Origin of the sequence: Streptococcus cristatus (assembly GCF_003943515.1) — a bacterium.
In the GTDB taxonomy this organism is placed as follows: domain Bacteria; phylum Bacillota; class Bacilli; order Lactobacillales; family Streptococcaceae; genus Streptococcus; species Streptococcus cristatus_D.
On record NZ_RJPT01000003.1, the window covers coordinates 1 to 57,671 of the forward strand.

50 protein-coding genes and 2 pseudogenes (1 of these 52 running past the window's edge) are annotated in these 57,671 nt (G+C 43.3%); 42 read left to right on the top strand and 10 right to left on the bottom strand.

Annotated elements, in window-relative coordinates:
• Nucleotides 1–486, bottom strand: a 486-nt coding sequence (locus D8791_RS10600; protein WP_312023725.1) for a hypothetical protein, incomplete at its 3' end; no start/stop codon positions are given.
• Between the two features lie 94 nt (nt 487–580).
• On the opposite strand from D8791_RS10600, the gene D8791_RS10605 reads away from it, so the two are divergent.
• A complete protein-coding gene (locus D8791_RS10605) occupies nt 581–985 on the top strand; it encodes an LPXTG cell wall anchor domain-containing protein (RefSeq protein WP_260473505.1) in 405 nt (134 codons plus the stop codon).
• A 275-nt stretch (nt 986–1,260) separates the two neighbouring features.
• On the opposite strand, the pseudogene D8791_RS04365 reads toward D8791_RS10605, so the two are convergent.
• Nucleotides 1,261–2,443 (bottom strand): annotated as a pseudogene (locus D8791_RS04365) (IS110 family RNA-guided transposase).
• Nucleotides 2,444–2,714: 271 nt separating this feature from the next.
• A pseudogene (locus D8791_RS04370) lies at nt 2,715–2,900 on the bottom strand (transposase); the annotation flags it as partial.
• A gap of 144 nt (nt 2,901–3,044) precedes the next feature.
• Between D8791_RS04370 and pbp2b the strand changes: the two are divergent.
• From pbp2b to D8791_RS04450, 16 genes are all read left to right on the top strand, one after another.
• Nucleotides 3,045–5,102 (top strand): penicillin-binding protein PBP2B, encoded by a 2,058-nt coding sequence (pbp2b, locus tag D8791_RS04375; protein ID WP_125446417.1) that lies wholly within the window; start codon nt 3,045–3,047, stop codon nt 5,100–5,102.
• Between the two features lie 53 nt (nt 5,103–5,155).
• Entirely contained in the window at nt 5,156–5,752 is a 597-nt protein-coding gene (recR, locus tag D8791_RS04380) for a recombination mediator RecR (RefSeq protein WP_125379674.1), read from the top strand.
• A gap of 148 nt (nt 5,753–5,900) precedes the next feature.
• Nucleotides 5,901–6,947, top strand: coding sequence for a D-alanine--D-alanine ligase (locus D8791_RS04385; protein ID WP_125379673.1), 1,047 nt, complete (start codon nt 5,901–5,903; stop codon nt 6,945–6,947).
• Nucleotides 6,948–7,051: 104 nt separating this feature from the next.
• Entirely contained in the window at nt 7,052–8,425 is a 1,374-nt protein-coding gene (locus D8791_RS04390; RefSeq protein ID WP_125446418.1) for a UDP-N-acetylmuramoyl-tripeptide--D-alanyl-D-alanine ligase, read from the top strand.
• Nucleotides 8,412–9,023, top strand: a complete 612-nt coding sequence (locus D8791_RS04395; RefSeq protein WP_125446419.1) for an NUDIX hydrolase N-terminal domain-containing protein — start codon at nt 8,412–8,414, stop codon at nt 9,021–9,023. Before D8791_RS04390 ends, D8791_RS04395 begins: the two co-directional genes overlap by 14 nt.
• 192 nt (nt 9,024–9,215) lie before the next feature.
• Entirely contained in the window at nt 9,216–9,908 is a 693-nt protein-coding gene (locus tag D8791_RS04400; protein WP_125446420.1) for a YwaF family protein, read from the top strand.
• Nucleotides 9,909–10,005: 97 nt separating this feature from the next.
• Complete coding sequence (locus D8791_RS04405; protein ID WP_125446421.1) at nt 10,006–10,686, top strand: YwaF family protein; 681 nt, start codon at nt 10,006–10,008, stop codon at nt 10,684–10,686.
• Between the two features lie 294 nt (nt 10,687–10,980).
• Complete coding sequence (locus D8791_RS04410; RefSeq protein WP_125446422.1) at nt 10,981–12,525, top strand: peptide chain release factor 3; 1,545 nt, start codon at nt 10,981–10,983, stop codon at nt 12,523–12,525.
• A gap of 316 nt (nt 12,526–12,841) precedes the next feature.
• The gene (locus D8791_RS04415) at nt 12,842–13,753 is read left to right on the top strand and encodes a magnesium transporter CorA family protein (RefSeq protein ID WP_125446423.1); all 912 of its coding nucleotides are present in this window, start codon (nt 12,842–12,844) and stop codon (nt 13,751–13,753) included.
• A 179-nt stretch (nt 13,754–13,932) separates the two neighbouring features.
• Nucleotides 13,933–14,826: an ABC transporter ATP-binding protein gene (locus D8791_RS04420; RefSeq protein WP_125446424.1), complete on the top strand. Its 894-nt coding sequence runs from the start codon at nt 13,933–13,935 to the stop codon at nt 14,824–14,826.
• Nucleotides 14,823–16,037, top strand: coding sequence for an ABC transporter permease (locus D8791_RS04425; protein ID WP_125446425.1), 1,215 nt, complete (start codon nt 14,823–14,825; stop codon nt 16,035–16,037). Before D8791_RS04420 ends, D8791_RS04425 begins: the two co-directional genes overlap by 4 nt.
• A gap of 129 nt (nt 16,038–16,166) precedes the next feature.
• Nucleotides 16,167–16,892, top strand: coding sequence for a UMP kinase (pyrH, locus tag D8791_RS04430; RefSeq protein WP_005589574.1), 726 nt, complete (start codon nt 16,167–16,169; stop codon nt 16,890–16,892).
• An 18-nt stretch (nt 16,893–16,910) separates the two neighbouring features.
• Nucleotides 16,911–17,468 carry a ribosome recycling factor gene (frr, locus tag D8791_RS04435; protein ID WP_125446426.1) on the top strand — a complete coding sequence of 186 codons (558 nt, stop codon included), beginning with the start codon at nt 16,911–16,913 and terminating at the stop codon, nt 17,466–17,468.
• Nucleotides 17,469–17,567: 99 nt separating this feature from the next.
• Nucleotides 17,568–18,422: an RNA-binding virulence regulatory protein CvfB gene (cvfB, locus tag D8791_RS04440; protein WP_125373533.1), complete on the top strand. Its 855-nt coding sequence runs from the start codon at nt 17,568–17,570 to the stop codon at nt 18,420–18,422.
• A complete protein-coding gene (locus D8791_RS04445; RefSeq protein WP_005589581.1) occupies nt 18,423–18,638 on the top strand; it encodes a YozE family protein in 216 nt (71 codons plus the stop codon).
• A gap of 90 nt (nt 18,639–18,728) precedes the next feature.
• The gene (locus tag D8791_RS04450; protein WP_125446427.1) at nt 18,729–19,727 is read left to right on the top strand and encodes a PhoH family protein; all 999 of its coding nucleotides are present in this window, start codon (nt 18,729–18,731) and stop codon (nt 19,725–19,727) included.
• Between the two features lie 72 nt (nt 19,728–19,799).
• Here D8791_RS04450 and nrdF read toward each other — a convergent pair whose 3' ends face one another.
• The 3 genes from nrdF to nrdH form a co-directional block, all read right to left on the bottom strand.
• Nucleotides 19,800–20,765 (bottom strand): class 1b ribonucleoside-diphosphate reductase subunit beta, encoded by a 966-nt coding sequence (gene nrdF, locus D8791_RS04455; protein ID WP_005589584.1) that lies wholly within the window; start codon nt 20,763–20,765, stop codon nt 19,800–19,802.
• Between the two features lie 138 nt (nt 20,766–20,903).
• Nucleotides 20,904–23,063 carry a class 1b ribonucleoside-diphosphate reductase subunit alpha gene (nrdE, locus tag D8791_RS04460; RefSeq protein ID WP_125446428.1) on the bottom strand — a complete coding sequence of 720 codons (2,160 nt, stop codon included), beginning with the start codon at nt 23,061–23,063 and terminating at the stop codon, nt 20,904–20,906.
• Nucleotides 23,064–23,157: 94 nt separating this feature from the next.
• The gene (gene nrdH, locus D8791_RS04465) at nt 23,158–23,376 is read right to left on the bottom strand and encodes a glutaredoxin-like protein NrdH (protein ID WP_005589588.1); all 219 of its coding nucleotides are present in this window, start codon (nt 23,374–23,376) and stop codon (nt 23,158–23,160) included.
• Between the two features lie 443 nt (nt 23,377–23,819).
• On the opposite strand from nrdH, the gene D8791_RS04470 reads away from it, so the two are divergent.
• The 15 genes from D8791_RS04470 (at nt 23,820) to budA (ending at nt 42,454) form a co-directional block, all read left to right on the top strand.
• Nucleotides 23,820–24,083: a phosphocarrier protein HPr gene (locus D8791_RS04470; protein ID WP_005589589.1), complete on the top strand. Its 264-nt coding sequence runs from the start codon at nt 23,820–23,822 to the stop codon at nt 24,081–24,083.
• Nucleotides 24,084–24,087: 4 nt separating this feature from the next.
• On the top strand, nt 24,088–25,821 hold the full coding sequence (gene ptsP, locus D8791_RS04475) for a phosphoenolpyruvate--protein phosphotransferase (protein WP_125373530.1): 1,734 nt from the start codon (nt 24,088–24,090) through the stop codon (nt 25,819–25,821).
• Between the two features lie 237 nt (nt 25,822–26,058).
• Complete coding sequence (locus tag D8791_RS04480) at nt 26,059–27,483, top strand: NADP-dependent glyceraldehyde-3-phosphate dehydrogenase (RefSeq protein ID WP_125446429.1); 1,425 nt, start codon at nt 26,059–26,061, stop codon at nt 27,481–27,483.
• A gap of 388 nt (nt 27,484–27,871) precedes the next feature.
• Nucleotides 27,872–29,785: a 1,4-alpha-glucan branching protein GlgB gene (gene glgB / locus D8791_RS04485; protein WP_125446430.1), complete on the top strand. Its 1,914-nt coding sequence runs from the start codon at nt 27,872–27,874 to the stop codon at nt 29,783–29,785.
• A gap of 3 nt (nt 29,786–29,788) precedes the next feature.
• Entirely contained in the window at nt 29,789–30,931 is a 1,143-nt protein-coding gene (locus D8791_RS04490; protein WP_048764837.1) for a glucose-1-phosphate adenylyltransferase, read from the top strand.
• On the top strand, nt 30,921–32,060 hold the full coding sequence (gene glgD, locus D8791_RS04495; protein WP_125446431.1) for a glucose-1-phosphate adenylyltransferase subunit GlgD: 1,140 nt from the start codon (nt 30,921–30,923) through the stop codon (nt 32,058–32,060). The genes D8791_RS04490 and glgD overlap by 11 nt, the downstream gene beginning before the upstream one ends.
• On the top strand, nt 32,057–33,487 hold the full coding sequence (gene glgA, locus D8791_RS04500; protein ID WP_125379656.1) for a glycogen synthase GlgA: 1,431 nt from the start codon (nt 32,057–32,059) through the stop codon (nt 33,485–33,487). Before glgD ends, glgA begins: the two co-directional genes overlap by 4 nt.
• A 133-nt stretch (nt 33,488–33,620) precedes the next feature.
• Nucleotides 33,621–36,017, top strand: a complete 2,397-nt coding sequence (locus D8791_RS04505) for a glycogen/starch/alpha-glucan phosphorylase (RefSeq protein ID WP_125446432.1) — start codon at nt 33,621–33,623, stop codon at nt 36,015–36,017.
• A gap of 142 nt (nt 36,018–36,159) precedes the next feature.
• Nucleotides 36,160–36,660 (top strand): phosphatase PAP2 family protein, encoded by a 501-nt coding sequence (locus D8791_RS04510; RefSeq protein ID WP_125446433.1) that lies wholly within the window; start codon nt 36,160–36,162, stop codon nt 36,658–36,660.
• Between the two features lie 149 nt (nt 36,661–36,809).
• Nucleotides 36,810–37,751, top strand: a complete 942-nt coding sequence (gene manA / locus D8791_RS04515; RefSeq protein ID WP_125446434.1) for a mannose-6-phosphate isomerase, class I — start codon at nt 36,810–36,812, stop codon at nt 37,749–37,751.
• A 190-nt stretch (nt 37,752–37,941) separates the two neighbouring features.
• A complete protein-coding gene (locus tag D8791_RS04520; RefSeq protein ID WP_125446435.1) occupies nt 37,942–39,111 on the top strand; it encodes an AI-2E family transporter in 1,170 nt (389 codons plus the stop codon).
• Nucleotides 39,104–40,333 carry a tetratricopeptide repeat protein gene (locus D8791_RS04525; protein ID WP_125446436.1) on the top strand — a complete coding sequence of 410 codons (1,230 nt, stop codon included), beginning with the start codon at nt 39,104–39,106 and terminating at the stop codon, nt 40,331–40,333. Before D8791_RS04520 ends, D8791_RS04525 begins: the two co-directional genes overlap by 8 nt.
• A gap of 78 nt (nt 40,334–40,411) precedes the next feature.
• Nucleotides 40,412–40,717 carry a DUF4298 domain-containing protein gene (locus tag D8791_RS04530; protein WP_125446437.1) on the top strand — a complete coding sequence of 102 codons (306 nt, stop codon included), beginning with the start codon at nt 40,412–40,414 and terminating at the stop codon, nt 40,715–40,717.
• Nucleotides 40,718–40,869: 152 nt separating this feature from the next.
• Nucleotides 40,870–41,619, top strand: a complete 750-nt coding sequence (locus tag D8791_RS04535) for a PHP domain-containing protein (protein WP_125446438.1) — start codon at nt 40,870–40,872, stop codon at nt 41,617–41,619.
• A 115-nt stretch (nt 41,620–41,734) separates the two neighbouring features.
• The gene (budA, locus tag D8791_RS04540) at nt 41,735–42,454 is read left to right on the top strand and encodes an acetolactate decarboxylase (protein WP_061910878.1); all 720 of its coding nucleotides are present in this window, start codon (nt 41,735–41,737) and stop codon (nt 42,452–42,454) included.
• Nucleotides 42,455–42,780: 326 nt separating this feature from the next.
• On the opposite strand, the gene fbpA is transcribed toward budA, so the two are convergent.
• Nucleotides 42,781–44,430: an Rqc2 family fibronectin-binding protein FbpA gene (gene fbpA / locus D8791_RS04550; RefSeq protein WP_125446439.1), complete on the bottom strand. Its 1,650-nt coding sequence runs from the start codon at nt 44,428–44,430 to the stop codon at nt 42,781–42,783.
• 533 nt (nt 44,431–44,963) lie between these two features.
• On the opposite strand from fbpA, the gene trpX reads away from it, so the two are divergent.
• From trpX to D8791_RS04595, 9 genes are all read left to right on the top strand, one after another.
• Complete coding sequence (trpX, locus tag D8791_RS04555; protein WP_125446440.1) at nt 44,964–45,971, top strand: tryptophan ABC transporter substrate-binding protein; 1,008 nt, start codon at nt 44,964–44,966, stop codon at nt 45,969–45,971.
• Between the two features lie 311 nt (nt 45,972–46,282).
• Nucleotides 46,283–47,329, top strand: a complete 1,047-nt coding sequence (gene pheS / locus D8791_RS04560) for a phenylalanine--tRNA ligase subunit alpha (RefSeq protein WP_005589611.1) — start codon at nt 46,283–46,285, stop codon at nt 47,327–47,329.
• Nucleotides 47,330–47,497: 168 nt separating this feature from the next.
• Nucleotides 47,498–48,010 carry a GNAT family N-acetyltransferase gene (locus tag D8791_RS04565; RefSeq protein ID WP_125446441.1) on the top strand — a complete coding sequence of 171 codons (513 nt, stop codon included), beginning with the start codon at nt 47,498–47,500 and terminating at the stop codon, nt 48,008–48,010.
• A gap of 99 nt (nt 48,011–48,109) precedes the next feature.
• The gene (pheT, locus tag D8791_RS04570) at nt 48,110–50,557 is read left to right on the top strand and encodes a phenylalanine--tRNA ligase subunit beta (RefSeq protein WP_376739478.1); all 2,448 of its coding nucleotides are present in this window, start codon (nt 48,110–48,112) and stop codon (nt 50,555–50,557) included.
• A 113-nt stretch (nt 50,558–50,670) separates the two neighbouring features.
• Entirely contained in the window at nt 50,671–51,393 is a 723-nt protein-coding gene (locus D8791_RS04575; RefSeq protein ID WP_125446443.1) for a hypothetical protein, read from the top strand.
• 26 nt (nt 51,394–51,419) lie between these two features.
• Entirely contained in the window at nt 51,420–51,836 is a 417-nt protein-coding gene (locus D8791_RS04580; protein ID WP_125446444.1) for a YbgA family protein, read from the top strand.
• 160 nt (nt 51,837–51,996) lie between these two features.
• On the top strand, nt 51,997–52,428 hold the full coding sequence (locus tag D8791_RS04585) for an SP_0198 family lipoprotein (protein ID WP_125371029.1): 432 nt from the start codon (nt 51,997–51,999) through the stop codon (nt 52,426–52,428).
• Between the two features lie 271 nt (nt 52,429–52,699).
• On the top strand, nt 52,700–53,761 hold the full coding sequence (locus D8791_RS04590) for an ABC transporter permease (protein ID WP_185760558.1): 1,062 nt from the start codon (nt 52,700–52,702) through the stop codon (nt 53,759–53,761).
• Nucleotides 53,762–54,427, top strand: a complete 666-nt coding sequence (locus tag D8791_RS04595) for an ABC transporter ATP-binding protein (RefSeq protein ID WP_125379646.1) — start codon at nt 53,762–53,764, stop codon at nt 54,425–54,427.
• A 108-nt stretch (nt 54,428–54,535) separates the two neighbouring features.
• On the opposite strand, the gene D8791_RS04600 is transcribed toward D8791_RS04595, so the two are convergent.
• The 3 genes from D8791_RS04600 to D8791_RS04610 form a co-directional block, all read right to left on the bottom strand.
• Nucleotides 54,536–54,721 carry a hypothetical protein gene (locus D8791_RS04600; RefSeq protein ID WP_125446445.1) on the bottom strand — a complete coding sequence of 62 codons (186 nt, stop codon included), beginning with the start codon at nt 54,719–54,721 and terminating at the stop codon, nt 54,536–54,538.
• Nucleotide 54,722: 1 nt separating this feature from the next.
• A complete protein-coding gene (mnmE, locus tag D8791_RS04605) occupies nt 54,723–56,096 on the bottom strand; it encodes a tRNA uridine-5-carboxymethylaminomethyl(34) synthesis GTPase MnmE (RefSeq protein WP_125446446.1) in 1,374 nt (457 codons plus the stop codon).
• A 219-nt stretch (nt 56,097–56,315) separates the two neighbouring features.
• Entirely contained in the window at nt 56,316–56,939 is a 624-nt protein-coding gene (locus D8791_RS04610) for a CD20-like domain-containing protein (protein ID WP_125446447.1), read from the bottom strand.
• Nucleotides 56,940–57,165: 226 nt separating this feature from the next.
• On the opposite strand from D8791_RS04610, the gene rpiA reads away from it, so the two are divergent.
• On the top strand, nt 57,166–57,671 hold the 5' portion of the coding sequence (gene rpiA / locus D8791_RS04615; RefSeq protein ID WP_125446448.1) for a ribose-5-phosphate isomerase RpiA. The gene runs 172 nt beyond the window's last position; 506 of the gene's 678 nt are visible here — the first part of the coding sequence; it begins with the start codon at nt 57,166–57,168; its stop codon lies beyond the right edge, outside the window.

A 57,671-nucleotide genomic window follows, 5' to 3' on the forward strand; every position in this document is an offset into this window, starting at 1 on the left:
CATGAGTAACAGCGTGTCCGCCTCAATCAGTGCATCTGAATCAGCAAGCACAAGCATGAGCAACAGCGTGTCTGCTTCAATTAGTGCAAGCCAATCAGCAAGCACAAGCATGAGTAACAGCGTGTCCGCCTCAATCAGTGCATCTGAATCAGCAAGCACAAGCATGAGCAACAGCGTGTCTGCTTCAATCAGTGCTTCAGTATCAGCAAGCACAAGCATGAGCAACAGCGTGTCTGCCTCAATCAGTGCAAGCCAATCAGCAAGCACAAGCATGAGTAACAGCGTGTCTGCCTCAATCAGTGCAAGCCAATTAGCAAGCACAAGCATGAGCAACAGCGTGTTTGCCTCAATCAGTGCAAGCCAATCAGCAAGCACAAGCATGAGCAACAGCGTGTCCGCTTCAATCAGTGCATCTGAATCAGCAAGCACAAGCATGAGCAACAGCGTGTCTGCTTCAATTAGTGCATCTGAATCAGTAAGCAACAACTCAAGTAGTACTTCAGTTTCAACAAGTACTTCAGTAAGCTTGAGTAACAGCGTAAGTACATCTACATCACTTAGCAATAGCGTTTCAAACAGTTTGAGTACAAGTGCGTCACAACAATCTAACTCATTCAGCTATAGTAAGGGTGAGCCAACAAGCGAATCTAAGCCAGAGTTTAACCTTCCTAGCTACCTTGAATCTGTAAGTGCAAGTGAGTCAGTCTCAACAAGCACAAGCTTGAGCAACAGCGCAAGTACCTCAGCTAGCTTGTCTGACAGTGCTTCAATCTCAAGTGCTACAAATCACTCTCAAGCACCTAAGCCACAGCCTGCACAACCAGGACAAGTCAAAGTTACTCCAAACGCTAAGGCTTTACCAAATACAGGAACTGCAAGTAACCAATTTGCTGGTCTTGGATTAGGAGTAGCTGCCTTGGTAACTGCCTCTCTTCTTGGTAAGAAGAAGAGATCAGCAGCTTCTGAAATGGATTTAGAAGACTAAGTTCCAAAAATCGGCTACAATGAAATTTTGTTGATATCATTTTAGCGATGAAAATAAGAACCCCGGATGGCTCAAGGCTATCTGGGGTTTTTGGGCTCTTTTCTACCATTTGTCAAGTCTATCAGGGCTTTAAGTAAAAAAGAGATAAGACAGTAGCTATTCTGAGGTTACTGTCTTATTTTTAACACTTTTTGATCCATAAAAGGGCATGCTAAAAAACACCTCATCTGGTATTTTTTGAAACAAGGTGTTACCATAATACGGCATAGACAGCCTTATCGATTTTGGGTCAAAGAATAATCGTAAAGTTTGTTATGCGTAATGAGGTAATACATTGTTCGAATGAGACGATGTATAGAGGCAATCGTATGTGGCTTAGTTGAAGCTATTGTCGATTGTCTTTTTCGTTTCTCATAAAAGTCAGCGATATGGCAGGGATTGGTATGACTAGTTGAAGCGATGTTGTGAATGCACTTGAACAAGATTTTTCTGGCATAGGAATTACCTCGTTTAGTGATGTGTTCCTTAGCGAGAAAGTTTCCAGATTCATAGTGTCTCATGTCAATGCCAATAAAAGCGTTGATTTGATTGGTAGACTGAAAGCGACGAATATCTCCCAATTCGCCAATGATAGATGTCGCTGTGGTTTCTGCGATGCCAGTAATTGACCGTAAGATGTCATACTCTGGTAAAGGCTGAGCTAGAGCTACCATGTCGTTTAAGACAACTTGTCTGCGTTCAGAAAGACGAAGCAATTCTTGAGCATAGTAGCGAACCTCTTCAAGCATTGGAGAGGTTTTCTTGACCGCACAAAAAGATTGTTTAGCGAGTTTTATAAGTTTATCAGTCAGGTAAGCAATACGTTTTTCAGAGATGCGTTTAGAGGTAGATTGACGGATAATCTCATACAAGTCACTTTGAGATAGGCTTAATACAAACTCTTCACATGGAAAAGCCATCACTAAGTTCCAATATTGCTCTCCAGTTGGTGTGGATAAGAGATTTTCCAATTCAGGAAAGGTGACTTGTAGGACCTTGTGCAGACGGTTTTTAGCTCGAACAAGATCTTCAGTCATATTTTGATAGAAACGGCTTAAATCACGCAGGTGTTGATAAACTTCTTCCTGCACGTAAGTTGGTTTACGATTGTGCACAAGCTGAGATTTAGCCAACTTTTCAGCGTCAATTTTATCTGTTTTACGAACTCGCAGACTGTCCAATTGCTAGCCGTATATAAGCGTAACCAGATTCCTCAAGAAAGGCCTGAAGACGCCGAGAATAGACGCCTGTGGCCTCAAATATAATCTCAGGGTTATGAACAGTTTTCAAGTCCCCCAACAGGCGATTGAATCCAATGGCATCATTGAGTATGGTGTAGCCATGAACCTTCTCACCGTTGACTAAAATTGCCACCTCAGAACTTGTTTTACTTACATCCATTCCAAATACTGCACGCATGACATTACCTCTTTTGTCTTGAATAATTCCATGTTTTAGTGATTTTATTTTCAATACGCGACGTTTAGCGTCCCACATACTTTGATCAAACTCCACCTAAAACAAGGTGTCTTGCCAGTTTGTCAAGCGACGTCTAGCGCCATAGAGCCCTACGACTTTACAAGACACCACTACTTTAACATAAAGAAAAAGTAGTGAGTACTCTCTCCCGTCGGAGATTTCTTCACTACTAATCTTAGTATGTTTGTCAACTGTAGTGGGTTGAAGTCAGCTAAGCTCGAGAAAGGACAAATTTCGTCCTTTCTTTTTTGATGTTTAGAGCGATAAAAATCCGCTTTTTGAAATTTTCAAAGTTCCGAAAACCCAAGGCATTGCGTTTGATGACCTTGATGAGGTTATTAGTGGCTTTTAGCTTTGCGTTTGAGTAGGTAAGATCTAAGGCGTTTATAATTTTAGATCCATAATTCCTACAGTGGTTTTACCCACTACAGAAATTATAGATTTTCTCATTATTGGAGAAAAATTCTTTTTCGATCCTTTTAGATTTCCATGCTTCATTGCTGGGGAAATGTGGTAAAATAAAAGATAGATTTTTACGAGGATGAGAGAAGAAATGTCTAAGAGAAAATTTGATAGCCATTCTATCACGGGCCGACTTTACCTTCTATTTGGTATAGTCGGGGTCTTATTTTTGGTGCTGATCGCTCGTCTGGGCTATATGCAGGTCGTCAATCAAGCATTTTATACAGATAAATTAGCTAAAGCAAGTAAAACGAAGATTAAATCTAGTTCGGTTCGTGGGCAGATCTATGACGCTTCGGGCAAGCCCCTGGTGGAGAACACAACCAAGCAAGTGGTGACCTTTACACGAGACAATAAACTTACAGCAGAAGAAATCCGTGAAACAGCACAAAAATTACTGCAGTATGTGTCAGTGTCTGACCTAAAGGTGACCGAGCGCCAAGAGGTTGATTATTATCTGGCGGATAATAAAGTTTACCGAGAAGTGGTTGAAAAATTACCCAAGGAAGAAAAATTTGATACGGATGGCAATCGTTTGCCTGAAGCCAAGATCTATAAGGCAGCAGCGGATAGTATTGATCCAAGCCAGCTAGGCTATACAGATGAGGAAAAGAGGATTATCGCTCTATTTAGCCAGATGAATGCCGTTCCAAACTTTTCAACAGGGACGATTCAGACGGATGATTTGACGACGGAGCAGGTTGCTACGATTGCGTCCATCGGAAAAGAACTTCCGGGTATTAGTATTTCAACCAGCTGGAATCGAAAAGTCTTGGAAACATCGTTAGCTTCAATTGTTGGTCAAATTTCAACCGAAAAAACAGGTCTGCCAGCTGAGGAAGCGGATGACTATGTCAAGAAGGGCTATTCTCTGAATGACCGAGTGGGAATTTCTTATCTGGAAAAAGAGTATGAGTCTGTTTTACAAGGAAAACGAGCAGAAAAAGAAATTCGGCTGGACAAAAATGGCAACATGGAGAGCGTTGAGACCATTTCCGAGGGAAGCAAAGGGAACAACCTGAAACTAACCGTAGATCTGACCTTCCAGCAGGGAGTTGAGGATATTCTCAGAAATGCCTTTAATCTGGAGCTGGCAAAGGGCAATGCTACTTACTCAGAAGGTGTCTATGCCGTGGCTATGGATCCCAATACAGGATCAATCTTGGCACTGGCTGGTGTCAAGCACGATCTGGAAACAGGCGAAATCTCGGCGGATGCGCTGGGTACCATTACAAATGTCTTTGTTCCTGGTTCTGTCGTCAAAGCTGCTACCTTAACCGCTGGTTGGCAGTATGGAGCCATTTCAGGAAATCAATCCTTGGTCGATCAGCCGATTCTTTTTGCGGGTTCTACTCCCATCAATTCTTGGTTTACGGCCTACGGTTCACGTTCTATTACGGCAGTGGAGGCTCTGGAATACTCGTCTAATACCTATATGGTTCAGGTGGCCCTAAATATGCTGGGGACTCCGTATAGCCCAAATATGGCCTTAGGAACCAACAATGTCGATGCTTCAATGAAAAAGCTCCGTTCGACTTTTGCAGAATATGGTCTGGGGACTGGAACAGGTATTGATTTACCGACAGAATCAACAGGCTATATTTCTAAAAACTTCACAGTCAGCAATTATATTACGGATGCTTTTGGTCAGTTTGATAACTACACTCCACTTCAGTTGGCTCAATATGCGTCGACAGTAGCCAATAACGGCAAACGGGTAGCTCCGCATCTGGTTGAAGGCATTTACGCCAACAACGACCAAGGTGGACTGGGAGACTTGATTGAGAAGAAGAAAACAAAAGAATTAAATCAGGTCAATATTTCTGAGGAAAATATGGCTCTGATAAAACAAGGTTTCTATCAGGTGGTCAATGGATGGAGTGGCTTTACAACTGGACGGACGATTGCGCAGGGCGCTATGGTTTCAATCAGTGCCAAAACAGGGACTGCCGAAACTTTTGTCAACGGTGGTACATCTGCTATCAACACCAATGTTGTATCGTATGCACCAAGCGATAATCCTAAAATAGCTGTAGCCGTGGTCTTTCCGCACAATACTGACCTTTCCTCAACGGTCAGCCACAGTATTACCCGTGATATTATCAATCTTTATAACCAACAGCACCCTATGAATTAGAAAGGAAAAGCGGTAAAATTTGCTGATTATTTTACTGCTCAACTATTACTATTATGCTTTATCCAACCCCTATCGCCAAATTGGTTGATAGCTTTTCCAAGCTGCCGGGTATCGGCATCAAGACAGCTACTCGTCTGGCCTTTTATACCATCGGGATGAGTGACGATGATGTCAATGAATTTGCCAAAAATCTACTAGCTGCCAAGCGTGAGCTGACTTACTGCTCTATCTGTGGCAATCTGACGGACGATGATCCTTGTGCTATCTGTACGGATCAAACGCGCGATCAGACTGTGATTCTGATCGTTGAGGATAGCCGCGATGTGTCTGCTATGGAAAATATCCAAGAATACCACGGCCTTTATCATGTTCTCCACGGCCTCATTTCCCCCATGAACGGTGTAGGACCAGATGACATCAACCTCAAGAGTCTCTTGACTCGCTTGATGGACAGTCAAGTGATGGAAGTGATTGTGGCTACCAATGCAACGGCTGACGGAGAAGCGACTTCTATGTATATTTCTCGCGTGCTCAAGCCTGCAGGTATCAAGGTGACTCGACTGGCCCGCGGACTGGCTGTCGGCGCTGATATCGAATATGCAGACGAAGTGACCCTGCTCCGAGCGATTGAAAATCGGACAGAATTGTAAGATGAAAGAAAGATTTCCTGCTGAAAAACAGCTTTGGAAGTCTTTTTTCTATTCAAAAATGCCGGGAAATATGATATACTGAAACAGTCTAAAAAGAAGATGGGGCAACCCAAAATGAACTTATAGCTAGAAATGTTAGGATAAGATAATGGTCAAACAAACCTTGATTTTACTATACGGTGGCCGCAGTGCTGAGCGAGAAGTTTCAGTCTTGTCGGCTGAGAGTGTCATGCGAGCTATCAACTATGACAAATTTTCTGTCAAGACTTATTTCATCACAAAAGCTGGCGATTTTATCAAAACGCAGGAATTTACAGAAAAGCCGTCTGCAGATGAAAAGCTCATGACCAATGCAACGGTTGATCTTTCGCAGCAAGTCAAACCGAGTGATATTTATGAGGAAAATGCAGTTGTCTTTCCTGTTCTTCATGGACCGATGGGCGAGGATGGCTCTATCCAAGGCTTCCTTGAAGTGCTGCGCCTTCCTTATGTGGGCTGCAATATCTTGTCGTCCAGTGTTGCCATGGACAAAATTACCACCAAACGTATTCTGGAGTCTGCTGGAATCCCACAGGTACCTTATGTAGCAGTGATTGAGGGTGAAAATCTGGAAGAAAAAATTGCCGAAATCGAAGAAAAATTGACTTATCCGATTTTTACCAAACCATCTAATATGGGCTCTAGTGTCGGTATTTCTAAGTCTGAGAATCAAGAGGAGTTGCGAGCGGCATTGGATTTGGCCTTCAAGTATGACAGCCGTGTCTTGGTTGAGCAGGGAGTCAATGCGCGTGAGATTGAGGTTGGTCTCTTAGGAAATTATGACGTTAAGAGTACCTTGCCGGGCGAAGTGGTCAAAGATGTGGCTTTCTACGACTATGAAGCCAAGTATATTGACAATAAGATTACCATGGATATCCCTGTAAAAATCTCAGACGAGGTTATTTCAGTCATGCGTACGAATGCTGAGACAGCCTTTCGCGCCTTGGGCGGACAGGGATTGGCGCGCTGTGATTTCTTTTACACCGAAGAGGGGGACATTTTCCTCAATGAGCTCAACACCATGCCTGGCTTTACTCAATGGTCTATGTATCCCTTGCTTTGGGAAAATATGGGATTGCCTTATTCCGAGTTGATTGAGAAATTGGTAAATCTAGCTGAAGAGGCCTTTGCTAAGAGAGAAGCGCATCTTTTATAAATATGATATAATAGAGGGACTGAGATGACAGACTGAATATTTAATATTTAGTCTGGCCTCAATCCCTTCTTTTTTGGGAAAAAGCGGAAAAATGAGTTAAAAACATGAAATTAGATTTATATGAAATAGCAGAAGTCTTGGTTGCCAAAAATGATGTCAGTCAGTTTGAAAATGTGACTTTTAGAAAGGCTGAATTTGACAGCCGTTTGATTGAGGCGGGGGATCTTTTTATCCCGCTTAAGGGGGCGCGTGACGGTCATGACTTTATCGCGACAGCCTTCGCTCAGGGAGCTGCAGCGACCTTGTCTGAGCATCCAGTAGCAGAAGGACCCTATGTCTTGGTCGATGATGTACTAGCGGCCTTTCAAGGCTTAGCTCAATACTATCTGGAAAAGACAGGTGTAGATGTGCTCGCTGTGACAGGCTCCAATGGCAAGACTACAACCAAGGATATGCTGGCTCAGCTATTAGCTACTAGCTACAAAACCTATAAAACCCAAGGCAACTATAATAATGAAATCGGCCTGCCCTACACGGTGCTCCACATGCCGGACGGCACAGAAAAGCTAGTTTTAGAAATGGGACAGGATCACTTGGGAGATATCCATCTTCTGTCTGAAATTGCCAAGCCAAAGACGGGCATTGTGACCTTGGTTGGTGAAGCTCACTTAGAATTTTTCGGAAGCCGTACGGAGATTGCTAAAGGAAAGATGCAAATTGCAGATGGCATGAAGAAAGGCGGTCTGCTCTTGGCTCCAGCTGATAAGATCGTTAATGATTTTCTGCCAGACCAGCAAAAAGTAGTCCGCTTTGGTCCCGATGCAGATATTTGTCTGACGCGTCTAGAAGAGCGCAAAGACAGCTTGACCTTTGAAGCGAATTTTCTGGAGCAGGCGATTGACCTACCTGTGACTGGCAAATATAATGCGACCAACGCTATGATCGCCTCTTACATAGCCTTGCAAGAGGGTGTCAGTGAGTCGGCGATCCGTCAGGCTTTTGCCCAGCTGGAATTGACCCGCAATCGAACCGAGTGGAAGAAGGCGGCTAATGGAGCTGATATCCTGTCTGATGTCTACAATGCCAATCCAACAGCTATGCGCTTGATTCTTGAAACCTTCTCAGCTATTCCAGCTAGTCAGGGTGGCCGCAAGGCTGCAGTCTTGGCGGATATGAAAGAGCTGGGTGCTGACTCCAAGCTCATGCACGGAGCCATGATTACCAGCCTCAATCCAGAGGTTATCACCGATCTTTTCCTCTATGGAGAGGACATGGAAGCTCTCTATGTCTATGCTCGGGAAATCTACCCACCAAATCGGGTGCATTATTTTGTCAAAAATGCTGAAAAGGATCAGTTCGAAGATTTGACTAAGACTGTTAAGACTTGGTTGCAATCCTCCGACCAAATCTTGCTCAAGGGTAGTAATTCGATGAAGTTGGATAAACTAGTGGAGGTCTTGGAGCATGGGGACAAGTGATACAGCTTTAATTTTGCAACGACTGCTGGCTATAACGGATACAGGTTTGTCTTTTGCAGCCAGTGACTTTGATCGAGAACGCTATGCGGATATCAGAGACAATCTGAATCAGCTGCTCAGCGAGACCGGTCATCTGGAACCGGATGAGCTGTCTGACTTGCTCCGACCGACAGATTTTTATGCGACTCCTTTGGTCGATGTCCGAGCTTTTATCGTTCAGCAGGGCAAGATTTGTCTAGTACGAGGACAGCAAGAGGAGACATGGGCTCTGCCGGGTGGTTTCTGCGAAGTAGGCTTATCTCCTAAAGAAAATATAGTAAAAGAAATTCAGGAAGAAACGGGATTTCAAGCTAGCGTAGTACGCTTGCTGGCTGTCTTTGATAGCAATAAATTTCAGCCACAAAGTAAGCAGTACGTCAAGCTCGTGTTTGAATGTCAGCTGAAAGAGGGAGATTTTCAGCCCAATTTAGAAATCGCTGAGCTGAGTTTCTTTGATCAACAGGATTTGCCTCTTCTATCCGAGAAAAGGATAACAAAAGAGCAGATGCAGCTTCTCTGGGATATTTATCAGAATCAGCAAGAACAATACATAGACTAGATTGAAGTTGATGCTGATTGGATGCTTATATCCAGTAGACCAGATAATCTAGCTCAATCTGTCCAGAGTTGTAAGGGCCAGAAGCTATTACTCTAGAAAGTTGAAAAACTTTTTGAAAAAAATGAAGGACTTTGCTAGGAATAACAAGCCCAGTGTCCTTAAAAATTATGTATTAGGATGAAAATTTGAAAGATGAATTTACTAGATTTTTTTACTAGTCACAAAACAGAACCGCCTGTGATGACGCCTTTTGCTTATATTCTGCTTTTGATGAGCCTAGTGTCCGTCATCTATGTTGCTAGTCGTTTTTTTGAGCGAAAGAAAGTACAGACTTTTTTTAGAGTTGCCCAAATCGTGCAATTAGTCTCTTTGTATGGCTGGTACTTAGTTATTCAGGAGCCTTTGTCGGAGAGTCTCCCCTTGTACCATTGCCGAGTCGCTATGTTTGCTGTCTTGCTACTGCCAGATAAAGTAGCTTATAAGCAATATTTCGCCTTATTGGGAGTATTTGGACCGATTTGCGCCATTGTCTATCCGATTTTGGACCCCTATCCATTTCCACATATCACGCTATTTTCATTTTTCATCGGTCATTTGGCCCTGTTAGGCAATTCGATTATTTACCTGATGAAGCATTATGATAGACTAAATCTGTCCTATCGACGTATCATAGAAATTACCTTTGGCTTAGATTTCCTCATCTTGCTTGGAAATATTGCATTCGGGGGCAACTACGGTTTCTTAAAGGAGCCACCTCTGGTAGGAGATCATGGTATGATTGGGAATTATATGATCGTGTCTGTGGTCTTAGCGACGGCCTTGCTTCTATTTTCTTACTTGTTCAAAGAAATGAAGGAAAGACAGGCAGAGCGATTGATCCAATAAGGATTGGAATTCTCTAGTGGCTAGAAAAATTCTGCCTAGATTTTCAATCTGACTGGGAGTTTGAACATACAGATTTTAGAAGTAGAAAGGAAACTGGATGCATCATTTTTTGACTACCAACCAAACTGAACCACCTTTTGTTTCAGCATTGGCCTATTCTTTGATGATGGCATTGCTTTTGCTGTCTGTCTACGCATCGATAAAATACCATAAGAATCCTAGCTTTATCAAAAGCATGAAAATTCTTCAATTGTGCCAACTGGCAATTCTTTATAGCTGGTATGTGGGTTTTCAGCTCCCTCTGGCAAATAGTCTGCCTTTGTACCATTGCCGTTTGGCCATGTTTGCGGTGGTCTTTCTGCCAGATAAATGGCCCAGCAAGCAGTATTTTGCCCTTCTAGGAGCCAGCGGGGCAGTCTTCGCCCTCGGTTATCCAGTCTTTGATCCTTATGATTTCCCGCATATTACCAGCTTTTCTTTCCTGATTGGTCACTATGCCCTCTTGGTTAATTCCCTGATTTATCTGATGAATCACTACGATAAGACCCAGCTCAAGAAATATACGATTGTCCTCTATACTTTTGTGCTTGATGCCTTTCTTGTCGGTGTTAATCAAGTGACGGGTGGGAATTACGGTCTGCTAAAAAGCCCGCCTTTTATCAGCCAGCACAATCTTTTAGTAAAATATCTAGCTGTATCGATTATTTTGTCCGCAACTTTGCTTCTTTTTGATGAAGTGTTTAAGAAACGCTGGAAAAAACAGTTGGAAATTGTTTAATATTGAATGTTATAGCTCCTGTCAAGTTTAGTTGGCAGGGCTTTTCTTAAATCTGATTTTAATCTTAATCTTTGCAATTTTCTCTTTAGCAGTGTCATTGTCAGATTTTAAGATAAGTTAGCCAAATATAAAGAATAGAATCGCTGGAAAGAGCGATTTTTATATTCTTCAGATAATTGAAAAAAAGCGCTAAATCCGCTATAATAGGTAGGTTGAAAGGATTAGAATATTCCAATGTAAAATAAAAAAATACTGACATTCACCATTATCCTAAAATGAAAGAAAGAGAAGAAGATGACTTTACAAGAAGAAATTAAGAAACGACGCACCTTTGCCATTATTTCCCACCCGGATGCGGGGAAAACAACCATCACTGAGCAGTTGCTCTACTTTGGGGGTGAGATTCGTGAGGCTGGTACGGTTAAAGGGAAGAAAACAGGGACTTTTGCCAAGTCTGACTGGATGGATATTGAGAAACAACGTGGGATTTCGGTCACTTCATCTGTTATGCAGTTTGACTACGACGGCAAGCGCGTGAATATCCTCGACACACCAGGGCACGAGGATTTCTCAGAAGATACTTATCGTACCTTGATGGCGGTGGATGCTGCCGTCATGGTCGTGGACTCTGCCAAGGGTATCGAGGCCCAAACCAAGAAATTGTTTGAGGTTGTGAAGCACCGTGGCATTCCAGTCTTTACCTTTATGAACAAGCTGGACCGTGACGGTCGTGAGCCACTGGACCTCTTGCAAGAACTAGAAGAAGTCCTAGGTATTGCGAGCTATCCTATGAACTGGCCAATCGGGATGGGGAAAGCCTTCGAAGGCTTGTATGACCTCTATAACCAACGCTTGGAGCTTTATAAAGGGGATGAACGCTTTGCCAGTCTAGAAGATGGAGATAAGCTCTTTGGAAGCAATCCTTTCTACGCTCAGGTTAAGGATGACATCGAACTGTTGCAAGAAGCAGGAAATGAATTTTCAGAAGAAGCTATTCTTGCAGGAGAACTGACTCCAGTCTTCTTTGGTTCAGCCTTGACAAACTTTGGGGTGCAGACCTTCCTTGAGACCTTCCTTAAGTTTGCTCCAGAACCACATGGTCACAAGAAAACAGATGGCGAAATTGTGGATCCTTATGACAAGGATTTCTCAGGATTTGTCTTTAAAATCCAAGCCAACATGGACCCTCGTCACCGTGACCGTATCGCCTTTGTTCGTATCGTATCAGGTGAATTTGAGCGAGGGATGAGTGTCAATCTGCCTCGTACTGGTAAGACTGCCAAACTATCTAATGTCACCCAGTTTATGGCCGAAAGTCGTGAGAATGTGACAAACGCTGTTGCAGGAGATATTATCGGGGTTTACGATACTGGTACTTATCAGGTTGGAGACACCTTGACGGTTGGAAAAAACAAGTTTGAATTTGAACCCCTTCCAACCTTTACACCTGAGATTTTCATGAAAGTTTCTGCTAAGAACGTTATGAAACAAAAATCCTTCCACAAGGGTATCGAACAATTGGTGCAAGAAGGAGCCATTCAGCTTTACAAGAATTACCAAACTGGTGAGTACATGCTAGGAGCTGTTGGACAACTCCAGTTTGAAGTCTTTAAGCACCGCATGGAAGGCGAGTACAATGCAGAAGTAGTCATGAGTCCAATGGGTAAAAAGACCGTTCGTTGGATCAAGCCTGAGGACTTGGATGAGCGGATGTCCTCAAGCCGCAATATCTTGGCCAAAGACCGTTTCGACCAGCCAGTCTTCCTTTTTGAAAATGACTTTGCCCTTCGCTGGTTTGCGGACAAGTATCCAGACGTAGAGTTGGAGGAGAAGATGTAAATCGTTACAAATGACTAGCAACATAAAGTTGCTGTCATTTGACGGTAACCGCTATGGCAGTTTACCTAAACACTTCACTAGGAAATAAGCGCAGTGCCTACCTGCCTCACTAACTTATCGGTGAAAAAAGACCGTTTTCGTCTCTTCGTGTCGTAGCTAGCGAGTTGATTTAGTTACCTGCCTTACACTTATGTTTAGAAAATAATATTGATTTGCTTGGTTATTGTCAGGACCTAGGAGCTTTGGCTATGAGGCTAAGTGTGGACATTAGGCGTGAGCTATTAGACAATCATTCTAGATCCCAGAAAGGAGTTCTATGTTTCTGGAAAGAAAACTGAAAGATCAATCTGTCTGGATCAACATTGACTCAGATGATGTTAAAAAGAATGGACAGATTTATCAGGATTATAATATCGATCTTGAAACCATTGAGTATGCGCTGGATAAGAACGAGCGGGCTCACATGGACTACAATCGTGAGAATGGGACGGTTCTTTTTATCTATAATGTCCTGAATTTAGCGACAGAGAAGGACTACTATGAGACTATTCCGATGACTTTCGTGGTACAGCAGGATCGTCTCATCACCATCAGCAATCAAGACAATGCCTATGTGGTCGATATAATGAAGGCTTACACGGAGAATCATGAGCCGGTGTCGGTCTATAAGTTTCTTTTTGCTAGTCTAGAGTTGATCTCCAATTCCTACTATCCGGTCATTGAGCAGATGGACAAGCGAAAGGATGAGCTAAACAGACTTTTGCGTCAGAAGACCACCAAAAAGCATCTGTTTGCCCTCTCGGACTTAGAAACCTCCATGGTCTACCTAGTAGCGGCATCCAAGCAAAATAGTATACTTTTAGAGCATATCAAGAGCCATGCTGTTTATCGTGGCTTTGATGAACTAGAAACCGAGCAGTTTGAAGATGCCATGATTGAGGCACGTCAGCTGGTTTCAATGACGGATTTGATTGCTCAGGTTCTTAGCCAGCTTTCGGGCTCCTACAATAACATCCTGAACAACAATCTGAATGATAATTTGACTGTTTTGACCATCATTTCGGTTCTTCTGGCAGTCCTAGCAGTCATCACTGGCTTCTTCGGTATGAATGTACCCCTGCCTTTATCAGATGATAAAAATGCTTGGCTTTATATTATCATCATGAGCTTTGTTCTCTGGACTCTTTTGACCAAGCTCCTAAACTGGGTGGTCAATAAAGAGCGATGAATAAAATACATTAAACAATGAGGTTTTCGAGCCTCATTTTTTTGTGGTATTAGTTGGAGTGAGTTTCATATTTTACTTATGAAAAATAGAGGAGAAATTTTTTGTACATTAGAACAAAAGGATGAAAAACTGCTTTCAAAGTAGTATAATAATCTTAGTATCATAATAGGAGGTTTCATATGCTGCATGTAGAAAAACTAGAAAAAAGTTTTGGGCAAAAGCAAGTCTTGTTCGGTATTGATTTTGAAGCCCAGTCGGGACATATCCTTGGTTTGATTGGGAAAAACGGTGCTGGGAAAACAACAATTTTTCACAGTATTTTGCGCTTCCTAGACTATAGTGGAGAGATCCGTTTCGAAGGGCATGCTATCAAGCAGGAGACCTATAGCAAGATTGGCTATCTGCCTGAGGAAAGAAGCCTGATGCCCAAGCTGACGGTCTTTGAACAAGTGCGCTATCTGGCAAATCTAAAAGGTGTTCCGACAGCTGTTGTCAAAGAAAAACTGCCCCAGTGGATGGAAAAGCTTCAGGTCAAGGGGAAATTAACTGACAAAATCAAGAGCTTGTCTAAGGGGAATCAGCAAAAGGTTCAGCTGATTATCACGCTTCTGCATGAGCCAGACTTGATTATTTTAGATGAGCCCTTCAGCGGTCTGGATCCTGTCAATACTGAAATCCTGAAAGAAGTCATTATTGAAGAGAAAAAACGCGGAGCGACGATTATCTTCTCGGATCATGTCATGACAAATGTGGAAGAGTTGTGCGATGATGTCCTGATGATTCGTGACGGGCAAGTGGTCCTCAATGGGGATGTACAAGCGGTCCGCAACCAATATGGTAAAACACGCCTTTTCGTTTCAAGTGACCTGTCACAGGCTGAATTAGAAGCTCTGCCCCATGTTGTTAAGGCGACGCAGACCAAGCAAGGTATCTGGAAATTGATTTTGGATGACGAAACAGCTGGTCCTGAATTGTTTGATCGCTTGACTCAGGGAAGCTATGTGGCAACTTTTGACCAGCAGGCACCGACAATTGATGAAATTTTCAAATTAGAATCAGGGGTGGAAGTATGAAACAAATGTTAATCGTAATCAAAGAAACCTACCTGCGTCATGTCAAGTCTTGGAGTTTTGTCTTTATGGTCTTGTCTCCTTTTCTCTTTCTTGGGCTGAGCTTGGGGATCGGTTATCTTCAGGGAAGTTCTATGGCCTCCTCTAAAAAGGTGGCAGTGCTAACCCAGCTTGATTCTGTCAGAGAAGTATTAAGAGCTGAAGAGCAGTTGAGCTTTCAGTACAAAGATGAAGCAGCAGCCAAGCAGGCTGTAAAAGATAAGAAAATCGCAGGATATCTGACGATTGAGGAAAAAGGCGGACAGCTCTCTGCCACCTATTATGCAGAAACCAGCATGAACGCTGCAACGAAAATGGCTCTGTCCAATTCCCTTATTCAGGTTCAGCAGGCTTTAAACCTGACTCAGGCTAATTTATCAGCTGAGCAGAGTCAGATTCTTGCGCGGACAGTCCAGTTTGAAGAAAAAATCGATGAAAATAAAGAAGGTAAGAAGATGGTTCAGACCTTTGCTGCAATGGGACTGGGCTTCCTGCTCTATATGATTCTGATTACTTATGCCAGCATTACTGCCCAAGATGTAGCCAGTGAAAAGGGCACAAAAATCATGGAAGTTATCTTCTCAAGTATTAAGGCGACGGATTATTTCTATGCCCGTATGATTGGGATTTTTGCAGTGATTCTTAGCCATCTGGGTATTTATATGCTTGGTGGACTGGCAGCCTTTCTCTTTGCGGACAGCATCCCTCTTGTATCCCAAGTCTTGAAGAGCAATCCAGCCATTCAGCAGTATATCGGAGAAGCTGTTTCCTTGAATACCCTAGCTTTTGTAGCTGTCAGCATCTTTATGTATGTCGTCTTGTCGGCCTTTCTTGGTTCGATGGTGGCACGAGTAGAAGATACAGGAAAAGTCCTTTCGCCAGTTATCATGCTGATTTTAGTCGGCTTCATGGGAGTTTCAGCTTTGGGGGCAGCAGGAGATAATGTGATTTTGAAGGTTGGTTCTTATCTTCCTTTCATCTCAACCTTTTTCATGCCTTTCCGAGCTATCAATGGTTATGCGACCAGCTTGGAAGCTTGGCTTTCTCTAGGAATTACAGCTACTTTCGCGGTTATGATGACAGTTTTCATCGCGCGTATTTACTCCAGCCTTGTTCTGCAGACGGATGATTTGGGAGCTTGGAAGACCTTCAAACGGGCTTTAAAATATAAATAGTTCACAACTTCACTGGAGTCATCTGGTGAAGTTTTCTTTTTGTATTTTAATTTAATATTTTGAATAATAGGGCTAGGTAAAAAGTGGAATTTATGGTAAAATAGTACAGATAAAACAAGGAGTGGAAAAATGGTAGAACCTAAATATAAGCGTATTTTGATTAAACTATCTGGAGAAGCTTTGGCTGGCGAAAAAGGTGTAGGGATCAACATCGCCACTGTCCAAAAGATGGCTGAAGAAATCAAGGAAGTCCATGAACTGGGCATTCAAATTGCCTTGGTTATCGGTGGCGGTAATCTTTGGCGAGGCGAACCAGCAGCAGAAGCAGGCATGGATCGCGTTCAAGCGGACTATACTGGCATGTTGGGAACCGTCATGAATGCACTTGTAATGGCAGATTCCTTGCAGCAAGTGGGCGTTGACACCCGCGTTCAAACAGCAATTGCCATGCAGCAGGTAGCTGAGCCTTATATTCGTGGACGTGCTCTTCGTCACTTGGAAAAAGGTCGGATTGTTATTTTCGGTGCTGGTATTGGTTCACCATATTTTTCAACAGATACGACAGCTGCTCTGCGGGCTGCGGAAATTGAGGCAGATGCTATCCTCATGGCTAAAAATGGTGTAGATGGAGTCTATAATGCCGATCCAAACAAGGATAAAACAGCTGTGAAGTTTGATGAATTGACCCACCGTGACGTTATTAACAAAGGCTTACGCATCATGGACTCGACTGCTTCTACCCTTTCTATGGACAATGATATTGACCTAGTTGTTTTCAATATGAATGAACCTGGCAATATCAAACGAGTGGTCTTTGGCGAGCAAATCGGGACAACTGTCTCAAATAATTTATAAAAATCAGGAGAAAAGAAAATGGCAAATGCAATTGTAGAAAAAGCAAAAGAAAGAATGACCCAGTCGCACCAAAGTCTGGCGCGTGAATTTGGTAGCATCCGTGCAGGCCGCGCTAATGCTAGCCTTTTGGATCGTATCCATGTGGAATACTATGGAGTAGAGACACCGCTTAACCAACTCTCTTCTATCACGATTCCAGAAGCGCGTGTGCTATTGGTAACACCTTTTGATAAGTCTTCTATCAAGGATATTGAGCGTGCCATCAATGCATCTGACTTAGGTATTACACCATCTAGCGACGGATCTGTCATTCGTTTGGTTATTCCAGCTCTGACAGAGGAAACTCGTCGTGAATTGGCTAAAGAAGTGAAAAAAGTCGGTGAAAATGCTAAGATTGCGATTCGTAATATCCGTCGCGACGCGATGGACGAAGCAAAGAAACAGGAAAAGGCTAAAGAAATCACTGAAGATGAATTGAAGGTTCTTGAAAAGGATATTCAAAAAGTCACTGATGATGCAGTGAAGCATATTGATGATATGACAGCGACTAAGGAAAAGGAACTCCTAGAAGTTTAATATTTTAGCAGAATCAAAACTCAGTTGGCCTAGGCTGGCTGAGTTGTTTTAACATAAAAATCCTTGCGATTAGAAGAGGCAAGGTAGAAGTAGGACTATATGAACACAAATCTTGCTAGCTTCATCGTGGGGATTATCACGGATGAAAACGATCGTTTTTACTTTGTCCAGAAGGATGGACAAACTTATGCCCTTTCTAAAGAAGAGGGACCGCATGAGCTAGGTCAGTCTGTCAAGGGCTTTGCTTATAGCGATATGAAGCAGAAGCTTCGCCTGACGACTCTTGAAGTCACAGCGACCCAAGAGCAGTTTGGCTGGGGAACAGTGACTGAGGTTCGCAAGGATCTAGGCGTCTTTGTCGATACCGGCCTGCCGGATAAGCAAATCGTTGTGTCGCTAGACATCTTGCCAGAAATTAAGGAACTTTGGCCTAAGAAGGGCGACCGCCTCTATATTCGTCTGGATGTGGATAAGAAAGACCGCATCTGGGGCCAACTGGCCTATCAAGAGGACTTCCAGCGCTTGGCTCGTCCTGCCTACAATAACATGCAGAACCAAAATTGGCCAGCCATTGTTTATCGGCTCAAGCTTTCTGGCACCTTTGTCTATCTGCCAGAGAATAATATGCTGGGCTTTATCCATCCGAGCGAGCGCTATGCAGAGCCACGTCTGGGGCAGGTCTTGGACGCACGAGTAATTGGCTTCCGTGAAGTAGACCGCACCCTTAACCTCTCCCTCAAGCCTCGCTCCTTTGAAATGCTGGAAAACGATGCCCAGATGATTCTGACCTATCTGGAGAGCAACGGTGGCTTCATGACTTTGAACGATAAATCTTCACCAGACGACATCAAGGCAACCTTTGGCATTTCCAAAGGCCAGTTTAAAAAAGCCCTGGGCGGTCTCATGAAGGCTGGTAAAATCAAGCAGGACCCGACTGGAACGGAGTTGATTTAAATGAGAAAATCTTTTTACAGCTGGCTGATGACGGAGCGCAATCCTAAAAGTAATAAGCCCAAAGCAATTTTGGCGGATTTGGCTTTTCAGGACACGGCCTTTCCCAAGCATACGGATGATTTTGATGAGGTCAGTCGTTTTCTGGAGGAGCACGCAAATTTTTCCTTTAACTTGGGCGAGTTTGATGCGATTTGGGAAGAATATCAGGCCCATTAAGTGGATAGTGGCTAGGGATAGTCATTTTCTGCTTGCTTTGATATAATAAAGGTAATTCATTCAAAAAATTAAAATAGAGAGGTTCTTTGTTTGCAGGAACATTCAGTAGAATTGAAACTAGGCCATCCAGATGATGCCTTTCATCTCTTTGGCTCTAATGAACGCCATCTGCGCCTGATGGAGCAGGAATTGAAAGTTACCATCCATGCCCGAACCGAGATTGTGCAGATTTTGGGTACGGAGGCCGCCTGCGAGGAGGCTCGCCAGGTCATTCAAGCTCTCTTGGTCTTGGTCAATCGTGGCATGACCATCGGTACTCCCGATGTTGTAACAGCCATTACCATGGTCAAAAATGACGAGATTGATAAGTTTGTAGCTCTTTACGAAGAAGAAATCATCAAGGACAGCTATGGCAAGCCAATTCGGGTCAAGACACTTGGTCAAAAAATCTATGTGGATAGTGTTAAAAATCATGATATCGTCTTTGGGATTGGACCAGCCGGAACAGGGAAGACTTTTCTAGCGGTGACCTTGGCCGTGACAGCTCTCAAGCGTGGGCAGGTCAAACGCATCATCTTGACGCGACCAGCGGTAGAAGCTGGTGAGAGTTTGGGCTTTCTGCCTGGTGACCTTAAGGAAAAGGTGGATCCTTATCTGCGACCAGTCTATGATGCCTTGTATCAGATTTTGGGCAAGGACCAGACGACACGCCTCATGGAGCGAGAAATCATTGAGATTGCACCTCTGGCCTATATGCGTGGGCGGACGCTGGATGATGCCTTCGTCATTCTGGATGAAGCGCAGAATACCACCATCATGCAGATGAAGATGTTTCTGACACGGCTGGGCTTCCAGTCCAAGATGATTGTCAATGGAGACATCAGTCAGATTGATCTGCCTCGGAATGTTAAATCTGGTCTCATCGACGCTCAAGAGAAATTGAAAAACATCTCCCAGATTGATTTTGTGCATTTCTCAGCCAAGGATGTGGTTCGCCATCCAGTAGTGGCGCAGATTATCCGTGCCTATGAACCTCCAGCTCCTAAGAAAGAGGATAGTGAATTAGCTGAGGACGAAAGAATTAGCTGAGGACGAAAGAATTAGCTGATAAAAAAACGACTAACTTGCTCATCAAGTTAGTCGTTTTTTAGTATCTGCAAATTATTTGGTTAAACCGTAGTTGTAGTCATCGTCTTGCATGGCTTCAACTTCACCAAGAAGGTAACCATTTCCGACTTGAGAGAAGAAGTCGTGGTTAGATGTTCCTGTTGAGATTCCGTTCATGACGATTGGATTGACATCGTCTGCTGAATCTGGGAAAAGTGGATCCTGTCCTAGGTTCATGAGGGCCTTGTTGGCATTGTAACGAAGGAAGGTTTTCACTTCTTCGGTCCAACCAACACCGTCATAGAGACTTTCTGTATAACCCTCTTCGTTCTCGTAGAGAGTGTAGAGCAGATCGTACATCCATTCTTTGAGTTTTTCTTGCTCTTCTTCTGGCAATTCGTTGAAACCAAGTTGGAATTTGTAACCAATGTAAGTTCCGTGAACAGACTCATCACGGATGATCAGTTTGATGATTTCCGCAACGTTGGCCAGTTTGTTGTTACCGAGATAGTAGAGGGGTGTAAAGAAACCAGAGTAGAAGAGGAAGGTTTCAAGAAAAACACTGGCAATCTTCTTTTCAAGGGGGCTACCATTGAGGTAGATTTCATTGATAATTTCTGCTTTTCTTTGTAGGTATGGGTTTGTGTTAGTCCATTCAAAGATTTCTTCAATTTCAGCCTTGGTATTCAAGGTAGAAAAGATAGAAGAGTAAGATTTTGCGTGAACGGACTCCATAAATTGGATGTTGTTGAAGACGGCTTCTTCGTGGGCAGTACGGACGTCCTTGCGTAGGGCATCCACACCAGACTCAGATTGGAGGGTATCCAGCAATGTCAATCCTCCGAAGACCTTGCCGACCAAGTCTTTTTCTTTGTTTGATAGTTTTCTCCAGTCGTCTAGGTCATTTGACAGAGGGATACGAGTATCGAGCCAGAATTGCTCCGTCAGCTTTTCCCAAGTTGATTTGTCAATGACATCTTCGATGGCATTCCAGTTTATGGCTTTATAGTAAGTTTCCATGATAATCTCGCTTTAAATTTTTAATACTTGCTTATGTCGTGAAGGAAACTGTTTCCTTCAGCAACATTGCGATAGGCTTTTTCAAAAATTGCTTATTTGGTTGAATTTGAGTGACCTAGTTTGGCAATTCGTTAATTGCTAAATCACACAGCTTTCACATTGGTTAGCGCCTACTTCGCCGCCATCATCAGTAAAGGTGCGGACGTAGTAGATGGACTTGATACCCTTGTTGAAGGCGTAGTTACGCAGGATAGAAAGATCGCGAGTTGTTTGCTTGCTTTCTTTTTTCCACTCGTAGAGACCTTTAGGAATATCGCTGCGCATAAAGAGAGTCAAGGAAAGTCCTTGGTCTACGTGCTCAGTTGCGGCTGCATAGACATCAATAACCTTGCGCATATCCATGTCATAAGCGCTAGTATAGTAAGGAATAGTCTCAGTTGACAGACCAGCGGCAGGATAGTAGATCTTACCGATTTTCTTTTCCTGACGTTCTTCGATCCGTTGAGTAATTGGATGGATTGAAGCAGAAACGTCATTGATGTAGCTGATAGAGCCATTTGGTGCAACAGCTAGGCGGTTTTGGTGATAGAGACCGTCCGCTTTTACCTTGTCACGAAGTTCTGCCCAGTCAGCAGCGGTTGGGATAAAGATATCTTTGAAAAGTTCCTTCACACGGTCAGACTTAGGTACAAATTCACCCGTCAGGTATTTGTCAAAGTAAGTGCCGTTGGCATAGTCAGATTTTTCAAAGTTATGGAAGGTCACACCACGCTCGCGAGCGATATTGTTAGACTCAACCAAGGTCCAGTAGTTCATGAGCATGAAGTAGATGCTGGTAAACTCGACAGCTTCCGCTGATCCATAGTCGATCAGTTGCTGAGCCAAATAGCTGTGCAGTCCCATAGCTCCCAGGCCAAAGGTGTGGGCTAGGCTGTTACCGTGGTCAATCGAAGGAACAGCTGTAATGTGTGAGCTGTCAGTGACAAAGGTCAAAGCGCGTGTCATAGTCCGAATGGATTTTCCAAAGTCAGGCGAAGTCATCATGTTGACGACGTTGGTAGAGCCTAAGTTACATGATACATCTGTCCCTAAGTGGAGATACTCTTGTGCGTCATTCAAGAGACTAGGCTCTTGTACTTGCAGGATTTCAGAGCAAAGGTTACTCATGATGATTTTACCGTCGATTGGATTTGAACGGTTAGCTGTATCAATGTTTACGACATAAGGATAGCCAGATTCTTGTTGGAGTTTGGAAATTTCTGTTTCCAAATCACGGGCCTTGATTTTAGTTTTGGTAATTTTAGGATTAGCAACTAGTTCATCGTATTTTTCAGTGATGTCGATATAGGCAAATGGTACGCCGTATTCACGTTCGATTGAGTAGGGGCTGAAGAGGTACATATCTTCATTTTTACGCGCCAATTCGTAGAATTTATCTGGAATCACGACCCCGAGCGAGAGGGTTTTAACCCGAACTTTTTCGTCGGCATTTTCTTTTTTGGTAGAAAGGAAAGCGATGATATCTGGGTGGAAGACATTGAGATAAACAACTCCAGCACCCTGACGTTGACCCAGCTGGTTAGAGTAGGAGAAGCTGTCCTCAAAGAGTTTCATAACAGGCACAACGCCAGACGCTGCTCCTTCATAGCCCTTGATAGGTGCTCCAGCCTCCCGCAGATTGCTGAGAGAAATACCGACCCCACCTCCGATACGAGACAATTGCAGGGCAGAGTTAATGGAGCGGCCGATTGAGTTCATATCATCTGTTACTTGGATGAGGAAGCAGGAAACCAATTCACCACGACGAGCTCGACCAGCGTTGAGGAAGCTTGGTGTAGCTGGTTGATAGCGCTGGTGGATGATTTCATTTGCGATATCCTTGGCAATAGCTTCATCTCCGTTGGCAAAGTAGAGGGCATTAAAGAGAACCCGATCTTCCATGCTTTCCAGATAGTATTCACCATCATTTGTCTTCAGTGCATACTGGTTGTAGAATTTATAGGCAGCCATGAAAGATTTGAACTTAAAATCTTGAGCATGGATAAAAGCAGACAACTCTTCAATATATTCAGGAGAATAGAGTTGGATAAATTCTTTTTCCAAGTAGTTCTCTTCGATTAAGTATTGAATTTTTTCAGTAATAGAAGCAAACTTCATCGTGTTTGGTTCAACATTTTCTTTAAAGAAGGCTTCCAAGGCTTCTTTGTCTTTGTGAAGCATGATTTGCCCATTGACTGGACGGTTGATTTCGTTATTTAGACGGAAGTAAGTCACATCTTCTAAGTGTTTGAGTCCCATAATTTTCCTTTTTCTAAAATGTCTTTTGCTTTTACAAAATAAACGGCTCCTACGAATGATAGGAGCGGCAACAAAGCTCTAAATACTGGTGAGATTATGATAATTTTTTAAGTTTACCAGGCTGGAAACCAGAAAATGCTTCAGTTGGCGTTTGAATAACAGGCGCTGCATTGAAACCGAGGCTTTTAACATGGTCGATGTATTCTGGTTGCTCATCAAGGTTGATTTCGCGATATTCCACATTGTTGGTATCAAGAAAACGTTTGGTCATCTTGCATTGAACACAATCGTTTTTAGAGTAAATAGTTACCATTAGATGATTCCTCTATACTTTCATTTTCTTAAATTTAAATCTGAAACTAGTATATCTAAAAGCGAATTCGATGTCAACAGTTTTGAACTAAATATTGTATGATGTTTTCTTATAGCAACTATTGAGATACAATATATAGTGTATAAAACATCGAAACAAAGAGAAATAACCACAAGGAGTCACAGCGCTTACTATACTTTAAGCGAAGCTAGACCAAGAAGAATTCATTATAGGGAAGAAATCCTTGAAACTATTTCGGAAAGAGAGGGAGTTGACTATCTAATCTACTATATTTAAAACAGAATTCATTTTCAAACTCTAACGAAATATTTTGTAAGCGGGCTATAAAATTCTTGAAAAAGATTTCAAAAAGTGATATAATATCAACTTGTAAGGGTTATCACTTTAACTCAAAAAGAATTATTTTAAAGGAGAGTCTAACTATGGCTTCTAAAGATTTCCACATTGTGGCAGAAACAGGTATTCACGCGCGTCCAGCAACATTGTTGGTACAAACAGCTAGCAAATTTGCTTCAGATATCACTCTTGAGTACAAAGGTAAATCAGTAAACCTTAAATCAATCATGGGTGTTATGAGTCTTGGTGTTGGCCAAGGTGCTGACGTTACAATCTCAGCTGAAGGTGCAGACGCGGATGATGCTATCGCTGCTATCTCAGAAACAATGGAAAAAGAAGGATTGGCATAAGAAAATGACAGAAATGCTTAAAGGAATTGCAGCATCTGATGGTGTTGCTGTTGCTAAGGCATATCTATTAGTTCAACCGGATTTGTCATTTGAGACTGTTTCAGTCGATGATACGAATGCAGAAGAGGCTCGTTTGGATGCAGCTCTTGAAGCTTCACAGAACGAGCTTTCTGTTATCCGTGAGAAAGCAGTAGATAGCCTTGGTGAGGAAGCGGCTCAAGTATTTGACGCTCACTTAATGGTACTCGCTGACCCTGAAATGGTTGGTCAAATCAAAGAAACGATCCGTACTAAGAAAGTAAATGCGGAAGCTGGTCTGAAAGAAGTTACAGACATGTTTATCGCTATTTTTGAAGGTATGGAAGACAATCCATACATGCAAGAACGTGCGGCAGACATTCGTGATGTAACGAAGCGTGTTTTGGCAAACCTTTTGGGCAAGAAATTACCAAATCCAGCTTCTATCAATGAAGAATCAGTTGTGATTGCACATGACTTGACTCCTTCTGATACAGCTCAATTAGACAAGAAATTTGTTAAAGCGTTTGTAACCAATATCGGTGGACGAACAAGCCACTCTGCGATTATGGCGCGTACGCTTGAAATCGCAGCCGTATTGGGAACCAATAATATTACTGAACTCGTTAAAGACGGCGATATCATTGCAGCAAATGGTATCACTGGTGAAGTTATCATTAACCCAACTGAAGAGCAGGCAGCAGCATTCAAGGCAGCTGGTGAAGCTTATGCGAAGCAAAAAGCTGAATGGGCTCTCTTGAAAGATGCTCAAACAGTGACTGCTGATGGCAAACACTTTGAACTCGCTGCTAATATCGGTACACCAAAAGACGTTGAAGGCGTCAATGCAAATGGTGCTGAAGCCGTAGGTCTTTACCGTACAGAATTCCTTTACATGGATTCGCAAGACTTCCCAACAGAAGATGAGCAATACGAAGCTTACAAGGCTGTATTGGAAGGTATGAACGGTAAGCCAGTGGTTGTCCGTACCATGGATATCGGTGGAGATAAGGAGCTTCCTTACTTCGATATGCCGCATGAAATGAACCCATTCCTTGGATTCCGTGCATTGCGTATCTCTATCTCTGAAACTGGTGACGCTATGTTCCGTACACAAATCCGCGCTCTCTTGCGTGCTTCTGTACATGGACAATTGCGTATCATGTTCCCAATGGTTGCCCTCTTGACAGAATTCCGCAAGGCTAAAGCAGTTTACGAAGAAGAAAAAGCGAAATTGCAAGCTGAAGGTGTTGCTGTAGCGGACAATATTCAAGTAGGTATCATGATTGAAATTCCAGCAGCAGCAATGCTAGCTGATCAATTTGCCAAAGAAGTTGACTTCTTCTCTATCGGTACTAACGACTTGATCCAATACACAATGGCTGCTGACCGTATGAACGAACAAGTTTCATACCTCTACCAACCATACAACCCATCTATCCTTCGCTTGATCAACAACGTTATCAAGGCAGCTCATGCTGAAGGCAAGTGGGCAGGTATGTGTGGAGAAATGGCCGGTGACCAAACAGCTGTGCCACTCCTTGTCGGTATGGGCTTGGATGAATTCTCTATGAGTGCAACATCTGTCCTTCGGACTCGTAGCCTTATGAAGAAATTGGATACAGTGAAAATGCAAGAACTTGCACAACGCGCTTTGACTGAGTGTGCGACAATGGAAGAAGTTCTTGAACTTGAAAAAGAATATCTTGACTTTGATTAATCTAAAAAAATAAGATCAGGAAAATTTTCCTGGTCTTTTTTAGTTTTCTTCAGCGTTATAGTAGACCTAGTGTAGAAAATGAAGATCGATAAAAAAGAGAGAAATATAGAAAGTTCATATGAACAAAAGAATATGATTCATGAAATTTGTGAAAAATTTCTTTAAATTTATAAAATTTAGTTGAAATTTTCAGAAAATTTGATAAAATGATACTTAATAACATTATGGAGGGTACAAGTGACACAATATAAGAACTATATAAATGGAGAATGGAGAGCTTCTGAAAATGAAATCACCATCTCATCTCCTATCAATAATGAGATTTTAGGAACTGTGCCTGCCATGAGTCAGACAGAGGTTGATTATGCGATGGCGAGCGCTCGTGCTGCTTTGCCAGCTTGGCGCGCTCTTTCAGCAGTCGAACGTGCAGCTTATCTGCATAAGGCTGCGGATATTTTGGAGCGTGATCAAGAGAAGATTGGCGAAATTTTGGCAAAAGAAGTTGCCAAGGGTATCAAAGCGGCAGTCGGAGAGGTAGTCCGGACAGCAGACTTGATTCGTTATGCGGCTGAAGAGGGCATCCGTATTCACGGTCAAGTTATGGAAGGTGGCGGCTTTGAAGCTGCCAGCAAGAAAAAATTGGCTATGGTTCGTCGTGAGCCTGTAGGAGTTGTCTTGGCTATTGCGCCATTTAATTACCCAGTCAATCTGTCTGGTTCTAAGATTGCTCCTGCCCTTATCGGCGGAAATGTTGTGATGTTTAAGCCACCTACGCAAGGTTCGATTTCTGGTCTGCTCTTGGCTCAGACTTTTGCTGAGGCTGGTCTTCCTGCTGGTGTTTTCAATACCATCACAGGCCGTGGTTCAGAAATTGGGGACTACATTATTGAGCATAAGGAAGTAAACTATATTAACTTTACTGGCTCCACTCCAATCGGTGAGCGCATCGGTAAGTTGGCTGGTATGCGTCCAATTATGTTAGAATTGGGTGGTAAGGATGCTGCAGTTGTGCTGGAAGATGCTGACTTGGAGCATGCAGCTAAGCAGATTGTTGGTGGGGCATACAGTTATTCCGGCCAGCGTTGTACGGCTATTAAACGTGTCATTGTCATGGAGAGCGTAGCGGATAAATTGGCGGCGCTGATTAAGGCAGAGGTAGAGAAACTGACGGTTGGTGATCCCTTTGATAATGCGGATATCACACCAGTCATTGATCATGCATCAGCAGATTTTATCTGGGGTTTGATTGAAGATGCTCAAGAAAAGGGAGCGTCAGCCTTGACAGAAATCAAACGTGAAGCAAATCTCATCTGGCCTGCCTTGTTTGACCATGTGACACTGGATATGAAATTAGCTTGGGAAGAGCCATTTGGTCCTGTTCTTCCGATTATTCGTGTGACTTCCGTTGAAGAGGCTATTCAGATTTGTAACCAGTCAGAATTTGGCCTGCAATCTTCAGTCTTTACAAATGATTTTCTGAAAGCATTTGAAATTGCTGAGAAACTGGAAGTGGGTACTGTACACATCAATAATAAGACCCAACGTGGTCCAGATAACTTCCCATTCCTTGGTGTTAAGGGATCTGGAGCAGGAGTGCAAGGGATTCGTTACAGTATCGAAGCGATGACACAAGTGAAATCTATCGTGTTTGATGTGAAATAATGAGAAAGGCGGCTTTGTGCGGCCTTTTTTCTTACCATAATGAACTTGTAAATCTAACATATGATCGAACAATTTGAAAAGAAATAAGTATTTATATTTTTGATTACTTATCAATTTAAAATGTAAATTTACATATTGGTCTAGATAAATTATTTTAGGAATCCTAGTTCAGGGATTGATTTTTAGGTACAGATATTAGCCTCAAACTCTTTGAAATCAGTATTTTATCAGATATTTTCCAAAAAAATCTTGATATAGCAAGTCATTCTTTTGAAGAAATTGGGCTTTTGAAATTTTTGAGATAGTTTTTGGAAATTTACTTGAAAAATATAAGAAAATGGGGTAAAATAGAAACATAGAAAACGCTTACAAATAGAAAGGTGACTAAATGGACAAAAAAGAAGCATTAAGAACCTTTACAACAGGTGAAAACTTTCATTTGCAGCATTATTTAGGAGTGCATCAGGATGTGGTGGATGGCAAAGCTGGCTACACCTTTAGAGTCTGGGCTCCAAATGCGCAGAATGTGCATCTGATTGGAGATTTTACCAACTGGTATGGAGAGCAGATTCCTATGACTCGTAATGAAGGCGGTGTCTGGGAAATCTTCACGGATTTGCCTAAGGAAGGAGATATTTACAAGTACAATATCAAACGCAGTAGCGGTCAGGAAATCTTGAAAATTGATCCGATGGCTATCTATTTTGAAGAGCGTCCAGGGACAGGAGCTATTGTTCGGACTATTCCAGAGAAGAAGTGGCAAGATGGACTTTGGTTGGCTCGGAGAAAGCGTTGGGGCTTTTTCTCAAGACCGGTCAATATTTATGAAGTGCATGCCGGTTCTTGGAAACGAAATCCTGATGGCAGTCCATATTCTATGGCTCAGCTTAAGGAGGAGTTGATTCCTTATCTGGTAGAAATGAACTATACACACGTTGAGTTCATGCCGCTCATGGCCCATCCTTTGGGACTCAGCTGGGGTTACCAGCTCATGGGTTACTTTGCCTTTGAACATACTTATGGAACGCCAGAGGAATTTCAGGACTTTGTCGAAGAATGTCACTTGAATAATATCGGTGTCATTGTGGACTGGGTTCCAGGTCACTTTACCATCAATGACGATGCCTTGGCCTACTATGATGGAACACCAACCTTTGAGTACCAGGATCATGACCGAGCTCATAACTATGGCTGGGGTGCCTTGAATTTTGACCTAGGAAAAAATGAAGTGCAGTCCTTCTTGATCTCTAGCATCAAGTTCTGGATTGATTTCTACCATCTAGATGGGGTTCGTGTGGATGCAGTTAGCAACATGCTCTATCTAGACTACGATAGCGGTCCTTGGCAGCCAAACAAGGACGGAGGTAATCGTAACTATGAAGGCTATTATTTCTTGCAACGCTTGAACACAGTTATCAAGCTATTTCATCCAGATGTTATGATGATTGCTGAGGAGAGCTCGTCCGAAACTAAGATTACGGGTATGAGAGAGATGGGCGGTCTGGGCTTTGACTTCAAGTGGAATATGGGCTGGATGAACGATATTCTCCGGTTCTACGAAGAAGACCCGATTTACCGCAAGTACGATTTTAATTTGGTGACCTTCAGCTTTATGTATTCATTTTCTGAAAATTTCCTCTTGCCTTTCTCTCACGACGAAGTCGTTCACGGCAAGAAGAGCATGATGCATAAGATGTGGGGTGACCGCTACAATCAATTTGCAGGTCTCCGCAACCTCTTGACCTATCAAATCTGCCATCCAGGCAAGAAATTGCTCTTTATGGGTTCAGAATTTGGTCAATTCCTAGAGTGGAAGTCAGAAGAGCAGTTGGAATGGTCAAATCTGGACGATCATATGAATAAGCAGATGCAAGCCTTCACTTCCGAGCTCAATGCCTTCTATAAAGACAATCGTCCGCTTTGGGAGATTGATTTGAGCTATGATGGCATCGAAATCATTGATGCCGACAATACCGATCAGAGTGTCCTTTCCTTTATCCGTAAGACGGAAAAAGGGGATATGCTGGTCTGTGTATTCAATATGGTGCCAGTAGAGCGCAAAAACTTTACCATTGGTGTGCCAGTGGCAGCCGTTTATGAAGAAGTATGGAATACTGAATTAGAGCAATGGGGAGGTGTTTGGAAAGAACACAATGAAACAGTTCAGTCTCAAGAGGGACTATGGAAAGATTATCCGCAGACCTTGACCTTTACGCTACCAGCTTTGGGAGCAAGTATTTGGAAAATCAAGCGTCGTGTGAATGTTCGTAAAAATGCTAAAAAAGATTCCACAAAGGAGTAGGATATGAAGAATGAAATGCTAGCTTTGATTCTTGCCGGTGGGCAAGGAACTCGTCTTGGAAAGCTCACACAAAGTATTGCGAAACCAGCAGTACAGTTTGGTGGTCGTTATCGTATTATTGATTTCGCGCTGTCGAACTGTGCCAACTCTGGGATTAACAATGTCGGTGTGATTACACAGTACCAACCACTTGCTTTGAACAGTCACATCGGGAACGGTTCAAGCTGGGGCTTGGATGGTATCAATACAGGTGTATCCATTCTTCAGCCTTACTCTGCCAGTGAAGGAAATCGTTGGTTTGAGGGAACTAGCCACGCTATTTTCCAAAATATTGACTATATCGATAGCATCAATCCTGAATATGTTTTAATCCTATCTGGAGACCATATCTACAAGATGGACTATGATGATATGCTCCAATCCCACAAGGATAACAGCGCTAGTTTGACGGTTGCTGTCTTGGATGTGCCTCTCAAGGAGGCTAGCCGTTTTGGTATCATGAATACCGATGCTAACAATCGGATTGTTGAATTTGAAGAAAAACCAGAAAATCCTAAATCAACCAAGGCTTCTATGGGTATCTATATCTTTGACTGGCAACGTCTCCGCAATATGCTGATTGCTGCTGAAAAGACCAATGTAGATATGTCCGACTTTGGTAAAAATGTTATCCCTAACTATCTTGAATCTGGCGAAAGCGTTTATGCTTATGAGTTTAGTGGCTACTGGAAAGACGTTGGTACGATTGAGTCACTTTGGGAAGCGAACATGGAATACATTAGTCCAGAAAATGCTTTAGACAGTCGTGATCGTCAGTGGAAAATTTACTCACGCAACTTGATTTCACCACCAAACTACCTTGGTGCGAATGCTCATGTTGAAGATTCTTTGGTAGTTGATGGCTGTTTCGTAGATGGAACTGTTAAGCATTCTATCCTCTCAACAGGTGCTCAAGTTCGTGAAGGTGCAGAAGTCACTGATTCTGTCATTATGAGTGGCGCTATTATTGGCCAAGGAGCTAAGATTAAACGTGCGATCATTGGTGAGGGCGCTGTTATTTCTGATGGTGTAGAGATTGACGGAACAGATGAAGTGCAAGTAGTCGGATATAATGAAAAAGTGGGGGTACCAACAGATGAAGATTGATAAATATTCAGCGATTTTAGGAAATACGGTCGGTTTCCACGACATGTCAACCTTAACAGACCATCGTCCAGTTGCCAGTTTGCCATTTGGTGGGAAATATCGTTTGATTGACTTCCCACTGTCTAGCCTTGCTAATGCTGGCGTTCGTAGCGTCTTTGGTATCTTCCAGCAAGACAATATCAGCTCTGTATTTGACCATATTCGTTCAGGTCGTGAGTGGGGCTTGTCCACACTTTTGAGCCACTATTATTTAGGAATTTACAATACTCGTGTAGAAAGTAGCACAGTTGGTAAGGAATATTATGAACAGTTATTGACTTATCTGAAGCGCTCAGGTTCTAACCAAACTGTAGCCCTGAACTGTGATGTGTTGATCAACATTGACCTAAATCAGGTCTTCCACTTACATAACACAACCCAGCAACCGATGACGGTGGTTTACAAGAAATCGCCATCTAAAGATATTTCAGATGTCAATGCAGTTCTGCAAGTCAGTGAAACAGACCATGTCCTAGGACATAAGCTGCATAGTGATAGAGACGAGGGCGAGCTTTTCAATATGTCTACAGATATTTTTGTAGTAGATACGCCTTGGTTGATTGAAAAATTGGAAGAAGAAGCCCAAAAAGAATTCCCACAAAAGCTACGCTATGTTCTTCGAGATTTGGCAGCTGAAGTTGGAGCTTTTGCTTATGAGTATACAGGCTATTTGGCAAATATCTACTCTGTTGCTTCCTATTATAAAGCTAACATTGACATGCTTGAACAGAAGAAATTCTATTCCCTCTTCTCACCAAATCAAAAGATTTATACAAAGGTGAAAAATGAAGAGCCGACTTACTATGCAATTACATCAAAAGTAAATCGCTCTCAGTTTGCGTCAGGTAGTATTGTAGAAGGTGAAGTTGTAAACTCTGTTATCTCGCGGAATACAAGAATTTTAGCGGGTAGCAGTGTCAAAGACAGTCTCCTCTTCCCACGCGTTGTCGTTGGAAAAAATGCAGTGGTAGAATATGCAATTGTGGACAAGGGCGTTGAGATTGCTGAAGGAGTAGTCGTTCGAGGGACAGCTGAACATCCAGTTGTCCTGAAGAAAGGTCAAAAAGTTACAGAGGACATCGTTTCATGAAAATTTTATTTGTAGCAGCAGAAGGGGCACCTTTTTCCAAGACGGGTGGTTTGGGAGACGTTATCGGCGCCCTCCCCAAATCCTTGGTCAAAGCTGGCCATGAAGTTGGAGTCATTCTGCCATACTATGACATGACGGATGCTAAATTTGGTGATCAAGTTGAAGACCTCTTCTCCTTTGAAGTCAGTGTCGGCTGGCGTCGGGAGTATGTCGGTGTCAAAAAGATTGAGTTGGAAGGTGTGAACTTCTACTTTATCGATAATCAGCATTATTTCTTCCGTGGACATGTCTATGGTGATTTTGATGATGGCGAACGTTTTGCTTACTTCCAATTAGCAGCAATCGAACTGATGGAGCGCATTGATTTTATTCCAGATGTTCTCCATGCGCACGACTACCATACGGCCATGATTCCTTTCTTGGTCAAGGAAAAATACCGCTGGATTCAGGCCTATAATAACATCAAGACAGTGCTGACGATTCACAATTTAGAGTTTCAGGGACAATTTCCGGATAGCATTCTTTGGGAACTCTTTGGTGTCGGCTATGAACGTTATGCGGATGGCACTCTCCGTTGGAATGACTGCCTCAACTGGATGAAGGCGGGCATTCTCTATGCAGATCGCGTGACAACTGTTTCACCTAGCTATGCCAACGAAATTCGGACAACTGAGTTTGGCTGCGGTCTGGATCAGATTCTTCGGATGGAGTCAGGCAAGCTGGTCGGTATTGTCAATGGTATCGATACAGATATCTACAATCCAGAAACCGATAAATTGCTGGCTTACCACTTTAACAAAGATGATTTGACTGGGAAATTGGAAAACAAACGAGCTCTTCAAGCAAAAGTAGGCTTGCCAGTTCGGGATGATGTTCCTGTCGTTGGTATCGTCTCTCGATTGACACGTCAAAAAGGTTTTGATTTGGTGGTGGAAGAGTTGCATAATCTGCTTCAGGAAGATGTGCAAATTGTGCTACTTGGAACAGGTGACCCTGCATTTGAACGTGCCTTCGCTTGGTTTGGCCAGGCTTATCCTGAAAAACTATCCGCTAACATCCTTTTTGATGTTACTTTGGCTCAGGAAATCTATGCGGCTAGTGATATTTTCCTTATGCCGAGCCGCTTTGAACCTTGCGGTCTATCTCAGATGATGTCTATGCGTTACGGGACACTGCCACTTGTTCACGAAGTTGGTGGTTTGCGCGATACGGTTGAACCTTTCAATGTCTATAGTGGACAGGGAACAGGCTTTAGCTTCAATAACTTCTCTGGTTATTGGCTAACATGGACTTTCAAAGAAGCCCTCAATCTTTACTGGCATGACCAAGAAGCTTGGCGTAGTCTGCAAATACAGGCGATGGAAAGAGATTTCTCTTGGGATACAGCTAGTCGAGCATACAGTGATTTATATGAGTCACTAGTCTAATATGTTGCATTAGAACAGCAATCCTCTCTTGTTTTTGACAAGAGAGGATTTGTCGGGTAAGTGGTCTTTCTCATGTTGACATCTTATCCAGACGGATGCTTTTCCCTAAAAGAAAGGAAGTTGATTGGTAAAAATGGAATTAAATAAAGAACAGTTTATCCGAGATTTCAAGGATACCTTGCACGAAAGACAGCTGATTAAGATTGCGGATGCTACAGCAGCCGAGCTTTTTCAAGCCCTCGCTAGTACCATTCGTAAATATATTACGCCACTGTGGCTGGAGCGCCGCAATAAACTCGTGGAACAGCAGCAAAAAACAGCCTATTATTTCTCGATTGAGTTTCTGCCGGGACGTATGCTGGAAACTAACCTACTCAATTTAGGTATTCTTGACACGGTCAAGGAAAGCTTTGCTGAGCTAGGAGTTGACTTTGAGGATGTAAAAAATGCTGAGCACGACATGGCCTTGGGAAATGGGGGCCTTGGTCGCTTGGCAGCAGCCTTCATGGACTCGCTAGCTACAACTGGCTATCCAGGTTTTGGAAATGGGATTCGCTATCGCTACGGTCTTTTCAAGCAAAGAATCGTAGATGGCTATCAGGTGGAAATTCCAGATGATTGGTTTGGCAGTCTGGGCAATGTCTGGGAAACCCGTAAGGATCACGGCATTGTGGATGTCAAGATCTTTGGTAATGTCTACTTGCGTGCCAATGAAGAAGGCCGCATTGTGCCAGTTTATGAGCATTCTAAAACCTTGCGTGCTGTTCCTTATGACGTGCCGCAGATTGGCTTTGGTAATGACAATATCAACAATCTCCGTCTTTGGGATGTTGAAGTCCCAGAAGAATATGAATTGGACTATCCAACTATTGAAGCCCGTCGGCGGGTGCAGGACATCACTGCCATTCTCTATCCAGACGATTCTAGTTACGAAGGAAAAGAACTGCGCCTGATTCAGGAATACTTCATGACCAGCGCGGGGCTGCAAACCATTATCAAATCTTATCTCAAGCAAGGTCGTCCGCTCAAGGATATTCATGAGAAGGTGTCTGTCCATATCAACGATACCCACCCTGCGGTTGCGCCGGCTGAGTTTATGCGCCTTTTGCTGGATGACTATGGTCTCGAGTGGGCTGATGCTTGGAACACAACGGTTAAGACCATGAGTTATACCAACCACACTATTTTATCTGAAGCTTTGGAAAAATGGGATGCTGAGCTCTTTAAGAATGTCCTGCCTCGGGTTTATCAGATTATCCTAGAAATTGACAACCGCTATGTGGCTGAAATGGCTGGACGCGGCCTTGATCCGCAAGTCATCGAAAACACTCGGATCGTCAAGGACAATCAAATCCACATGGCCCACTTGGCTATCATTGGCGGTCATTCAATCAATGGGGTTGCCAAGCTCCACACCGAATTGCTCAAAGAAGACACTTTGCGTGATTTCTACAGCATTTACCCAGAGAAGTTTAATAACAAAACCAACGGGATTATCCAGCGCCGCTGGCTGCAGATTGCGGATGAGCCTTTATCGACTGAGATTGATAAGCTGATTGGTAAGGGCTGGAGAAGTGATATCCATGAGTTGCGTAAGCTTTTGGAATTTCAAGACGATCAGCAAGTACTGGCTGATTTCTACCGAGTGAAGCAAGAAGCCAAGGCTCGTCTGGCTGACTTCATCAAGGAATCAACAGGAGTAGAAGTTTCTACAGAAGCTATCTTTGATGTGCAGGTAAAACGCCTCCACGCCTACAAACGTCAGCTGCTCAACCTGCTTCATATCATCAAACTCTACTGGGATCTCAAGGACAATCCTGATAAGGATATGGTACCACGCGTCTTTATTTTCGGTGCCAAGGCTGCCCCAGGCTACCATTTTGCCAAGTCGGTTATCAAGCTGATTAATGAAGTAGCCAATCTGGTCAACAAGGATGAAAGTCTGCAAGGCAAACTCAAGGTTGTTTTTCTGGAAAATTATCGGGTCAGCTTGGCTGAGCTCATCATTCCAGCAGCAGATGTATCTGAGCAGATTTCCCTAGCTTCCAAGGAGGCTTCTGGTACTTCCAATATGAAGTTTATGATGACAGGTGCCATTACCCTAGCTACTCTGGACGGAGCCAATATCGAAATCAAGGACGAGGTCGGTGACGACAACATTGTCATCTTCGGGATGGACAAGGACCAAGTTTACGAGCACTATGCCCGCCACGATTATTACTCACGCGGTGTCTATGAAAGCAATCCAGACATTCGCCGAGTGGTCGACACCTTTGTCAATGGCACCATTCCAAATGTTCGTGAAGAAGGATCTGAAATCTACGAAGCCCTTATCACCCATAATGACGAATACTTCCTCTTGGAAGACTTCCATGCCTATGTAGAAGCTCAGGAGAAGATTGATGCCCTCTATCGTGACAAAGAAAAATGGGCCCGCATGAGCTTGATTAACATCGCTACATCAGACAAGTTCACTTCAGATGATACCATTGAGCAATATGCCCAGGAAATCTGGAACTTGGAGAAATAATACTCCTGAGAAAATATGAACAAAAAGAGATTGGGACCTGGATCTCAGTCTCTTTTGTTATCCATCTACCATCTTATAAAGAATTATGCTATAGTAGAGAAAGTATGAGAGTCCAACTTTTAGAAAAGCAGGGAAAGCAAGTATGAAAGACTACACAATTTTTTATCAACAATTAACAGCTCCTTTTCTCAGCCGCCCTAGGATAGTGAAAGGGATGGCCTATTTTAATAGGGGGATGACTGTTTTTATGCCTCTGGTGTATGGCTTGGTCTTGATTGATGCCTTTCTGATAGAGGGTTGGAAAGGGCTGCTTGCTTTTTTTCTCCTCCCAGCTATTGGATTTGGTCTCTTGTCAGCGATTCGTAAACGGCTGAATCAAGCACGCCCCTACGAGAAATGGGCTATTCAACCCTTGCTGGCCAAGGATACATCAGGCAAGTCCATGCCCAGCCGCCATGTCTTTTCGGCGACAGTGATTTCCATGAGCTTGCTTTACTTTTTCTGGATGCCGGGGCTTATCTGCCTCTTGCTTTCAGCAGGGCTGGCTCTAGTGCGCGTGATTGGCGGAGTGCACTATCCAAAGGATGTAGTGGTAGGATACCTTTGCGGAATTTGCTGGGGAAGTCTTCTCTTTTTATTATAAAGGTCTGCTCAGAGCCAGATTTTTCTTTGTAAAGTAAGTTGAGGAGTAGACAAAGTGCCCGAGTCTATATTATAATGTAAGCAGTTCCAAACTTTCATCGCCAAGGAATATGGGATTTTGGAAGATGAAAAATATGTAAGGAGACTATTATGTCAGAACCGTTATTTCTACAGTCTGTGATGCAGGAGAAGATTTGGGGTGGCACCAAGCTGCGCGATGTATTTGGCTATGAAATTCCCAGTGACCATGTAGGAGAGTACTGGGCTATTTCGGCTCATCCGAACGGTGTCTCAACCGTCAAGAATGGCTGTTTTGCCGGTCAGAAGCTAGATGCACTCTATGCTGAGCACCGTGAGCTCTTTGGGAATCGTCCAGAGCCTGTCTTTCCGCTTTTGACGAAGATTTTAGATGCCAATGACTGGCTCAGCGTTCAGGTCCATCCAGATGATGCCTATGGACTAGAGCACGAAGGTGAGCTTGGCAAGACAGAATGCTGGTATGTCATCGCTGCAGACGAGGGGGCAGAGATTATATACGGTCACAATGCCAAGAGCAAGGAAGAGCTGCGCCAGCAAATCGAGAGCAAGGACTGGGATCATCTTTTGACCAAAATTCCAGTCAAGGCTGGTGACTTCTTCTATGTGCCAAGTGGCACCATGCATGCTATTGGCTCAGGGATTCTGATTTTAGAAACTCAGCAGTCTAGCGATACTACTTATCGGGTCTATGACTTTGATCGCAAGGACGATGCTGGCAATCTGCGTGAGCTGCATTTGGAGCAATCGATTGACGTTCTGACTATCGGTGAGCCAGCCAATAGCCGTCCCGTTACCATTCAGGCAGATAATTTGACCTCTACTCTTTTGGTGGCCAATGACTTCTTTGCTGTTTACAAGTGGGATATTGCTGGTTCTGTTGAATTTAAAAAGACTGCAGATTACAGCTTGTTCAGTATCTTGGAAGGTGCTGGCGAGTTGACAGTGGATGGACTAGTGTATCCTATCAAAAAAGGCTCTCATTTCATCCTGCCGAGCGATGTCACAGAGTGGACCTTGTCTGGCGACTTGCAACTGATTGTCAGCCATCCATAGTGAAAAAATACATAGACCGAGTGACCATCTCGGTCTATTTTTCTTTATTTTCGAAGAATGAATAGAGAAAACAGGACTTTAACTTCAATCAGTGAAAAAGTCCGATAAATGAGGCATTTCATCATGGTTGCTTGAAGATATTTTTTCTGAAAAATGTTACAATGAAAAGGAATATCCAAAGGAGTCGAATATGGAACACAAAGAAAAAGATTTTAGTTTATCCTGGTTTTTTAGATGGTTCTTGGATAATAAGGCCATTACCGTATTTTTGGTGACCTTGCTCATCGGTTTGAACATTTTTATTCTTAGCAAAATTAGCTTTATTTTTACACCAGTGATTGAGTTTATTGGTGTCATTATGTTGCCAGTGATTTTGGCTGGGCTGCTTTACTATCTGCTCAATCCCATTGTCGACTGGATGGAAAATCGCAAGATTAGCCGTGTGGCTGGAATTACGATCGTCTTTGTCTTGATTGGTATCTTGATTGTGTGGGGCTTGGCAGTTGCTATTCCTAGCTTGCAGCATCAGATAGTGAGTTTTTCAAAGAATGTTCCCGCCTATCTCAAGCAAGCCAATAAAATGATTGAAGATGTTTTGGACAATCATATTTCAGATGATTTGAAGCCACAAATCGAGCAAGTTACGAATAAGCTTTCGACCCAGATTACTTCATGGGCTAGCAATTTTTCATCTAAGGCAGTCAATTGGGCTAGCAATTTGATTAGTACGGCTTCACAAATCATTGTAGCTATTATCATCATGCCTTTCATTCTTTTCTATTTGCTGCGTGATGGGAAGAATCTCAAAGGCTATGTAGTTCAGTTCTTGCCAACGAAATTCCGCGAGTCATTTGGTCAGGTTATGACGGATGTTAATACCCAACTGGCCAATTATGTTCGTGGTCAGGTGACCGTAGCGATTATTGTGGCCTTTATGTTTATGATTCTTTTCAAGATTATCGGCTTGCGTTACGGTGTGACTCTAGCCGTTGTGGCAGGAGTTTTAAACTTGGTACCTTATCTGGGAAGCTTCCTTGCTATGTTGCCAGCCTTGGTTCTTGGTTTGATTGCTGGTCCGATCATGCTGTTGAAAGTCATTATCGTCTTTATCGTGGAGCAGACTATTGAGGGGCGCTTCGTGTCTCCTTTGATTTTGGGAAGTCAATTAAGCATCCATCCGATTACGATTTTATTTGTCTTGCTGACTTCAGGAACCATGTTTGGTATCTGGGGCGTCTTGTTGGGAATTCCAGCTTATGCGTCAGCCAAGGTTGCCATCACAGCGCTCTTTAAGTGGTACCAGAAGGTCAGCGGTTTGTATGAAGAAAGTGTTCAAGAATTAGGAGAAGGCAGTGAGTAAGAGTGAACAAATGTTAACAGCCCTGCAAAATCAGGATTTGGAACAGGCTGAGAAGTATTTTGAAGAGGCTTTGAGCCAAGATACCGATCAAGAGTTATTAGAATTAGCCGATTACTTAGAAAGTATCGGCTTTTTCCCTCAAGCCAAGCGTATTTATGAAAAATTGGCTCTGCTTTTCCCCGAGTCCTATATCAGTCTGGCAACGATTGCTGCTGACGATGGTGACTTGGAAGAGGCTTTTGCCTATTTAGAGGAAATTGACTCAGAAAGTGAATGGTATGTGGCAGCTCTCTTGGCAAAGGCTGACCTTTATCAGCTAGAGGGATTGCCAGATGTAGCACGGGAGAAATTGCTGGAAGCTGCCAAACTGTCGGACGAACCTTTGGTGACTTTTGGTTTAGCAGAAATTGAGTTTGAATTGGAAAATTTTGCCCAGGCCATCAAGGAATATGCCCAGCTAGATAATCGCTCTATCTACGAGCAGACAGGCGTATCCACCTATCAGCGGATCGGCCTTTGCTATGCCAGTCTGGGGAAAATTGAAGCTGCCATTGAATTTTTGGAAAAGGCTGTGGAGCTGGAGTACGATGAAGAGACGGTCTATGAATTGGCAGCTATCTTGTACGAACAAGAGGAGTACCAAAAAGCTAATTTGTACTTCAAGCAGCTGGATACGATTTCGCCAGATTTTGAAGGCTATGAGTATGCCTATGCGCAGTCTCTCCATGCGGAGCATAAGACCGAGGAAGCTTTGGCAATGACTGAGCAAGGCTTGACCAAAAATCCTTTCGAGACTCGCCTTCTGCTCCTTGCTTCCCAACTATCTTACGAACTGCATGATGTGGAAAAATCCGAGGATTACCTGCTAGCGGCTCAGGAAAATGCAGATGATGTAGAGGAAATTGCTCTGCGACTGACCAATCTCTATTTGGAGCAGGAGCGCTATGATGAGGTCTTAGCTTTTGAGGAACAAGAGCTAGACAATGTCTTAACCCGCTGGAATCTGGCGCGGGCTTATCAGGCCTTGGAAAATCTGGAAAAAGCTGGGGAGTTTTATCAGGAACTGGCAGTTGACTTGCAGGAAAATCCTGAATTTCTGGAAGAATATGTTTATTTCTTACGCGAATTAGGGCTTGTGGAAGAAGCAAGAGTACAGGCTGGTAAGTACCTGCGTTTGGTTCCAGATGATACTACTATGGCAGATTTGTACGAAAGTTTGTAGAAGTTTCTGTGAAGAATCTCTTGTGTTAGTAGCTTTCTGTGCGGACAAGATAGTTTGATTAAAGAAGGAGTAGAGATAATGTCCCAATTGAAAAGAATCCAAGAAATGGAAGAGCATTTGAATAAATACGCTCAGACGCTGGCTGCAGCCCAATCTGCTTTGGCTGAGCTGGAGGCCAGCCAGAAGCATTATATCCAGCTCCGAGATTATTACACTAGCCAAGTTTTCTTTGACGATTTGGAGTTTTCCAATCGACCAGACTTTCCTGAGGATGTGGCCTGTGGCATTTTGAGCGAAGATGCTGTTTATGACCTAATGGGAGAGCACTTTGAGACGGCGCTGCAGCTGCTAGACCTATCCAGTGCCATGCTGAAAGAAAGGTAATGGCCTAGGATGAAATAAAATGACTTCTGTCGAAAAGATAAAACATGGATAACGTCAACGAAAGGATCGGAAATGTGGAAAATCTAAAACAAAGGCCGACCAACCGTTGACATTATTAAAGGAACACAAGATTTGCAGAAAGGCGGTCCAGCATGCGCGACAACCATCTTCATACCTATTTTTCCTATGATTCTGAGGCGGATTTTTCTGACTATCTGGACCATTACGAGGGCGAGATTGTCACTACCGAGCACTATGACCTGTCCAATCCCTACCCTTACCAAGCTACCTCGCCCCATGATGATGTGCCTGACTATGCGGCCTATTCGGCAAAAATTGCAGAGCTGAACCAGCAATATGGCAACCGCATCAAAAAGGGGATTGAAATTGGCTATTATGCTCCGCGTAAAGATGATATCCTAGCTTTCCTAGCGGACAAGGACTATGACCTGAAACTCCTATCTGTCCACCACAATGGTAGTTTTGACTATCTGGAAGAGCCTGTCTTGCAGCTGGATAAGATGGAGTTAATTCCTCGTTACCTGAGAGAGTTAGAAGAGGCTATCGAGGCTGTGCCAGCAGATGTCCTAGCTCACTTTGACTATGGTTTCCGAAAATTTGCGCTTACCGTAGAGGAGTTAAAAACTTTTGAGCCTCAGCTGCGACAGCTTTTTCAAAAGATGATTGATCATGGTCTGGCCTTTGAACTCAACTGCAAGTCTATGTATCTCTACGGTCATGAAGATCTCTATATCTACGCTCTTGGCCTAGTCAAGGAGCTGGGCGGTCAGCGCTTTTCAGTTGGCTCCGACGGCCACAAACTAGAACATTTTCGACTTAAGTTTGACCGTGTGGCTCAAATCCTCGCTGATGCCGGTATTGAGGAAGGTCAGTTGATTTAAGGCATCCCGTGTGGTTTCCCAATCGTCCATTAAACACTTTTTTTGAAATTCAACCAGAATATGATATACTTAATTATCTTAGAAAATACAGAAATTTGTTGATATAGGAGAAAAAATGGCAGAGCCAGTGAAATTATTTCAGTATAATACTCTAGGAGCCTTGATGGCTGGACTTTATGGTGGGAGCATGACGATTGGGGAGCTCCTGAAATACGGCGATTTGGGGATTGGTACACTGGATTCCATTGATGGGGAGCTGATTGTTCTTGATGGCAAGGCCTATCAGGCCAAGGGATCTGGCAATGTGCCTGAAGTTGTAGAAGTTTCAGATGATGTGACAGTGCCTTACGCTGCGGTTGTTCCCCACCAAGCAGAGGTTATTTTCCGCCAACGCTTCGAAATGACAGATGAAGAGCTGGAAAAGCGAATTGAATCCTATTACGATGGAGAAAATCTATTTCGCTCCATCAAGATTCATGGTGAATTTTCCCACATGCATGTGCGAATGATTCCGAAATCAACCTCAGAGAAGAAGTTTGCTGAAGTAGCCGTGAGTCAGCCGGAGTACCATGCGGACAATGTTTCTGGAACTATTGTTGGTTTTTGGACACCCGAAATTTTCCACGGTGTCAGTGTGGCGGGCTACCATCTTCACTTTATTTCGGACGACCATACCTTTGGTGGTCACGTTATGGACTTTGTTATCAAGGAAGGGATTGTGGAGCTAGGTGCTGTCGATCAGTTGGATCAGCGTTTCCCTGTTCAAGACCGTAAGTTCCTCTTTGCAAAATTCAATGTCGATGAAGTAAGATCGGACATGGATAAGGTTGAGTAGCCAATTACTGTTACAATTGTCTACTTCTGATAAAAAAAGAGGCTGGGACTCTTCTGTCCCAACCTCTGAAAGATAACTAGAATTTGAACTATTAGCAATTTTGAGAGTGGGACAGAAATCGGTAATTCGTTAGAATTCGATTTCGTCGTCCCACCTCCGCACAGTTGAGTAGGGCTGTAAAAGCTGATGAAATCAGCCTAGTAGAGCCCACTCAACCACTGCGTCTTGCTCGACAATCCAAAAACAATTGAGAGGCTAGGACTTTTGTCCCAGACTCTTTTGTTTTTCAATATCTGATAAAAACCATATTTTAAAAACTGGCTAGCTTACATTTTCATGCTTTTGATTTTTTCTTCGTCTGGTGTGACGCGCAAGGTTTTCTGCCCCGTATAGGTGACAAATCCAGGCTTGCCACCAGTGGGCTTGTTGAGTTTTTTAGCCTCAATCATGTCCACTTGGACCAGATTGGAGAGTCTGGCTTTGGAGAAGTAGGCTGCTAGCTCGGCAGCATCTGTCTTAACTTCATCGCTAGGCTGAAGATTGCCTGTGATGACCACATGGCTACCTGGAATATCCTTGGCGTGAAACCAAAGCTCGTCCTTCTTGGCCAACTTGAAAGTCAGCTCGTCATTTTGTAGATTGTTACGACCAACAAGGATAATGGTTTGGCCATCTGTTGCCAAGTATTTCTCCGGTTTCTGCCTTTTCTGGATTTTCTCTCTCTGGCGGCGGCGGATAAAGCCAGTCTGGATGAGTTCCTCCCGAATTTCCGCAATTTCAGTTAAGCTGGCCTGCGCAAGGGCGGTTTCAACGCTCTCTAGATAGAGAATCGTAGCCCGTGTCTCCTCAATCAAGCTGGTCAGATGTTTGACGGCTTCCTTGAGCTTCTGGTAACGTTTGAAATAGCGCTGGGCATTTTGATTGGGGGTCAGGGCCTTGTCAAGTGCGATGATAATCTTCTCACCTGTGTAGTAATTGTCCAGCTCCACCTGATCTTGATCGTTGGGCACCTGATGGAGAAAGGTGGTCAAGAGTTCCCCTTTTTGACGGAATTCTTCTGCATTCTCCGTTGCTAGGAGCTCTTCCTCCTGCTTGCCCAGCTTTTTACGGTTCTTGTCCAACTCATTTTCTACTCGGCGGATGAGCTCGCTGGCCTGCTGGTTGACCCGATCACGCTCAGCCTTGTCCTTATAGAAAGTGTCCAAAAGCTCGGATAGACTGGATATTTGGGTCTTACTGTCGGAAAATAGCAGAGCAGAGAAGGATTTTTCGGTCAGGCTAGGCTGAGTCGGACTTGTAAAAAATGCACGGAAGGTTTTGAGCTTGTCGGCCGTCAGACGGCCACTGAGTTCAGTAGCTGTATCCCGACCCAAGCCCTGAAACATTTGTTGCAAGCGTTTGGGCTCTAAGTCCTCTGTCTGTAGGATTTGGAAGAGCTTTTCATCACCCACAGTGAAAGGATTGAGACTGCCAGTCTGAGGCGGAGCGATATAAGTTGAGCCCGGCAGGATAGTTCGATAGCTATTTTGTGAAAATCCGACGTGTTTGATGGCTTCAATAATCTTCCCACTAGCCTTATCCAAGAGGATAATATTACTGTGCTTGCCCATGATTTCGATGACCAGAGTCACAGCCACGCTATCGCCGATTTCGTTCTTATTGGAGACGCTGATTTCCAAAATTCGGTCATTCTCAACTTGCTGAATCGCTTCAATGACAGCTCCCTGTAGGTATTTGCGCATGACCATGATAAAGGTATTGGGAACAGCTGGATTTTCAAAAGTAGTCTCTGTCAGCTGGACGCGCCCAAAGACCGAGTGGGCTGACAGGAGCAGCTTGTGACTTTTGCGATTGCTGCGAATCTGTAAAACCAGCTCCTGTTCAAAAGGTTGATTAATCTTTTGGATGCGGCCGCCCAGCAATTCGCGGCGGAGCTCCTCTGTCATGTGGTGTAAAAAAAATCCGTCGAAAGACATGCTTTTCTCCTTGAAAGTTGCTAAAGAAGATTATAACAAAAAACCAAGCCAAAAGCTTCTAAAGTCTCATCAAAAAGAAATTTATTTTTTGTCAATGATTATCGATATAAACAAAATCCGAACATTTTATAAAAATTTTCAAAAAGGTCTTGACATCTTTTCAGGAAAAACTTACAATATAGAAAATTAGAAAAGTAGTAGATGCATTTGTTTTTAGCGAGCTTGTGGTTGGTGGAAATGAGCAGCAAATCTTTACGAAATTGGGCTAATTGATAAATATGAATTTGAAACAATAAGAATTCGGTGGGCACACCTTACAGTGCAGCTTGTTTGATGACAAGATAGAGATATGGGGGAATACTAGCTATTTTTCCATAATTGAGGTGGCACCGCGATTTACGCCCTCACACAGAGTACCTGTGTGAGGTTTTTTGTTGCTTATTATAAAAAAACAAGGAGAATTGCCCATGTTTAAACGATGGCGTCCCTAGGGATTGAATAGAAAAAATGAGATAAAGAAATGGAGAAAGAACATGAAAAATAAACGTTTAATGACTATTTTAGGGATTCTGGCTGTATTGGTAATCGGTGGGATGGCTTATTCCAGCTTTAGCAGCAAGAGCAACAGCTCTAATACTGGCGATGAGAGTAAGACAGTCAAGGTTGGTGTCTTGCAGTATGTCAGCCACCCTTCGCTAGATTTGATTTACAAGGGAATTCAGGACGGTCTAGCTGAGGAAGGCTACAAGGGCGACAAGATTAAGATTGACTTTATGAATGCTGAAGGCGATCAGAGCAAAGTTTCTACTATGAGTAAGCAGCTGGTGTCCAATGACAATGATGTGCTGATTGGGATTGCCACTCCATCTGCGCAAGGTTTGGCTGCGGCTACTAAGGACAAGCCTATTGTCATGGGAGCTATCACAGATCCAGTCGGAGCAAACCTAGTGAAAAATCTGGAAAAGCCAGGTGGTAATATCACAGGTGTTTCTGACCACAATCCAGCTAAGCAACAACTAGAGTTGATTAAAAAATTGACGCCAAATGTGAAAACAATCGGTGCCCTCTATTCTAGCAGTGAAGACAACTCCAAAGCTCAGGTAGAAGAGTTCAAAAAATTGGCCGAAGAGGCAGGCTACAAAGTTGAGGAATATTCTGTTCCTTCAACCAATGAAATTGCTTCAACTATGAATGTCATGACTGGTAAGGTTGATGCTATCTGGATTCCAATTGACAATACTATTGCGTCAGCTTTTGCGACAGTTGTGTCCAGCAATAAAGAAGCTAAGAAATCAATTTATCCAAGTGCGACAGCCATGGTAGAAGAAGGCGGTCTTGCCTCTGTCGTTGTAGACCAGTATGACCTCGGTGTTGCGACTGGTAAAATGGCTGCTAAAGTTCTTAAAGGTGCTAAACCAGCTGACACTGCAGTAGATATTTTTGATAAAGGTAAATCTGTTATCAATACTAAGAATGCCAAAGAACTAGGCATTACTATCCCAGAAGATGTCCTCAAAGAAGCAGGACAAGTGATTAAATAGATGAAAAGAAGTCTGTTGCTTAACGGACTTCTTTTTCTGCTTGTAAAATCTTTAACTGAGCTTGCGAAATGTTTAGAAATTTGTTAGAATGAATTATAATTGAATAGCAATCCGCAAGACCAGTAACCTAGGGGAAGTTTGACAGGGAGGGGAGCCAGCGACTGAGAGCTCTCTAGATGAAAGCTAGGCGAATTCACTTGCTTTGGGATTGGTAATTAAGGTCTGGCTTGCCAGATAAAAAACGGATGGTACCGCGTGTCAACGCTCCGCTTCGGTGTGAGTGAGACCGCGGTTTTTATTTTGGAGGAACTATGTCAACAATTGAAGAACGATTGCAGAGTCTGCGTGAGGAAACTTTAGCCCAATTGCAGACCATTACTCTGGAAAATGCTAAGGATATGCAGGAGCTGAAAGTATCTGTCCTAGGGAAAAAAGGAAGTCTTACTGAGATTCTCAAAGGGATGAAGGATGTTTCTGCTGAGATGCGTCCTATTATCGGGAAGCACGTCAATGAAGCACGAGATGTGCTGAATGCGGCCTTTGAAGAAGCAGCTCAAATCTTGGAAGAGCAGAAAGTCGCAGCCCAGTTGGCCAATGATGCCTTGGATGTGACCCTGCCAGGCCGTAAGATTCCAGCTGGAAATCGCCATATTTTGACCCAAACGAGTGAAGAAATTGAAGATATCTTTATCGGTATGGGCTATCAGGTTGTGGATGGTTTCGAAGTTGAGTCAGACTACTACAACTTTGAGCGCATGAACTTGCCTAAAGACCATCCTGCTCGAGATATGCAGGACACTTTCTACATCACAGAAGAGATCCTCTTACGTACTCACACTTCTCCTGTTCAAGCTCGTGCGATGGATGCCCATGACTTTAGCCAAGGGCCACTCAAGATGATCTCTCCAGGACGTGTTTTCCGTCGCGATACAGACGATGCGACTCACTCTCACCAGTTTCACCAGATTGAAGGTCTGGTCGTAGGGGAAAATATCTCTATGGCTGATTTGCAGGGAACCTTGCAGCTGATTATTCAAAAAATGTTTGGTGCAGATCGGAAGATTCGTCTGCGTCCATCTTACTTCCCATTCACAGAGCCGTCTGTCGAAGTGGACGTATCTTGCTTTAAGTGTGGTGGTGCCGGCTGTAATGTCTGCAAGAAGACTGGCTGGATCGAAATCATGGGAGCCGGAATGGTGCACCCAAGTGTCTTGGAAATGAGTGGCATCGATTCAGAGAAATATTCTGGCTTTGCCTTTGGGCTTGGTCAAGAGCGGGTGGCTATGCTTCGCTACGGTATCAATGATATTCGTGGCTTTTACCAAGGCGATGTACGTTTTTCAGAGCAATTTAAGTAAGAAGCTTAGAAATAGGACTTGATTTGAACAATTCCATCACGACAAGCCTGATTAGCAATGTTTGCGAGCTTGAAATGCGTGGAAATGGTGTTCATCAGTTTTAGCTGCCTATAAGATAATTTTAGATGGGAATATCGCTCACAGCTGCTTCTGAGAAAGGAGTGCCCTATGTTAGTTAGAGTTCGGCCAGAGGATCTGGATATTTTGCGGGACTTGGAAGTGCAGACCTACCAAGAAACTTTTGGTCCTTTCATCAAGCAGGCAGACTTGGAGCATTATTTTGCCCACGAGCTGGCGCGTGAAAGGCTGGCGCGGGAGTTGGCCAATTCTGAGTCTGAGCATTATTTTGTGTTGGACAAGGAGCAAAAGATCGCTGGTTTTCTCAAGTGTAACTGGGGTCAGGCTCAGACAGAGCAGGAGTTGGAAGATTCCTTTGAAATTCAACGAATTTATGTGCTTGCCTCCCATCAGGGACTTGGCTTGGGCAAGGAAATATTTGAATTTGCCCTAGCAGAAGCTGAGAAACGTGGTTTTAGCTGGGCTTGGCTAGGCGTTTGGGAAAGAAATTTCAAGGCGCAGAACTTTTACTTTAAATATGGCTTTGAAAGGTTTAGCCAGCATGAATATATCACTGGTGATACGGTTGATATTGACTGGCTTTTAAGGAAGCAATTAAACTAAAAAGACGAGAGTATTGCTGCTTATTAGGCTTTTAGTAAAAACAGAAATTTATAGAGAGGAATCAAATACGACCGAAAATTGAATGGACTGGCTTTGTCTATGAAGTCAGAGTTGGTTCTGGTCGGTCGTAAAATCATACATATGTTAGTTAGTTATAAATGGTTAAAAGAACTGGTTGATTTGGATGTGACGAGCGCCGAGCTGGCTGAGAAAATGTCCACAACTGGTATTGAAGTAGAAGGAGTCAGCTCACCAGCTGAAGGCCTTTCGAAAATTGTTGTCGGAGAAGTTCTGAGCTGCGAGGATGTATCTGAAACTCACCTGCACCTCTGTCAGGTCAATGTCGGGGAAGAGGAGCCTCGCCAGATTGTCTGTGGCGCACCGAATGTACGTGCTGGAATCAAGGTTATGGTGGCTGTACCAGGCGCTCGCATTGCAGATAATTATAAGATTAAAAAAGGAAAAATCCGTGGCTTGGAGTCACTAGGTATGATTTGTTCCTTGGGCGAGCTGGGCATTTCGGATTCTGTCGTGCCAAAGGAATTCGCGGATGGCATTCAAATTTTGCCAGATAGTGCTGTACCAGGAGATGAGGTTTTCCCTTATCTAGACTTGGATGATGAGATTATCGAGCTTTCTATCACACCTAATCGGGCTGACGCTTTGTCTATGCGCGGAGTGGCGCACGAAGTAGCAGCTATCTACGATAAGCCTGTTCATTTCAAAGAATTTCCTTTGACTGAAGGGGATAAAGAGGCTGCGGCTAGCTTGTCTGTTGTCATTGATAGCGAAAAAGCACCGTTTTATGCAGCTCGTATTTTGGACAATGTGACCATTGCTCCGAGTCCTCAGTGGCTGCAAAATCTCCTCATGAACGAAGGAATCCGTCCGATTAACAACGTAGTGGACGTGACTAACTACATCTTGCTCTACTTTGGTCAGCCCATGCATGCCTTTGATCTGGATACATTTGAGGGTGACCAGATTGTCGTCCGGGAAGCGCGTGCTGGTGAGAAATTAGTGACGCTGGACGGCGAAGAGCGTGAGCTGGAAGTCGGTGATTTAGTTATCACTGTGGCAGATAAGCCAGTGGCTTTGGCTGGTGTCATGGGCGGAGCAGCCACCGAAATCTCTGATAAGTCGACTCGTGTCGTTCTGGAAGCGGCTGTCTTTGATGGCAAGTCAATCCGTAAGACAAGCAGCCGTCTGGGCTTGCGTTCAGAATCTTCTTCACGCTTTGAAAAAGGGATTAACCTGGCAACAGTAACCGAAGCTCTGGATGCTGCTGCGAGCATGATTGCTGACTTGGCAGGTGCAACTGTTCATGCTGGTATTGTCCAAGCAGGACAGTTAGATATGACTGACAAGCAAGTTTCGACTAGCCTTTCTGATGTCAACCGAGTCTTGGGAACAGATTTGACTTATGCGGATATTGAAGATATTTTCCGTCGTCTAGGCTTTGCTCTCAGCGGATCTGCGGACTTGTTCACAGTCAGCGTGCCTGCTCGTCGTTGGGATATTAGTATTCCAGCAGATCTTTACGAGGAAATTGCTCGTATTTATGGCTATGACCGCTTGCCAGTTTCCCTGCCTCAAGATGCTGGAACAGCTGGTGAATTGACGGCCACTCAGAAGCTACGTCGCAAGGTTCGGACGGTGGCTGAAGGAGCAGGACTGACCGAGATTATTTCCTATGCCTTGACCACGCCAGAAAAAGCTGTCGAATTTACGCTCAATCCTACAAATCTGACGGAGCTTATGTGGCCTATGACAAGGGAGCGCAGTGTTCTTCGTCAAAATATGCTCTCAGGAATGCTGGATACTGTCAGCTACAATGTTGCTCGTAAAAATAAGGATTTAGCCCTGTATGAAATTGGGAAAATCTTTGAACAAACAGGCAATCCGAAGGAAGAATTGCCTAATGAAATCAATAGTTTTGCCTTTGCCCTAACTGGCTTGGTAAGTGAAAAGGATTTCCAAACGCTAGCGACTCCTGTGGACTTCTTCTACGCTAAGGGAGTGGTTGAAGCGCTCTTTGACCGCCTAGGATTAGCAGCTGATTATCAAGCAACTGACCAGCTCAAGAGTCTGCATCCGGGTCGGACAGCGCTGATTTCGATCAAAGGTCAGCCAGTGGGCTATGTTGGGCAGGTTCATCCAGTGACGGCCAAGGCTTATGACATCCCAGAAACCTATGTGGCTGAGCTCAATCTGACGGCTATTGAGGCGAGTCTTGAGCCAGAACAACCTTTTGAAGAAATCACCAAATTCCCAGCTGTCACTCGTGATGTGGCCTTGTTGCTCAAAGCAGAAATCAGCCACAGACAGGTGGTGGAAGCGATTCAAGCTGCCGGAGTGAAACGTTTGACGGATATCAAGCTCTTCGATATCTTCTCTGGTGAAAAATTAGGTGTTGGCCTCAAGTCTATGGCCTACACACTGACCTTCCAAAATCCAGAAGACAGCCTAACCGATGATGAAGTGGCTAAATACATGGAAAAAATCCAAAAATCCTTGGAAGAAAATGTTGGAGCAGAAGTGCGCTAGTATATACAAAGAGAAGCAGTCCTTTGGGCTGCTTTTGGCTATAAAAGAGCTTTATAAAAGTCTTGATTTATGGTATTCTAGTCCCATAAAGATTTTACAGAAAGAATATTTTAATGGAATATAAAAGAAGTTATGCATCTGAAATTGTAGCTATTATTATTGTTATTATTGGAGCATTTATATTAATTGGAATAATGCAATCACCAAATAGTAGTAGTGGTAACCACAGTGATAGCTTAAAACAGCTAGAATATGAACGAAAAGAAGCAAGGTTGAATGAAAGCTCGATGACGATTGAAAAGGCTAGAACTATGGTTAAATCAACTTATGCACCTGAGAATGAAACACCAGAAGAAGAGCAAAAAAGACTGCAAGCTTTTGTAGAGACCTATAATAAACAATTAGAGTCCGAACAAGCTTCTATCCGAAGAGAAAAGGAATCTGAGCAAGAAATTCTCAATCAAAATAATGAATATGTGGGCCCAATTCTAATTGGTGCAGGTGTTATAGTTACTATTTTAGGTGTTTCGGCTTATAAGAAAGCTCATGAGCCTGCAGCTTTTACCATTTCTGATGATAAGATTGATGTTAAACCCTCTGTTTTCCAAGATATAAATCACATTGATTTAACAAATATTAAGCAAATCGAGTATGAAATTAGACGTGCTTATTCTAAAAATTCGAGATCAACTTATCGCATACTTTATTTTAAAGACGAAGAAGGAAAAATACTGGAAGAGATTGACTTGAATGATCTTGTTGATGCTGATTTCAATACGATTTATAAAGAAATCAGTAAACGAGCTCCGCATATCGAATGGATTTTTCCGGAATAAAAGGAAAGATTGTAGGAAAAGTAATTATGGAAAATTTGAACCAAATCTCCCAATGTCAGACTCTTTGGGCTAAAAATAAATATCTAGTGCTCAGTCATTCCAGTAAGATCTATCTGGAAATCCGTCAGTATCTGAAAAGCGATTTGGTGGAAGCAGCACATGTTCAAGACTTGATTGATCAGGCGGTAGCCCTGCCTGAAAATCGCGGTCAGGTCTGCAATGCCTTTCAGCATGTTTGGGGCTATTTTAAGAAAAAAGCCAGCCCAGCTGAAAAAGAAAACTTTATGCTATTTTTAGAGCGATACCAAGTAGGTCAGGTGAAGCAGGAGGTTTTGGTAGAAGCTGTGACAGATTTGCTTAGAAAGTACCCCAATCCCTATCTGCAACAGTCGACCTTGATATTTAGGGATGATGCAGAAGGCTCGTCCATCAAGGATGACTAGCTTTGATCCTCTAGAAGAAGCAATAGATTTTACATCTCCAGTCAAGTAAGGCTGGGGAATTTTTTATTTTTAGATAAAAAATGCTATATGATTGACAAACAAAACAGACAATTGTAGAATATAATTATAAACTACAAATGTAGAAAAAGGAGAAAGCAATATGACTGTTTCGAAAAAAGCCTTTACTGAAATCTTATCATTAACAGTCGCAGTTTTATTGACTGCTTGTTCAGGCAATGCTAATCAGGGAGGAAATGCTAACTCATCACAAAATACCCAAAGCCAAACATCACAGCCTGCGCAAGAACAGACTTCTTCATCCAATGCAGGTCAGACCAGCAATCTAAACGGACGCTACCAAGAAACCGACCATGATGGTGACCAACATGTCCTGGAAATCAATGGTAGGACTGGTACTTGGACTGAAACCGAGATCGACGGCAGTAAGGAAATCAAGCAGGTACAAGTAGATGCTGCTAACCAAAGACTAATTGTCGGTGACGATGTCAAAAGTTACCGACAAAATGGCAATCAGCTGATTGTGGATGAACTAGATGATGATCCAGACACTCTGACCTTTACCAAGCAATAAGGCGATTTTCAATCTGCTCTGGGAAAGAGAAAGTGCAGGTCAGATAGCGGTCGAAACCTAGAGAAAAGAAACAAGGCAAGCTTCGGTATATGAACTGAAGCCCTTGTTTCTTTTTATTTTATGAATTTCTTTCAAGGAATGTTTCTTATTTAGGGAATCGCTATACGACTTAGTGATTTTCGCCTGAATCTAGTCATTATTAGTCTCATATGTTTTTCTAGCTTGCTTCTTTATGATATAATGATCTTTAATATCTCAAAGGAGGACAGCTTTGTTTTTAGCTTTTAAAGAGATTGTCTACAGCCGTGGACGCTATCGTTTAGTGGTTGCTGTGGTCTTTCTCATTACCTATATGGTTTTCTTTTTATCTAGTCTTTCCGTCGGTTTGGCTAGGCTCAATCGCTTGGCTCTGGACCAATGGCAGGCTGAGTCAATCGTCTTGTCAGAGTATGCCAATAAGAATCTGGTTGCGTCGACTCTCAAGGAAGAGGAGTATAGTAGCCTGCTTCAAGGGGACTCAATCGCAGCTTTGGGACAGACGGCAGCAGTGGCCAATTATGAAGATGGGACTGATAAACTCAATGCTCAGGTTTTCGGTCTTTCTTGGGATAGTTTTCTGGCACCAGATATTATTGAGGGACGTCCTGTTGAGAATGCTCATGAAGTCATTGCGGATAAGCGCCTGCAGCAAAAAGGTCTAAAACTAGGCGATCAGCTTCAGCTCAATGGCAGTGAGCGCCTCTATCAGGTTGTTGGTTTCACAGAGGATAATACCTTCTTTACGCAACCTGTAATTTTTATGGATCTAGATGATTTCAGGGAATTAAAGTACGGCTCTAGTCAGGTTAAGAATATCAGCGCACTTGTGGTCAAAGATAGTCAAAAAATTGAAGAAACAGGGCTCAGTCAGCTTTCTATGAGTGATTTTATAGAAAATATCCCTGGTTATCAGCCTCAGGTTCTGACTTTTTCCTTTATGATTGGGGCCATGGTTCTGATTACCTTTTTAGTATTGGGGATTTTCATGTACATTATCACCATTCAGAAGACTCAACTTTACGGTATTATGCGGGCCCAAGGGATTGCCAGTGGGAAGATTATTGCTTCTATTTTCTGGCAGATTTTCATCCTATCCACTCTGGGAATCAGCTTAGCTGTCTTGGCTCTATTGGGAACCCAGCTAGTCTTGCCGGCTTCTATGCCTTTTTACAGTGACTGGCGATCCTATGCTGGTTTAATTATCCTCATTATTTCCATGTCACTGGCTGGCGGACTTTTGTCCATTCATCGGGTTCTGAAAATTGACCCTATCACAGCGATTGGAGGTGAGTAAATGTCAATCATAGAACTAAAAGGGGTTACAAAAGAATATGGTCAGGGACATACGCTGGTTCAAGCCCTGAAACCAACTGATTTCCAACTGGAAGCGGGGCAATTTGTAGCTATTATTGGGCCATCAGGCTCGGGTAAAACAACTTTTCTGACCTTGCTCGGGCATTTGCAAACTCCCTCAAAAGGACAGATTCTGCTGCATGGGAAAGATACTTCCCAGCTCAAGGAAAAGGAACGTGCTGCTCTGCGTTTCAATGATTTCGGCTTTATTTTGCAGGCTTCCAATCTCATACCCTTTTTGAAAATCGAAGACCAGTTTCAGCTGATTGACCGCTTATCTAAAAAGGAAAGGACGGATCTAGACAGTCTGATTGAGCTGCTAGATCTAAAAGACACGCTTAAGCAGTATCCTAAAGAATTGTCCGGTGGGGAACGGCAGCGGGCTGCTATCGCCAGAGCGCTTTACAACAGCCCTGATATTATCTTGGCTGATGAGCCGACAGCTAGTCTGGATACAGAGCGGGCTAAGCGCGTGGTTCATCTGCTTAAAGAAGTGACCCAGAAATTCAACAAGAGCGTGGTCATGATTACCCATGATACTCGCCTACTGGACGAGGTTGACAAGGTCTATGAAATGCAAGACGGAGTGCTGACTCAAGTCCGATAAAGATGTACCCAAACAGAAAAATAGTTTGGGGCAAGGAGAGTGCCACGATTCATGATCAGGCAAATTCTCAGCTAGATTGAATAGACAAACGAAACACGGTTCTATTTTTCAAGAACCGTGTTTCGTTTTCTTCGTTTTTTGGTGATTTTCAGGATTTATTTTGGTAGTGCGGGCTTTGTGGAAAAGAACCTCCAACCAGCTACGTTGTTGGATGCGCTCTCTGATATGTCCGTGCTTTCGACTTTCTAGGTATTCGCCTAGATTTTTTGCTTTGATAAACTCTGTGATTCCCATATTATTTTCCTAGGCAGAATTGGCTGAAGAGCTGGGTGATGAGTTCGTCTGGTGCGGCGTCTCCAGTGATTTCACCAAGGATTTCCCAAGTACGAGTCAGATCGACTTGGAGGAGATCCACTGGCATGCCCATTTCCAGTCCCTGATTGACGGCTTGCAGGCTTTCGACAGCCTTTTCGATGAGAGAGATGTGGCGAGCATTGGACAGATAGGTGGCGTCTTGCTCGACAATGCCAGCATTTTCAAAGAAGAGCTGATTGATCCGATCCTCGATTTTATCGATATTTTGGTTGTGGAGGACAGAAATCTTGATAGCATCTGCCGGTAGCTGGTCTAGTTCAATCCTCTCTTCAAGGTCAGTCTTATTCAGCAGGACGATGCGATTGCTGTCTTGGCTGATTTCAAGCAATTGTTTGTCTTGGTCAGTTAGTTGCTCGCTGGCATTGAGAACCAAGAGAACCAAGTCAGCTTCCTGTAAGGCTTTTTTAGAGCGCTCAACGCCAATCTGCTCCACAAGATCATCCGTTTCCCGAATCCCTGCGGTATCGATGAGCTTGAGTGGTACGCCGTTAATATTGACATACTCCTCGATCACATCACGAGTGGTCCCCTCGATATCGGTCACAATGGCCTTGTCCTCGTGCAGAAGATTGTTGAGGAGGCTGGATTTACCAACATTAGGTCGACCGATGATAGCAGTGGAAATCCCTTCGCGAAGAATCTTACCGCGTCGCGCAGTTTTGAGAAGCTGTGTCAGAAGTTGCTCGAATTCAAGTGTTTTTTCACGAATGATTTCCGTCGTTGCTTCCTCAACATCGTCGTACTCAGGATAGTCGATGTTGACCTCGACCTGAGCCAGTGTGTTGAGGATTTCCTGACGGGTGCTATTGATAAGGTCGGAAAGAGAGCCGTCCAGCTGCTTGACAGCATTGTTCATGGCTTTATCTGTCTTGGCGCGGATGATGTCCATAACGGCCTCAGCCTGAGTCAAATCTACGCGCCCATTGAGAAAGGCCCGCTTGGTAAACTCGCCAGGCTCTGCCATTCTAGCCCCTTCTCGGATAGCCAGCTGTAGGATTTCATTAGTCACCGCAATCCCGCCGTGGGTGTTGATCTCGATGATATCCTCGCGGGTGAAAGTCTTGGGAGAGCGCATAGCGCCGACCATGACCTCATCCAGAATCTCCTGATTTTGAGGGTTAACGATATGGCCGTAGTTGAGTGTGTGGCTGGCTACTTTGCTTAAATCCTTGCCTTTAAAGATTTTTTTGGCAATAGCAAAGCTGTCCGTCCCGCTTAGTCTGACGATACCGATGGCTCCTTCCCCAAGAGGGGTCGAAATCGCAGCGATGGTATCAAATTCTCGTGTTATCATGTATATCCTTTCTGGAAATCTATTTTGCAAGTATCCGCCCAAAATTCGTCCAAAAAGTTTTTGAGATTTGTACATCATTTTGTCCTTGCTTTGCATTAATTAATAGGTATAATGGGAAAGTGGTAGTTAAATCCTTGTGTCTTAGTAAAATGCGACTGACGGCTAGAGTTCTTTCAAATATTGGTAGAAGATAAACAGCTGTTGGGTAGGAAATTTATTTTACTCTAAACCTGTTCCTATCTTGCTAGTCAGTAGGAAAGAACCGTCTTCATTTTTTGAAAAAGTTAGGATGACGGCTTGATATTTGCTTCCTCCTGGTAAGTAGGTGATGGTTTTTAATTCAGAGCCGCTGACAGTGGAAGTGGTTTCGTCAGTTGGTTTGCCGTGGTCCCGAATGACGTCGTCGTATTTTGTTCCGCCTGCACCTCTTTTCAAAATATCGCCCTCTTTGAGTGCATCAAATTCTGCTTTTGTCCATGTAAACTTCGTACTTTCTTCTTCTTCTTTTTCTTTTTCTATTTTTCTTTCTGACGAATCAAAATAGGAACTATAAGAGTTTGTCAGAGCATCAAGTCCTTTTCCCACTTCATTGAACATACGGGAATAGAATGATAGAGTGACCAGTGCGATGATTAAGGAGAAAAAGGAAATAACAGAGCCAATAATGGCCAAAGTTTTCGGTTTCTTTTGGTTAATAATGAGACCGATAATAGCAAGGATAAGAGCAATAGTACCGATAAAAAAAGATAGATAATTGATGATTGGTATCCAGGAGCCAAGTAAAGCGATTGCTCCAAAGACAATGGCTAAAATACCTAAAACTTTATTTTCTTGCTGCATCATAACAACCTCCTCAGATTTTCTATGGTTTACTACTTGAAATATGTATTTCTTTTAGTAATTTGCCTATCTTCATTGTAGCGTAAAATAGAACTAGGAGCAAGATTTTAAGGAGATTTTCGTGAAATGGAGCACTGTTAAAATGCGATGAACCGTTTAAAGAGCTGAAAACACTTTCAAATTTCAAAGAATTGTGATATACTAAACATAGTTGATTTGAGGAGGTGCTATGGAAACTCTAAAGAAACTAGCAGGCACTAAGGCTGCTGAATTTGTCGAAGACGGGATGGTGGTCGGTCTGGGAACAGGTTCGACTGCTTACTATTTTGTCGAGGAAATTGGTCGACGTATCAAAGAGGAAGGCTTGCAGATTACTGCAGTCACCACCTCTAGCGTGACTAGCAAGCAAGCAGAAGGCTTGGGCATTCCGCTGAAATCCATTGATGAAGTGGATCAGGTCGATGTGACCGTTGATGGAGCTGATGAAGTGGATCCTCAGTTCAACGGCATCAAAGGCGGAGGCGGGGCTCTGTTGATGGAGAAAGTTGTCGCGACACCTTCCAAGGACTACATCTGGGTGGTCGATGAGAGCAAATTGGTTCAAAAGCTAGGTGCTTTCAAGCTACCAGTCGAAGTAGTGCAATATGGTGCGGAGCAAGTTTTCCGTCGCTTTGCTCAAGCAGGCTACAAGCCAAGTTTCCGTGAAAAAAATGGCCAACGTTTTATCACGGATAT

Excerpts from the sequence above, each read along its gene's own strand:
- mnmE (WP_125446446.1), bottom strand. The coding sequence starts at position 56,096 with ATGATAACACGAGAATTTGATACCATCGCTGCGATTTCGACCCCTCTT.
- D8791_RS04510 (WP_125446433.1), top strand. The coding sequence starts at position 36,160 with ATGAAAGACTACACAATTTTTTATCAACAATTAACAGCTCCTTTTCTC.
- D8791_RS04400 (WP_125446420.1), top strand. The coding sequence starts at position 9,216 with ATGAATTTACTAGATTTTTTTACTAGTCACAAAACAGAACCGCCTGTG.
- pheS (WP_005589611.1), top strand. The coding sequence starts at position 46,283 with ATGTCAACAATTGAAGAACGATTGCAGAGTCTGCGTGAGGAAACTTTA.
- glgA (WP_125379656.1), top strand. The coding sequence starts at position 32,057 with ATGAAAATTTTATTTGTAGCAGCAGAAGGGGCACCTTTTTCCAAGACG.
- D8791_RS04565 (WP_125446441.1), top strand. The coding sequence starts at position 47,498 with ATGTTAGTTAGAGTTCGGCCAGAGGATCTGGATATTTTGCGGGACTTG.
- D8791_RS04595 (WP_125379646.1), top strand. The coding sequence starts at position 53,762 with ATGTCAATCATAGAACTAAAAGGGGTTACAAAAGAATATGGTCAGGGA.
- trpX (WP_125446440.1), top strand. The coding sequence starts at position 44,964 with ATGAAAAATAAACGTTTAATGACTATTTTAGGGATTCTGGCTGTATTG.
- D8791_RS04405 (WP_125446421.1), top strand. The coding sequence starts at position 10,006 with ATGCATCATTTTTTGACTACCAACCAAACTGAACCACCTTTTGTTTCA.
- recR (WP_125379674.1), top strand. The coding sequence starts at position 5,156 with ATGCTTTATCCAACCCCTATCGCCAAATTGGTTGATAGCTTTTCCAAG.
- nrdE (WP_125446428.1), bottom strand. The coding sequence starts at position 23,063 with ATGGGACTCAAACACTTAGAAGATGTGACTTACTTCCGTCTAAATAAC.
- D8791_RS04610 (WP_125446447.1), bottom strand. The coding sequence starts at position 56,939 with ATGATGCAGCAAGAAAATAAAGTTTTAGGTATTTTAGCCATTGTCTTT.
- fbpA (WP_125446439.1), bottom strand. The coding sequence starts at position 44,430 with ATGTCTTTCGACGGATTTTTTTTACACCACATGACAGAGGAGCTCCGC.
- glgD (WP_125446431.1), top strand. The coding sequence starts at position 30,921 with ATGAAGATTGATAAATATTCAGCGATTTTAGGAAATACGGTCGGTTTC.
- D8791_RS04585 (WP_125371029.1), top strand. The coding sequence starts at position 51,997 with ATGACTGTTTCGAAAAAAGCCTTTACTGAAATCTTATCATTAACAGTC.
- pheT (WP_376739478.1), top strand. The coding sequence starts at position 48,110 with ATGAAGTCAGAGTTGGTTCTGGTCGGTCGTAAAATCATACATATGTTA.
- D8791_RS04490 (WP_048764837.1), top strand. The coding sequence starts at position 29,789 with ATGAAGAATGAAATGCTAGCTTTGATTCTTGCCGGTGGGCAAGGAACT.
- D8791_RS04575 (WP_125446443.1), top strand. The coding sequence starts at position 50,671 with ATGGAATATAAAAGAAGTTATGCATCTGAAATTGTAGCTATTATTATT.
- pbp2b (WP_125446417.1), top strand. The coding sequence starts at position 3,045 with ATGAGAGAAGAAATGTCTAAGAGAAAATTTGATAGCCATTCTATCACG.
- glgB (WP_125446430.1), top strand. The coding sequence starts at position 27,872 with ATGGACAAAAAAGAAGCATTAAGAACCTTTACAACAGGTGAAAACTTT.
- D8791_RS04390 (WP_125446418.1), top strand. The coding sequence starts at position 7,052 with ATGAAATTAGATTTATATGAAATAGCAGAAGTCTTGGTTGCCAAAAAT.
- manA (WP_125446434.1), top strand. The coding sequence starts at position 36,810 with ATGTCAGAACCGTTATTTCTACAGTCTGTGATGCAGGAGAAGATTTGG.
- D8791_RS04410 (WP_125446422.1), top strand. The coding sequence starts at position 10,981 with ATGACTTTACAAGAAGAAATTAAGAAACGACGCACCTTTGCCATTATT.
- D8791_RS04420 (WP_125446424.1), top strand. The coding sequence starts at position 13,933 with ATGCTGCATGTAGAAAAACTAGAAAAAAGTTTTGGGCAAAAGCAAGTC.
- D8791_RS04535 (WP_125446438.1), top strand. The coding sequence starts at position 40,870 with ATGCGCGACAACCATCTTCATACCTATTTTTCCTATGATTCTGAGGCG.
- D8791_RS04600 (WP_125446445.1), bottom strand. The coding sequence starts at position 54,721 with ATGGGAATCACAGAGTTTATCAAAGCAAAAAATCTAGGCGAATACCTA.
- frr (WP_125446426.1), top strand. The coding sequence starts at position 16,911 with ATGGCAAATGCAATTGTAGAAAAAGCAAAAGAAAGAATGACCCAGTCG.
- D8791_RS04385 (WP_125379673.1), top strand. The coding sequence starts at position 5,901 with ATGGTCAAACAAACCTTGATTTTACTATACGGTGGCCGCAGTGCTGAG.
- D8791_RS04505 (WP_125446432.1), top strand. The coding sequence starts at position 33,621 with ATGGAATTAAATAAAGAACAGTTTATCCGAGATTTCAAGGATACCTTG.
- D8791_RS04530 (WP_125446437.1), top strand. The coding sequence starts at position 40,412 with ATGTCCCAATTGAAAAGAATCCAAGAAATGGAAGAGCATTTGAATAAA.
- ptsP (WP_125373530.1), top strand. The coding sequence starts at position 24,088 with ATGACAGAAATGCTTAAAGGAATTGCAGCATCTGATGGTGTTGCTGTT.
- cvfB (WP_125373533.1), top strand. The coding sequence starts at position 17,568 with ATGAACACAAATCTTGCTAGCTTCATCGTGGGGATTATCACGGATGAA.
- D8791_RS04415 (WP_125446423.1), top strand. The coding sequence starts at position 12,842 with ATGTTTCTGGAAAGAAAACTGAAAGATCAATCTGTCTGGATCAACATT.
- pyrH (WP_005589574.1), top strand. The coding sequence starts at position 16,167 with ATGGTAGAACCTAAATATAAGCGTATTTTGATTAAACTATCTGGAGAA.
- D8791_RS04425 (WP_125446425.1), top strand. The coding sequence starts at position 14,823 with ATGAAACAAATGTTAATCGTAATCAAAGAAACCTACCTGCGTCATGTC.
- D8791_RS04470 (WP_005589589.1), top strand. The coding sequence starts at position 23,820 with ATGGCTTCTAAAGATTTCCACATTGTGGCAGAAACAGGTATTCACGCG.
- nrdH (WP_005589588.1), bottom strand. The coding sequence starts at position 23,376 with ATGGTAACTATTTACTCTAAAAACGATTGTGTTCAATGCAAGATGACC.
- budA (WP_061910878.1), top strand. The coding sequence starts at position 41,735 with ATGGCAGAGCCAGTGAAATTATTTCAGTATAATACTCTAGGAGCCTTG.
- D8791_RS04520 (WP_125446435.1), top strand. The coding sequence starts at position 37,942 with ATGGAACACAAAGAAAAAGATTTTAGTTTATCCTGGTTTTTTAGATGG.
- D8791_RS04580 (WP_125446444.1), top strand. The coding sequence starts at position 51,420 with ATGGAAAATTTGAACCAAATCTCCCAATGTCAGACTCTTTGGGCTAAA.
- D8791_RS04445 (WP_005589581.1), top strand. The coding sequence starts at position 18,423 with ATGAGAAAATCTTTTTACAGCTGGCTGATGACGGAGCGCAATCCTAAA.
- D8791_RS04395 (WP_125446419.1), top strand. The coding sequence starts at position 8,412 with ATGGGGACAAGTGATACAGCTTTAATTTTGCAACGACTGCTGGCTATA.
- nrdF (WP_005589584.1), bottom strand. The coding sequence starts at position 20,765 with ATGGAAACTTACTATAAAGCCATAAACTGGAATGCCATCGAAGATGTC.